Origin of the sequence: Leucobacter sp. Psy1, from assembly GCF_020096995.1 — a bacterium.
Taxonomy (GTDB): Bacteria; Actinomycetota; Actinomycetes; order Actinomycetales; family Microbacteriaceae; genus Leucobacter.
Genome location: NZ_CP083692.1, coordinates 228,119 through 284,725, shown reverse-complemented (window position 1 = coordinate 284,725; position 56,607 = coordinate 228,119). Strand labels below are relative to the sequence as shown.

General features: G+C 68.2%; 53 protein-coding genes (2 of these 53 only partly in view). 23 read left to right on the top strand and 30 right to left on the bottom strand.

Annotated features, from left to right (window positions below):
• Window positions 1–934, bottom strand: the 5' portion of a protein-coding gene (locus K8P10_RS01325) for a M20 family metallopeptidase (RefSeq protein ID WP_224780013.1). 329 nt of this gene lie to the left of the window's left edge; the window shows 934 of its 1,263 coding nt (coding positions 1–934); the start codon lies at window positions 932–934; the stop codon falls past the left edge of the window.
• A 186-nt stretch (window positions 935–1,120) separates the two neighbouring features.
• Here K8P10_RS01325 and K8P10_RS01320 point away from each other — a divergent pair, with 186 nt between their 5' ends.
• Both K8P10_RS01320 and K8P10_RS01315 read left to right on the top strand, forming a co-directional pair.
• Window positions 1,121–2,134, top strand: coding sequence for an Lrp/AsnC family transcriptional regulator (locus tag K8P10_RS01320; protein ID WP_224780012.1), 1,014 nt, complete (start codon window positions 1,121–1,123; stop codon window positions 2,132–2,134).
• Window positions 2,135–2,283: 149 nt separating this feature from the next.
• Window positions 2,284–3,759: an LAETG motif-containing sortase-dependent surface protein gene (locus tag K8P10_RS01315; protein ID WP_224780011.1), complete on the top strand. Its 1,476-nt coding sequence runs from the start codon at window positions 2,284–2,286 to the stop codon at window positions 3,757–3,759.
• A gap of 129 nt (window positions 3,760–3,888) precedes the next feature.
• On the opposite strand, the gene K8P10_RS01310 is transcribed toward K8P10_RS01315, so the two are convergent.
• The gene (locus K8P10_RS01310) at window positions 3,889–5,283 is read right to left on the bottom strand and encodes an aspartate aminotransferase family protein (RefSeq protein WP_224780010.1); all 1,395 of its coding nucleotides are present in this window, start codon (window positions 5,281–5,283) and stop codon (window positions 3,889–3,891) included.
• Between the two features lie 18 nt (window positions 5,284–5,301).
• Window positions 5,302–6,786: a CoA-acylating methylmalonate-semialdehyde dehydrogenase gene (locus K8P10_RS01305; protein WP_224780009.1), complete on the bottom strand. Its 1,485-nt coding sequence runs from the start codon at window positions 6,784–6,786 to the stop codon at window positions 5,302–5,304.
• 125 nt (window positions 6,787–6,911) lie between these two features.
• Between K8P10_RS01305 and K8P10_RS01300 the strand changes: the two genes are divergently transcribed.
• From K8P10_RS01300 to K8P10_RS01290, 3 genes are all read left to right on the top strand, one after another.
• Window positions 6,912–8,633: a PucR family transcriptional regulator gene (locus K8P10_RS01300; RefSeq protein ID WP_224780008.1), complete on the top strand. Its 1,722-nt coding sequence runs from the start codon at window positions 6,912–6,914 to the stop codon at window positions 8,631–8,633.
• Between the two features lie 290 nt (window positions 8,634–8,923).
• Complete coding sequence (locus K8P10_RS01295; RefSeq protein WP_224780007.1) at window positions 8,924–9,382, top strand: hypothetical protein; 459 nt, start codon at window positions 8,924–8,926, stop codon at window positions 9,380–9,382.
• Window positions 9,375–9,809 (top strand): hypothetical protein, encoded by a 435-nt coding sequence (locus tag K8P10_RS01290; RefSeq protein ID WP_224780006.1) that lies wholly within the window; start codon window positions 9,375–9,377, stop codon window positions 9,807–9,809. Before K8P10_RS01295 ends, K8P10_RS01290 begins: the two co-directional genes overlap by 8 nt.
• A gap of 39 nt (window positions 9,810–9,848) precedes the next feature.
• On the opposite strand, the gene K8P10_RS01285 is transcribed toward K8P10_RS01290, so the two are convergent.
• The 6 genes from K8P10_RS01285 to K8P10_RS01260 form a co-directional block, all read right to left on the bottom strand.
• Window positions 9,849–11,399 carry an amidase gene (locus K8P10_RS01285; RefSeq protein WP_224780005.1) on the bottom strand — a complete coding sequence of 517 codons (1,551 nt, stop codon included), beginning with the start codon at window positions 11,397–11,399 and terminating at the stop codon, window positions 9,849–9,851.
• Window positions 11,396–12,682, bottom strand: coding sequence for a M20 family metallo-hydrolase (locus K8P10_RS01280; protein ID WP_224780004.1), 1,287 nt, complete (start codon window positions 12,680–12,682; stop codon window positions 11,396–11,398). The genes K8P10_RS01285 and K8P10_RS01280 overlap by 4 nt, the downstream gene beginning before the upstream one ends.
• A gap of 47 nt (window positions 12,683–12,729) precedes the next feature.
• Window positions 12,730–14,163 (bottom strand): MFS transporter, encoded by a 1,434-nt coding sequence (locus K8P10_RS01275; RefSeq protein WP_224780003.1) that lies wholly within the window; start codon window positions 14,161–14,163, stop codon window positions 12,730–12,732.
• Between the two features lie 219 nt (window positions 14,164–14,382).
• Window positions 14,383–15,330, bottom strand: coding sequence for a LysR family transcriptional regulator (locus tag K8P10_RS01270; protein ID WP_224780002.1), 948 nt, complete (start codon window positions 15,328–15,330; stop codon window positions 14,383–14,385).
• A gap of 4 nt (window positions 15,331–15,334) precedes the next feature.
• Window positions 15,335–16,006 carry a nucleoside triphosphate pyrophosphatase gene (locus K8P10_RS01265; protein ID WP_224780001.1) on the bottom strand — a complete coding sequence of 224 codons (672 nt, stop codon included), beginning with the start codon at window positions 16,004–16,006 and terminating at the stop codon, window positions 15,335–15,337.
• 50 nt (window positions 16,007–16,056) lie between these two features.
• Window positions 16,057–16,674 (bottom strand): hypothetical protein, encoded by a 618-nt coding sequence (locus K8P10_RS01260; RefSeq protein WP_224780000.1) that lies wholly within the window; start codon window positions 16,672–16,674, stop codon window positions 16,057–16,059.
• Window positions 16,675–16,728: 54 nt separating this feature from the next.
• Here K8P10_RS01260 and K8P10_RS01255 point away from each other — a divergent pair, with 54 nt between their 5' ends.
• On the top strand, window positions 16,729–18,087 hold the full coding sequence (locus K8P10_RS01255; protein ID WP_370631925.1) for a class I SAM-dependent RNA methyltransferase: 1,359 nt from the start codon (window positions 16,729–16,731) through the stop codon (window positions 18,085–18,087).
• Window positions 18,088–18,102: 15 nt separating this feature from the next.
• Here K8P10_RS01255 and K8P10_RS01250 read toward each other — a convergent pair whose 3' ends face one another.
• The 3 genes from K8P10_RS01250 to K8P10_RS01240 form a co-directional block, all read right to left on the bottom strand.
• Window positions 18,103–18,414: an META domain-containing protein gene (locus tag K8P10_RS01250; protein WP_224779998.1), complete on the bottom strand. Its 312-nt coding sequence runs from the start codon at window positions 18,412–18,414 to the stop codon at window positions 18,103–18,105.
• A 288-nt stretch (window positions 18,415–18,702) separates the two neighbouring features.
• Window positions 18,703–21,102 carry a M12 family metallo-peptidase gene (locus tag K8P10_RS01245; RefSeq protein ID WP_224779997.1) on the bottom strand — a complete coding sequence of 800 codons (2,400 nt, stop codon included), beginning with the start codon at window positions 21,100–21,102 and terminating at the stop codon, window positions 18,703–18,705.
• A 301-nt stretch (window positions 21,103–21,403) separates the two neighbouring features.
• On the bottom strand, window positions 21,404–21,865 hold the full coding sequence (locus tag K8P10_RS01240) for a hypothetical protein (protein WP_224779996.1): 462 nt from the start codon (window positions 21,863–21,865) through the stop codon (window positions 21,404–21,406).
• A 178-nt stretch (window positions 21,866–22,043) separates the two neighbouring features.
• Here K8P10_RS01240 and K8P10_RS01235 point away from each other — a divergent pair, with 178 nt between their 5' ends.
• A complete protein-coding gene (locus K8P10_RS01235) occupies window positions 22,044–22,760 on the top strand; it encodes a YceI family protein (RefSeq protein ID WP_224779995.1) in 717 nt (238 codons plus the stop codon).
• An 11-nt stretch (window positions 22,761–22,771) separates the two neighbouring features.
• Here K8P10_RS01235 and K8P10_RS01230 read toward each other — a convergent pair whose 3' ends face one another.
• Together K8P10_RS01230 and K8P10_RS01225 are read right to left on the bottom strand one after the other, a co-directional pair.
• Entirely contained in the window at window positions 22,772–23,428 is a 657-nt protein-coding gene (locus K8P10_RS01230; protein WP_224779994.1) for an ankyrin repeat domain-containing protein, read from the bottom strand.
• Between the two features lie 116 nt (window positions 23,429–23,544).
• Complete coding sequence (locus K8P10_RS01225; protein WP_224779993.1) at window positions 23,545–24,117, bottom strand: heme-binding protein; 573 nt, start codon at window positions 24,115–24,117, stop codon at window positions 23,545–23,547.
• Between the two features lie 150 nt (window positions 24,118–24,267).
• On the opposite strand from K8P10_RS01225, the gene K8P10_RS01220 reads away from it, so the two are divergent.
• Window positions 24,268–25,446 carry a sensor histidine kinase gene (locus K8P10_RS01220; RefSeq protein ID WP_224779992.1) on the top strand — a complete coding sequence of 393 codons (1,179 nt, stop codon included), beginning with the start codon at window positions 24,268–24,270 and terminating at the stop codon, window positions 25,444–25,446.
• On the top strand, window positions 25,443–26,069 hold the full coding sequence (locus tag K8P10_RS01215; RefSeq protein ID WP_224779991.1) for a response regulator transcription factor: 627 nt from the start codon (window positions 25,443–25,445) through the stop codon (window positions 26,067–26,069). Before K8P10_RS01220 ends, K8P10_RS01215 begins: the two co-directional genes overlap by 4 nt.
• 9 nt (window positions 26,070–26,078) lie before the next feature.
• Here K8P10_RS01215 and K8P10_RS01210 read toward each other — a convergent pair whose 3' ends face one another.
• Window positions 26,079–27,011 carry an ankyrin repeat domain-containing protein gene (locus K8P10_RS01210; protein WP_224779990.1) on the bottom strand — a complete coding sequence of 311 codons (933 nt, stop codon included), beginning with the start codon at window positions 27,009–27,011 and terminating at the stop codon, window positions 26,079–26,081.
• Between the two features lie 79 nt (window positions 27,012–27,090).
• Window positions 27,091–28,569, bottom strand: a complete 1,479-nt coding sequence (locus tag K8P10_RS01205) for an amino acid permease (protein ID WP_224779989.1) — start codon at window positions 28,567–28,569, stop codon at window positions 27,091–27,093.
• 334 nt (window positions 28,570–28,903) lie between these two features.
• On the opposite strand from K8P10_RS01205, the gene erm reads away from it, so the two are divergent.
• Both erm and K8P10_RS01195 read left to right on the top strand, forming a co-directional pair.
• Window positions 28,904–29,695, top strand: coding sequence for a 23S ribosomal RNA methyltransferase Erm (gene erm / locus K8P10_RS01200; RefSeq protein ID WP_224779988.1), 792 nt, complete (start codon window positions 28,904–28,906; stop codon window positions 29,693–29,695).
• Window positions 29,692–30,348 carry a class I SAM-dependent methyltransferase gene (locus K8P10_RS01195; protein ID WP_224779987.1) on the top strand — a complete coding sequence of 219 codons (657 nt, stop codon included), beginning with the start codon at window positions 29,692–29,694 and terminating at the stop codon, window positions 30,346–30,348. Before erm ends, K8P10_RS01195 begins: the two co-directional genes overlap by 4 nt.
• Here the strand turns inward: K8P10_RS01195 and K8P10_RS01190 are convergent.
• The 3 genes from K8P10_RS01190 to K8P10_RS01180 all read right to left on the bottom strand — a co-directional run bounded on the left by K8P10_RS01190 (window position 30,316) and on the right by K8P10_RS01180 (window position 32,896).
• Window positions 30,316–30,969, bottom strand: a complete 654-nt coding sequence (locus K8P10_RS01190; protein WP_224779986.1) for a hypothetical protein — start codon at window positions 30,967–30,969, stop codon at window positions 30,316–30,318. The two genes, K8P10_RS01195 and K8P10_RS01190, sit on opposite strands and share 33 nt — an antisense overlap.
• Window positions 30,970–31,094: 125 nt before the next feature.
• On the bottom strand, window positions 31,095–31,700 hold the full coding sequence (locus tag K8P10_RS01185) for a DNA-binding response regulator (RefSeq protein WP_224779985.1): 606 nt from the start codon (window positions 31,698–31,700) through the stop codon (window positions 31,095–31,097).
• A complete protein-coding gene (locus K8P10_RS01180) occupies window positions 31,697–32,896 on the bottom strand; it encodes a sensor histidine kinase (protein WP_224779984.1) in 1,200 nt (399 codons plus the stop codon). The genes K8P10_RS01185 and K8P10_RS01180 overlap by 4 nt, the downstream gene beginning before the upstream one ends.
• A gap of 196 nt (window positions 32,897–33,092) precedes the next feature.
• Here K8P10_RS01180 and K8P10_RS01175 point away from each other — a divergent pair, with 196 nt between their 5' ends.
• From K8P10_RS01175 to K8P10_RS01130, 10 genes are all read left to right on the top strand, one after another.
• A complete protein-coding gene (locus K8P10_RS01175) occupies window positions 33,093–33,608 on the top strand; it encodes a hypothetical protein (protein WP_224779983.1) in 516 nt (171 codons plus the stop codon).
• Between the two features lie 32 nt (window positions 33,609–33,640).
• On the top strand, window positions 33,641–34,111 hold the full coding sequence (locus tag K8P10_RS01170) for a tRNA (cytidine(34)-2'-O)-methyltransferase (RefSeq protein ID WP_224779982.1): 471 nt from the start codon (window positions 33,641–33,643) through the stop codon (window positions 34,109–34,111).
• Window positions 34,112–34,224: 113 nt separating this feature from the next.
• A complete protein-coding gene (locus K8P10_RS01165) occupies window positions 34,225–35,184 on the top strand; it encodes an ATP-binding cassette domain-containing protein (RefSeq protein ID WP_224779981.1) in 960 nt (319 codons plus the stop codon).
• Window positions 35,181–36,002 (top strand): ABC transporter permease subunit, encoded by an 822-nt coding sequence (locus K8P10_RS01160; RefSeq protein WP_224779980.1) that lies wholly within the window; start codon window positions 35,181–35,183, stop codon window positions 36,000–36,002. Before K8P10_RS01165 ends, K8P10_RS01160 begins: the two co-directional genes overlap by 4 nt.
• A gap of 243 nt (window positions 36,003–36,245) precedes the next feature.
• Entirely contained in the window at window positions 36,246–37,673 is a 1,428-nt protein-coding gene (locus K8P10_RS01155) for an FAD-binding oxidoreductase (RefSeq protein WP_224779979.1), read from the top strand.
• Between the two features lie 67 nt (window positions 37,674–37,740).
• Window positions 37,741–39,387, top strand: a complete 1,647-nt coding sequence (locus K8P10_RS01150; RefSeq protein WP_224779978.1) for an ABC transporter substrate-binding protein — start codon at window positions 37,741–37,743, stop codon at window positions 39,385–39,387.
• Between the two features lie 27 nt (window positions 39,388–39,414).
• The gene (locus K8P10_RS01145; protein ID WP_224779977.1) at window positions 39,415–40,455 is read left to right on the top strand and encodes an ABC transporter permease; all 1,041 of its coding nucleotides are present in this window, start codon (window positions 39,415–39,417) and stop codon (window positions 40,453–40,455) included.
• Window positions 40,452–41,306: an ABC transporter permease gene (locus K8P10_RS01140; protein ID WP_224779976.1), complete on the top strand. Its 855-nt coding sequence runs from the start codon at window positions 40,452–40,454 to the stop codon at window positions 41,304–41,306. Before K8P10_RS01145 ends, K8P10_RS01140 begins: the two co-directional genes overlap by 4 nt.
• A gap of 15 nt (window positions 41,307–41,321) precedes the next feature.
• A complete protein-coding gene (locus tag K8P10_RS01135; protein ID WP_224779975.1) occupies window positions 41,322–43,019 on the top strand; it encodes an ABC transporter ATP-binding protein in 1,698 nt (565 codons plus the stop codon).
• Between the two features lie 53 nt (window positions 43,020–43,072).
• Window positions 43,073–44,323, top strand: coding sequence for a PLP-dependent aminotransferase family protein (locus K8P10_RS01130; protein WP_224779974.1), 1,251 nt, complete (start codon window positions 43,073–43,075; stop codon window positions 44,321–44,323).
• A 30-nt stretch (window positions 44,324–44,353) separates the two neighbouring features.
• On the opposite strand, the gene K8P10_RS01125 is transcribed toward K8P10_RS01130, so the two are convergent.
• The 7 genes from K8P10_RS01125 to K8P10_RS01095 are packed head-to-tail and all read right to left on the bottom strand — an operon-like array spanning window position 44,354 to window position 52,349.
• On the bottom strand, window positions 44,354–45,367 hold the full coding sequence (locus K8P10_RS01125) for a sugar phosphate isomerase/epimerase (protein WP_224779973.1): 1,014 nt from the start codon (window positions 45,365–45,367) through the stop codon (window positions 44,354–44,356).
• The gene (locus K8P10_RS01120) at window positions 45,364–46,260 is read right to left on the bottom strand and encodes a sugar phosphate isomerase/epimerase (protein WP_224779972.1); all 897 of its coding nucleotides are present in this window, start codon (window positions 46,258–46,260) and stop codon (window positions 45,364–45,366) included. Before K8P10_RS01120 ends, K8P10_RS01125 begins: the two co-directional genes overlap by 4 nt.
• Before the next feature lie 28 nt (window positions 46,261–46,288).
• A complete protein-coding gene (locus K8P10_RS01115; protein ID WP_224779971.1) occupies window positions 46,289–47,488 on the bottom strand; it encodes a substrate-binding domain-containing protein in 1,200 nt (399 codons plus the stop codon).
• A gap of 19 nt (window positions 47,489–47,507) precedes the next feature.
• Window positions 47,508–48,620, bottom strand: a complete 1,113-nt coding sequence (locus K8P10_RS01110; protein ID WP_224779970.1) for an ABC transporter permease — start codon at window positions 48,618–48,620, stop codon at window positions 47,508–47,510.
• Entirely contained in the window at window positions 48,617–49,684 is a 1,068-nt protein-coding gene (locus K8P10_RS01105) for an ABC transporter permease (protein WP_224779969.1), read from the bottom strand. Before K8P10_RS01105 ends, K8P10_RS01110 begins: the two co-directional genes overlap by 4 nt.
• The gene (locus K8P10_RS01100) at window positions 49,681–51,216 is read right to left on the bottom strand and encodes a sugar ABC transporter ATP-binding protein (protein WP_224779968.1); all 1,536 of its coding nucleotides are present in this window, start codon (window positions 51,214–51,216) and stop codon (window positions 49,681–49,683) included. Before K8P10_RS01100 ends, K8P10_RS01105 begins: the two co-directional genes overlap by 4 nt.
• The gene (locus K8P10_RS01095; RefSeq protein WP_224779967.1) at window positions 51,213–52,349 is read right to left on the bottom strand and encodes a Gfo/Idh/MocA family protein; all 1,137 of its coding nucleotides are present in this window, start codon (window positions 52,347–52,349) and stop codon (window positions 51,213–51,215) included. The genes K8P10_RS01100 and K8P10_RS01095 overlap by 4 nt, the downstream gene beginning before the upstream one ends.
• A 97-nt stretch (window positions 52,350–52,446) precedes the next feature.
• Here K8P10_RS01095 and K8P10_RS01090 point away from each other — a divergent pair, with 97 nt between their 5' ends.
• Both K8P10_RS01090 and K8P10_RS01085 read left to right on the top strand, forming a co-directional pair.
• Window positions 52,447–53,652, top strand: a complete 1,206-nt coding sequence (locus K8P10_RS01090; RefSeq protein ID WP_224779966.1) for an ROK family transcriptional regulator — start codon at window positions 52,447–52,449, stop codon at window positions 53,650–53,652.
• 86 nt (window positions 53,653–53,738) lie between these two features.
• Window positions 53,739–54,290, top strand: a complete 552-nt coding sequence (locus tag K8P10_RS01085; RefSeq protein WP_224779965.1) for a TetR/AcrR family transcriptional regulator — start codon at window positions 53,739–53,741, stop codon at window positions 54,288–54,290.
• Between the two features lie 11 nt (window positions 54,291–54,301).
• On the opposite strand, the gene K8P10_RS01080 is transcribed toward K8P10_RS01085, so the two are convergent.
• From K8P10_RS01080 to K8P10_RS01065, 4 genes are all read right to left on the bottom strand, one after another.
• Entirely contained in the window at window positions 54,302–54,676 is a 375-nt protein-coding gene (locus K8P10_RS01080; RefSeq protein ID WP_224779964.1) for a hypothetical protein, read from the bottom strand.
• Window positions 54,676–55,770, bottom strand: a complete 1,095-nt coding sequence (locus tag K8P10_RS01075) for a serine hydrolase (protein WP_224779963.1) — start codon at window positions 55,768–55,770, stop codon at window positions 54,676–54,678. The genes K8P10_RS01080 and K8P10_RS01075 overlap by 1 nt, the downstream gene beginning before the upstream one ends.
• Window positions 55,767–56,300, bottom strand: coding sequence for a helix-turn-helix domain-containing protein (locus K8P10_RS01070; protein ID WP_224779962.1), 534 nt, complete (start codon window positions 56,298–56,300; stop codon window positions 55,767–55,769). The genes K8P10_RS01075 and K8P10_RS01070 overlap by 4 nt, the downstream gene beginning before the upstream one ends.
• A gap of 160 nt (window positions 56,301–56,460) precedes the next feature.
• Window positions 56,461–56,607: the end of a TrmH family RNA methyltransferase gene (locus K8P10_RS01065; RefSeq protein ID WP_224779961.1), read on the bottom strand. Its footprint extends 489 nt past the window's final position; only the last 147 of its 636 coding nucleotides appear in the window; the start codon falls outside the window, past its right edge; it ends in the stop codon at window positions 56,461–56,463.

Sequence of the window (56,607 nt, the reverse complement as noted above, 5' to 3'; positions counted from 1 at the left end):
CCGCCAAGCGCTCATCCGGCGCCAGCGGCGCGTAGGGGTACTCCGTCGGAGCCCAGTCCCACGCGCATCCGGTCGCGATCGCCGCGCCCTCGAAGCACTTGAGCACGTGCTGCTTCATCTCGCGCCAGATGTCGAGGTCGTAGGCTCGCAGCTCCATCTGTACGACGGTGCGGTCGGGAATGATGTTGGTCGCCTGGCCGCCCTCCGAGATGAACGCGTTGAGGTTCGTCTCCTTCGGAAGCTGCTGACGAAGCATCGCGATCGCATTGAGGCTCAGGATCGCCGCGTTGCCCGCGTTGATGCCCTGCTCGGGGGCACCGGCCGCGTGTGCGGTCTTCCCCGTGAAGACGACCTCGAAGCGCTCGACGGCGGTCGAGCGCATGGCGGCGGCACGATGGTTGTCACCGGTCATCCCCGGCGTCTCGGACATGCCGTGCACCATGAGAGAGATGTCGACGTCCTCCCAGGCGCCGGCCTCGAGCATGGCGCACTTGCCGCCTCCGTGTTCTTCGGCCGGGGTGCCGAGCAGCTTCACCCGCAGGCCGAGGTCATCCGCGACGGCGGCGAGCGCCAGCGCGGCCCCGACGCCCGAAGCCGCGATCACGTTGTGTCCGCAGGCGTGCCCGATGCCTGGCAGCGCGTCGTACTCGGCGCACACGGCGACCGTGAAGTCACCACTGCCGTAGACGGCTTCGAAGGCGGTGTCGAGACCGTAGGCCGCGGTCGTGACATCGAAGCCGGCGTCGCGCATCGTTTCGGCGATCAACGCGGCAGCGTCGTGCTCCTCCCACGAAAGCTCGGGGTGCTCGTGGATGCGGCGGCTGAGGTCGAGCAGCTGCGCGCGGCGCTCCTCGACATCTGCGTACGCCCGGTTCTTGATGCCGGTGGCGGGGGTGACGCCTGAGGCTGCGGTGTCGGTGACGGTGTCATTCATGCGCGGTTCGTGTTCCTTCACGTCGTCGTGTGCGGCGCCGAGTCGGCTCGATCGATGTACCGAACTCAGAGCGGAGGCCTCCTTGATTCTGCGCGATCTCGGTGCGGCCACGTGAGTTCCGAATAAAAACTGCGGAATAATCGTCTCTATGACGAATATCTGCGCAGATTGCGGCCGGAGGCGCGATTGAGTGCGCCGGCGCTCGATCACACCGACCTTCGGCTGCTCCACGCCCTCCAGGTCGAACCCCGCGCGTCATGGAATCAGCTCGCACCGGTCGTCGGGGTCGGCGCGGGGACACTGGCACGGCGCTGGGAGCGCATCAGCGCAGAGGGACTGGCGTGGGTGACCGGTGTCGATACCCGCGGCCAGCTCACCCTCCTCGAGATCGATTGCGAGCTTGCGCACAGCGAGGCCGTGGCGGAGCAGCTCACGCGCGACCCCCGTGTCAAGGTGCTCGACTTCGGCTCGGGCGCTCGCACGCTCCTCGCACTGATCGTGTTCGAGGATCTGGCCGCCTCATCGCAGTTCCTGACCTACGACCTCGGCGCCCTCGCCGGAGTACGCACGGTGCGCAGCCACCTCGTGAGTGAAACTCTCGTCGACGGCGGCGACTGGCGCTTGCGGGCCCTGAAACCCGAGGAGATCGAGCGGGTCCCCGCTCCCCCTCCGCCCCGTTCGCGCGCTGCGACGCGGGTGCCAGCAGACGTGGATGCGGCCCTCATGCGCGAGCTCTGGGCCGACGGACGCGCCCCGATCTCGGACATGGCCGAGCGCACGGGAATCTCGGCGCAGCGTCTCGCCGACGGCATCGCCACGCTCCGCCAATCGGGAGCGCTCGCCTTCCGCACCGATATCGCCCGTGAAGCCTCCGACTGGCCGGTGTACACCTGGTACTTCATCGAGGCCTCAGGTCGGGCGCTCGTCGCAGCGCAGCGGAGCATCTCCTCGGTGCCGGAGGTGCGGCTCGCCGTCACCTCGGCCAGTCGCTACAACTTGATTCTCGCCGTCTGGCTCAGGCAGATCTCCGATGTGAGCCGGTTCGAGATCGCCCTCCAGAAAGCCCTCGCCGACGCCCACATCGGGGACCGATCGGTCGTGCTGCGCACCGTGAAGCACATGAACCAGCGCATCGGACCGCGCACTCGCGCGGTGGGACAGGTGCACACCCCCGAGGGGCAGCTCATACTGGCGGAATGAACGTTGCCGGTGGGACTCCAACGTTTCGGCGTGTCGACAACGGATGTGTTGTTTCTCCGGAGTTCCTGTGAGTATGCTCCACAGACAGAGGACGCTTCGTCGTAAGGCGGCGCCGAATCGGGACACTGGCACCACTTTCGAGGAGCACCATGCAGCAACGACGCCCCTTCGCTCTCGGCGCGGCCCTCGCCATCGCCCTCGCGAGCCTCGGTGTGGCCATGCCGGCGCACGCACTGGAAACCACCGACGCACCTCCGGCGAGCGTGGAGACCACACCCACCACTGACCCGAGCGCCCTCGCGCCGGACGACGAGCTGACGGACGTCACGCCGCCGGACCGGGAAGGCACCAACGACGCTCCAACGACCGAGGCTCCCTCCCCCGAGGAGGCACTCGAGCGGGAGGGCGCGGAGGCTCCCGTCGACGAGACCGACGCGGACGCGGCGCCGGATGCGCCGTCTCCCGAGGAGCCGCCCGCGACACCGGTCGCGCCGATCCAGATCACGTCGATCCCCGATGACGAGTTCTTCGAGAGCGAGGACGCCCCCACAGCGGTCTCCGGTACCGGAGAGCCGGGTGCCGAATTCGTCACCGAGATCGAGTGGGTCGACGAGGAAGTCACCGAAACCGTCGACGACCAGGTTGCCGACGACGGGACGTGGAGCGTCGACTTCGACGAGTCCGGAGATCCGCTGCCCGCGGGAATGTACGTCGTCAGCGTCTCGCAGACCGTGGGCGAGGAGACCAGCGGGGACATGGTCATCTTCGTCGTCTTCGACTCGGCGAGTGGCGAGGACGCGCCGACGCTCTCCGGGATCTCCGAGGCGGGACTCTACACGGGGCCGTTGCAGTCGCTCGCCGGCACCGGCATCCCGGGCGCCGAGCTGTCGGTCTTCATCGTCCATGGTGTCCACGGGTCAGAAGAACCCGGCGCTTCGAACGAGCTGCTGACGACCGTCGGGGCCGACGGCAACTGGGCGATCTCCCTCGACGCGCCCGTCACCCGGGGCTGGGCGTCGATGACCTTGTTCCAGGAGGAAGCGGAAGGCGAGCGTGCGGGATACCTCACGACATACGCATTCTTCTTCGACCCGATCACGTTCACCTCGGTCGCTGACGGGCAGCGCTTCGCCGCTGACGACGCACCCTCACGGGTCACCGGCACCCTCGACGCCGCGTTCGTGGCGGACGACGTGCCTGCCCTCGACTTCGCGGTCACCCTCGCGGGTGAGCGCACCGCGCGAGCGCTGCCCTCCGACGACATCGACGTGTCGCTCGCCGGCGACGGCACCTGGAGCGCCGACTTCGGCGACACCCTCCCTGCAGGGGAGTTCACGCTCACGGCGTCCCTGTCGTTCCCCGACCCGGAGCTGCAGGACCGCAACTTCCTGAGTCCCGCTTCAACGGGGTTCGGAGTGGACGCGGCCTCCGGAACTGTCGCCGTGGCGGACTCCCAGCAGCAGGCGCCATCGCAGGCGCAGACGCTCGCGGAGACCGGATCCGACTCCCTGGTGCCGTGGATCCTCGGCGCCGTCGTCCTCGTGCTCATCGGCGTCGGGGCGCTGCTGCTCTCGCGCCGGAAGCGTCCGAACGACCCGGATGACCCGGGCGAGCCCTCCCCCTGAGCGATTCGGTGCACACTTTCGCACGGTATCGCGCGGGTATTCCGTGCAAAAGTCTGCACCGAATCGCTAAAACCGATGAGAGGCCCCGCACGCTGCGCACGTGCGGGGCCTCTCGCCGGTGATCAACCGCTACGCGCGGCTCGTGGAGTACTCGTCCGCGACATCGAGGGCCGCATCGATGATGTCGAGCCCGGCGATGAGGTCGGCTTCCGAGATCACGAGCGGCGGTGCGATCTGCAGTCGGTTACCGGCGGCGAACGGCCAGAGCCCCGCAGCCTTGCAGGCGTTCACCACTGCGGTGAAGGGCGCGGCCGCCTCACCCGACGCGTTGAACGGGATAAGGGGTTCGCGCGTCTCGCGGTCCTTCACGAGGTCGAGCGCCCAGAACAGCCCACGCCCTCGGTACTCCCCGATCGACGGGTGCTTCGCCGCCATCTCCGCGAGACGCGGTTCGATGACGCGTGACCCGAGATCGCGAACGCGCTCCAGGATGCCCTCGCGCTCGAAGATGTCGAACGTCGCGACGCCCGTGGCGCACGCCAGCGGGTGCCCCGAGTAGGTGAGACCGCCAGGGAATGGGCGCTGCTCGAACGTCCGGTGGATGTCCTCGGAGATCACGACGCCGCCGATCGGCACGTAGCCCGAGTTCACGCCCTTCGCGAAGGTCACGAGGTCGGGGCGCACGTCGAACGCCTGGTAAGCGAACCACTCGCCGATGCGGCCGAATCCGACCATGACCTCGTCGCAGATGAGCAGGATCCCGTGACGGTCGCAGATTTCGCGAACGCCGGGCAGATACCCGGGCGGCGGCACGAGCACACCGTTGGTGCCGGTGACGGTCTCGAGCACGATCGCCGCGATCGTCTCGGGCCCCTCGAACTGGATCGTCCGCTCGAGGTGCTCGAGTGCCCGCTCAGCTTCCTGCTCCGGCGAATCGGCGTGGAACGCCGACCGGTACGCGTAGGGGCCCTCGAAATGGACCACGTTCGCGTCGATGACGCCGTTCGCCCAGCGGCGGGGCTCACCGGTCATCGTGATCGCCGTGGCGGTGGAGCCGTGGTACGAGCGGTAGCGGGCCATGACCTTCTGCCGGCCGGTGTGCTGACGCGCCATGCGCACGGCGTACTCGTTGGCGTCGGCTCCACCGTTCGTGAAGAACACCGAGCGCGCGCCCTCGAAGGAGTGCTCGACGATGCGCTTCGCGAGCTCGCCGCGCACATCGTTCGCCACGGCGGGCTGAATGGTCGCCAGGCGAGCGGCCTGATCCTGGATCGCCTGGACCAGACCGGGGTGCTGGTGACCGAGGTTCAGGTTGACGAGCTGCGAGGAGAAGTCGAGGTACTCGTTCCCCTCGTAATCCCAGAACCGCACACCCTCACCCTTGGCGACCGGCAGCGGGTTGATGGCTCCCTGCGATGACCAGGAGTGGAAGACGTACTGGCGATCGTTCTGACGGACGGCCTGCTCGGCCTCGGCGTCGCCGAAGCTGCGCTCGGTCCCGGTGAGATCGGTGTAGTCGGACATGTCGATGCCTCCCGTGCTCTAGTGGTTGCTGGGGAATCCGAGGTCGACCTGTGACGACTCGGGATCGGGCCAGCGCGTCGTGACGACCTTCGAGCGGGTGTAGAAGTGCACCGACTCGGGGCCGTAGATGTGGGTGTCGCCGAACAGCGAGTCCTTCCAGCCGCCGAAGGAGAAGGAGCCGACCGGGACGGGGATCGGCACGTTGATCCCGACCATTCCTGCCTCGACCTCGAACTCGAACTGCCGCGCGGCACCGCCGTCGCGGGTGAAGATCGCCGTGCCGTTGCCGAACTGGTGATCGTTGATGAGCTGGACGCCCTCTTCGTACGTGTCCACGCGGACGACGGCGAGCACCGGCCCGAAGATCTCGTCGCGGTAGACCTTGCTGTCCGTCTGGACGTTGTCGATGAGGGAGACCCCGATGAAGAAGCCGTTCCCGTCGAACTGCTGTTCACGGCCGTCCACGACGACCGTGGCGCCCTCGTCAGCGGCACCGGCGACGTACGAGGCGACGCGCTCGCGGGCCTCCGCCGTGATGAGCGGACCCATCTCGGATGCCGGGTCGGTGCCGTCGCCGATGGTGAGGTTCTTGATGCGATCCTGGATGGCGGGGATCAGGCGGTCGGCGGAGTCGCCGACCGCGACGACGACCGAAACGGCCATGCAGCGCTCGCCAGCTGAGCCGTACGCGGCGGAGACCGCGGCGTCCGCCGTCATGTCGATGTCGGCATCGGGCAGCACCAGCATGTGGTTCTTCGCTCCGCCGAGGGCCTGCACGCGCTTGCCGTTCGCCGAGGCACGCTGGTAGATCGAGCGCGCGATCGGCGTCGAGCCGACGAAGGACACGGCCTTCACGTCAGGGCTGTCGAGGAGGGTGTCGACCGCGACCTTGTCGCCCTGGACGACGTTGAGCACGCCGTCGGGCAGTCCGGCCTCGCGGAAGAGGTCGGCGATGAAGAGCGCTGCGGAGGGGTCGCGCTCGCTCGGCTTCAGCACGACGGTGTTGCCGCAGGCGATCGCGCTCGCGATCATCCAGAGCGGCACCATGACCGGGAAGTTGAAGGGCGTGATCGCGGCGACGACTCCGACGGGCTGCTTCACCGAGTGCACGTCGACGCCGGTTGAGACCTGCTCGTCGCGCTCGCCCTTCAGCAGGTGGAGGAGGCCAGACGCGAACTCGACGTTCTCGAGTCCGCGGGCGATCTCGCCCGCCGCATCCGAGAGCACCTTGCCGTGCTCGCTCGTCACGATCGCGGCGAGCTCGGGCGTGCGCTGCTTCAGCAGCTGGCGCAGGTTGAAGAACACGTCGGCGCGCTTCGTCAGGCTCGTCTTGCGCCACATCGGGAGCGCGTCCTTCGCCGCGGCGATCGCCCGCTCGACGGTTTCAGCCGAGGCCACCGCGACCTCGTGCTGCTCGGCACCAGTGGCGGGGTTGAAGACGGGCTGCGTGCGCGCGGCGTCCTCGACGCGCTCGCCGGCGATGAAGTGCGGGATCAATGCCATGAACCTGGTTCCTCTCGATCAGACTGTCCGGCGCACTGGAGCGCCGCCCCTTCAGTCTCACGGAGAGCATCGTCGAGGAACACCGGCAAACCATGGGATTTTGGGGCATCTCTCGTACACTCTGTATGAACACCGTTCACGACGTCTTCGGAGGCCTCATGTCAGCGCCCAGCACTGCGACGCTCTCGGTGAGCGAGATCCTCGAGCTTCCCGAGGTGCGCGCGGGGGATCCGACTGTGGTCGCCGGCGAGGGTGGTCTCGGACGAAGCGTCCGGTGGGCCCACGTGGTGGCGGGCTCCGATGCGGCAGCCCTCATCGATGGGGGCGAGCTCATCCTGACCACGGGAACCGGCTGGCCGCACGGCGACGACGAACTGCGACCGGTCATCGACGATCTCCTGCGAACCGCTCCCGCCGCCGTCGTCCTGGAGCTCGGCAGCACGTTCGCGGCGGCCCCGGCCCCCCTGATCGCGGGCTGCGACGCGTACGGCATCCCGCTCATCGCGCTGCGCCGCGTCACCCGGTTCGTGCAGATCACGCAGCGCGTGCACCAGCTCATTCTCGCCTCCCAGACCGAAGCCCTGCAGGCGCGCGCCGAAGTGCACGCGATGCTCACCGAGCTGGGACTCAACCGGAGCCCGGTGGACTACGTCGTCGAGCGCCTCTCGACGACGATCGGCGCCCCCGTCGTACTCGAGGACGCCGCGCACCACGTCGTCACCTGGGCGGCCGGAGGCGGATCCGATCGCGAAACGGGTGCGCCCGAAACCGTGCTCGCCGCCTGGGCGGAGCACCCGGGGCGCGACTTCGCACTCCCGCCGCACTGGGATCGGGTGCCCGTAGAGGCCCGCGGGGAGCGCTGGGGGCGCCTCACGGCGCTCCCAGGGCCGCCCCACCCGGCGGGCCGCAGCACGGTGCTGGAACTCGGAGCCTTCGCCCTCGCACTGGCGCGGCTCTCGGATGCGGACGGCGATGTGTGGATGCGCCTCAGCGCGCAGCAGCTCTTCGACACCGTGCTCAGCGGCCGATACCGCAGAGAATCGGATCTGGCGATGCAACTGGCGGCAGCGGGGCTGCCGGTGGAGGGACGGGAACTGATCGGAGCGACGCTCACCGGATCGGGCACGTTCGGCGCCCACTCGTCGCTCGAGCGCGCGCACCTCGAGACGGCGCTCAGGCGAGCAGTGGCTCCGGGGGGACGTGTGCTCGTGGGCGCCGACCGGGAGCGGGTCTCCTCGCGCGACGGGACGCGGCTCCTCGCGCTCATATCTTTCCCCGCGCCGAGTGCCCAGCCGCGCTCGCTCGAGAGCGGTGTGCCCGCGTTCACTCGCCGGCTCTCCAGGGAACTCGATGGCGTGCTCCCCGCGACGACACCCGCAGGCTGGGAGGCACGGCTGAGTCTCGGCGTGCCGGCGCGCGGCACTCGGGCGCTCATCACCTCGCTCGAACGGGTGCGCGCGGCAGGCGCCGTCTCGAGCGGGGAACGCGTGGGGCGCGTGCTCGTGCAGCAGGCGGAGCGGCAGCCCCTCGCCTACCTCGTCCGGGGGCTCGCCGCGAAGCCCGAGGTGCAGGAGTTCGTGGATGACGCCCTGGGACCCGTGATCGCTCACGATCGCACCTCGGGCGTCGGGCACAGCGGAGATCTCATGCGGGTTCTCGCCGCGTATCTGGCCCACCCGACGAACCGCTCGCTCGCCGCCCAGCAGGCCCGGCTCTCACGGTCCGTGTTCTACCAGCGCCTCGACCTCATCGAGGAACTGCTCGGCGTGGACCTCGCGGATGGGGCGACGATCGCGACATTGACGGTGGCGCAGCTCGCGCTCGGGGATGCCACCGAGACGGGGTGATGCCACCAAAGTCGCAGGCGCCGACGAGGGCGAAAAATTCATACCTTGTCGAATCCTTATTTTCATGATTCTCTCAACATGCGCGCTATTCCCATTCCGCTCCCTCGAGAATCGGCAGCATCCCTCATGTTCCATCCCTTCGAAACTCCCGACTCAGCTTGACGGCGGCAGCGGTCAGCATGCTCCTCAGCGTCACACTCGGAACCCCGGCATCCGCGGCATCACCCACTGCCACAGAATTGCCTCACGCCGTATCTACGGTCACTGTCACCGATGAAAGCACCGGAACCGTGATTTTCCAGAAGAGCACAACGATTGAGCTCGATCCCGAAGAGAACGCGGTGACCGCCGCGGTCGAAATCCCGTCAGCTCCATTACTTTCATCATTCGCTTCAGTCTCGGGCTCTCAGAACCCCGGGTCCCTGGGCTCCACCCTCACCATTCACTACTCGGCAAAGAAAGATCAGATTCGCACTGAGCGCGTGACGGGAAGCTGGTCGCCGGGCCGCGGCATTATCCTCAAAAACAGGTCCGTGCAGGCTTATAGCGGAGGGCAGTACACGAAGACTATGAAGAAGTCACCGCGGAGCAATTCGTATGACTACTCCACAGGCTGGGGCTGGGGGATCAAACCTCCTTCAAGCCCTTACCTCTCCCCTCGGGCCCTCGCCCAAACTCAGTACAAGCTGAGCGGCACGGGAGGAGCCTGGCTCACGCTCTCTCACTGGGTGGATCTGCAGAATGTCTGAAGCGCACCAGGGCCGTAGCGCATCCATTCAGCAGGTCTCCACTCGGGCATTCTGGTGGACTGTCACGAGCGTGACTTTTGCCGCCGTCGCCGCTCCGCTGCTGCTCGCCGCAACACAGATCGGGATCGATCCTCGATTCGGTCACTACCTCCCGTGGGCGGCACTCCAGGCATTGATATGCCTCCTCGCGACCATCTGCTTCGGACTTCCGATCCAAGCGATCTGGAATGGAGCACTCTCCCGACCTCAGGCCCTCATCGTCTTCGGCATTGGGCTGATCGCGTGGGCGGTGACTGCAACCCTCGCCTGGGACATCGTCATCGTGCACCTGGTCGCACACCTAGCGATTCCCGCCGTTCTTCTGGGGTGCGCGAGCCTCGCGCTCGCGCCACTGAACAGGCGCTCTGCTCGCGACATCGGAGAGTAACTCTGAGGCCGGACTCGTCGGGGGACCGGCGTTCCTTCCTTAACCCATAGGCGCCAAACGCTCCCACGGTTGCAGCGCCTCCACCGCGGCGCCCACGCGGAACACCGACGCCTCGGCGTACGGGTGCCCGACGATCTGCATGCCGACCGGCAGCCCATTCCCCGCGACACCGGCGGGCACCGACAGCACGGGGCATCGGTTCGACACGTTGAAGGGGACCGTCATGTGCCCCTCCCAGTAGTGGTCGAGGTGCACGGTCGATCCATCGGCACCCGGGAGGTCCAGACCGTCGAGGTACGCACCGTCGGCGCGGAGACCGTCGACGGCGTTGACCGGTGCGACGAGCGCGTCGAAGCCTCGCATCGCCTCGGCGAGATCGGCTTGCAGTGCGGCCTCTCCGGCGAGGGTCTCGACCAGGGGCATGCGCTCCGCTGCCGCTGCCGCGTCGGCGATGAACCGCCGCGTGTACGCTGCGAGGTCGGTCATGCCCGCGGTGAGCTGTGCCATCGCTGGGCCGAGGATGTACCCGAAGTGTCCCATGGTCACGTCGCGGATGCGGGCGCTCGTCCACGGCAGCACCACCTCCTCGACGGTAGCTCCCGCGGCTGCGAGACGTGCGGCGGTCTCGCGCACGGCGTGCTCGACGTCGGGGTGAACGGGGTAGTCCCCGAGTCTGACGGCCAGCGCGATCCGCTTGCCTGCGAGCCAGCCGATCGGATCGGCATAGTCCAACGGAATCGTCTCAGCCCCGGGCACCGTGCCGTGATCGACCGGGTGCTGTCCCGAGAGCACGCGCGTCAGCAGCGCCGTGTCGGCCACGCTTCGCGCCATCGGACCGTCACCGCGGTACCAGTCGGCGGCGAGGGGCGGGAGCCCGGGGATTCGGCCGTACGGCGCCTTGTAGCCGACGACACCGCAGAACGCGGCGGGGATGCGGGTGGATCCGGCGATGTCGGATGCAGTTGCGAGCGGCGCGTATCCTGCGGCGAGCGCCGCCCCGGCTCCTCCCGACGAGCCGCCGGGTGACAGTTCGGGGTTCCAGGGGTTCCTGGTCACGCCCCACAGGCCGGAGTGCGTGACGGTGGCGCAGCTGAACTCGGGTGAGGTGGTGCGGGCGTGGACGATTCCGCCGGCGGCTCGAATCCGTTCGATGACGGGGTGGTCGGAGACGGCTCGCTCGGTGCGGAGCGCGGTGAGCCCCTGACTGAGCGGCTCGCCCGCGATGCCGTGCTTCTCCTTCGTCGCGACGGGGATGCCGAGCAGGGCGGTCGCCCCGTGCCCGATGGGCTCCTCGAGGTCACCGGCGAGATACCGCTGCTCGGCGCGTCTGGCGTCGTCGCGGGCGCTGTCGAGGATCTGCACGATCGCGTTGATGTCCGTCTCGCTCGGCGCGACCGCGGAGGCGGCATCCCCGCCGGTGTTCCGGCCGCCGTCGAGCTCGTCGATGCGGGTGAGCGTGGCGTCGAGCAGTTCGACGGGTGAGAGATCCCCCGCCCGGAACAGGGTGAGAGCCTCCATGGCACCGAGTGCCGGCAGTGCCGTCGGTGCCGCGCGGGTGTCGAGGGGTGCGGGCACGACTGCCCCGCTCATCGGGCGTCCTCCGGGGCCGTACCTGGGTAGGCGACCCCGTCGAGTGCTCCGGCCACGAGTTCGGCGAGCACCCCGGTGAGCATGGAGACGCCGCGCACCATGTCGTCGTCGGTGGTGAACTCCCGCTCGCAGTGCGAGACGCCGTCGACCGACGGCACGAACATCATGACGGACGGGGTGATGGTGTTCATCGCCACTGAGTCGTGCCCGGCCATGGTCTGCATGCGCCGGATACTGAGACCGAGGTCGCCCGCGACTCGCTCCTGCAGCGCGATGCCCTCCTGCGGGAAGTACCGGTTCGGCCGAATGTCGAAGTCGTTCGCGGCGATGTCGAGCCGCTCCTCCTCCGCGACGCGAGCGATGCGGGCCATGAGCCGGTCGCGCGCCTCCCGCACGATCGCTGGATCGTTCGCGCGGAGGTCGGCGACGAGATGCACTCGACTGTTGACGACGATCGGCGAGTTCGGTTCGACCGTCATCTGCCCGACCGACGAGACGAGGGTTCCCGGAGGGAACTCGGTGCAGATGTCGCGCACGAGGAGGGTGACTCGGGATGCGCCGACGAGCGCGTCCCGTCGATCCTCCATCGCCGTCGCTCCGGTGTGCGACTGCTCCCCCAGTACTTCGATGTCGAGCTTCTGCGTGTACCAGCTGGAATCGACGGCTCCGATCTCGATGCCCTCGCGCTCGAGGATGCGTCCCTGCTCGATGTGGATCTCAGCGTATGCGGCGAGTTCGCGCGGGCCGGCGGCATCGCCGAGGTAGCCGATCGCTGTCAGCGCGTCGCGGACGCTGGTACCGGCGAGGTCGCGGACGGCCAGGATCTCCTCGCGATCCATGAGTCCCGCGTGCACCGAGCTGCCCATGATCGACGGGGCGAAACGGCTGCCCTCCTCGTTGAACCAGTCCACGACGACGAGGTTGTTGCGAGCGGTCAGCTCGCCCGCGCGCACCCGTCGTTCGACCTCGGCGGCGGCGTGCAACGAGGCGAGGACGCCGTAGGCGCCGTCGAATCGTCCGGCGCGCGGCTGCGAGTCGAGGTGCGAGCCCGTGAGCACGGCTGGCGCGTCGGGCACGAGCTCCACGGTGGCGAAGACGTTGCCGATGCCGTCGATGTCGACCCTCCACCCGCGTTCGCGGGCGAAGGCGACGAACCAGTCGCGGGTCTGGCGATCCTCATCGGTCGCCGCCTGTCGTTCGACGCCCTGGTGCTCGGTGGCCCCGATGCGCGCGACCTCGTGGAAGTCGGCGAGGAAGCGGTGGGTGAGGTCGGTTTGAGTCATGTCTGAGGTCTTTCTCTGCGAGTCGAGTGAGGTCGGGGTCGGCCGGTTCACGCCTGGCGTCCGCGCGTCTCCGGCACCTTCGTGATCACCATGGCGAGGAGCGTCATGACAGCGATGGCGATGACGTAGAAGGCCGGCGAGAAGGGGACGTCAGTGGCGTTGACGAGCGCTGTGCCGACGAATGGAGCGGTGCCGCCGAGCACGGCGTAACCGAGGTTGTAGCTGAACGCTGCCGAGGTGAACCGGCTCTTCGTGTCGAAAACCTCGATGAAGAATGTGTAGCAGCCGCCGCCGTAGATGCAGATGGCGATGACGAAGATCATCTGGCCGAGCAGGGCGAGGCCGACGCTGCCGCTCGTCACGAGCCAGAACGCGGGGAGGGCGAGCACGGCGATCGCGAGGGCTCCACCGATCATCATCGGGCGTCGGCCGACCCGGTCGCCGATCATGCCGGTGAGCGGCAGGAGGAGCGTGTACGCGAGCATCGCCGCGCCGTTCAGCAGGAGCGACTGGTCCCGGCTCAGGCCCCCGGTCGTGGAGACGTAGGAGACGAAGTAACCCGAGAGGAAGTAGAAGCCCATCGCCGTGAGGCCCATGACGAAGACGACCTGGATCATCTGCAGCCAGTTCTCGCGGAAGGCGTCGCGAACGGGCGTGTGCTTCTCGATGACCTCGGCCTCGATCTTCTCCTCCTGCTCCTCCATCATCTCTCGGAAGGCGGGCGACTCCTCGGTCTTCGCGCGGATCCACAGCCCGACGAGGGCGAGCGGCAACGCGATGAGGAAGGGGATCCTCCAACCCCACGACATGAACGACTCATCGGACATCGACGTCGAGAGCACCAGGATGAAGAACGCCGCCACGACCGACGGCAGCGCCGTCGCGGCGAGCGTGATGTTGATGAAGAGACCGCGGCGGTGCACCGGGGCGTGCTCGAAGACGAAAGACGGGGCTCCCGCGGATTCGCCGCCCGCGGAGAACCCCTGGAGGAGGCGCATGAGGACGAGCAGGATCGGTGCCAGCGGGCCGATCACCTCGTACGACGGGAGCAGTCCGATCGCAGTAGTCGCGACGCCGATGGTCAGCAGCGTGATGACGAGTACCGCGCGCCTGCCGATGCGGTCGCCGAGCGCACCGAAGAAGAGTCCGCCGAGCGGCCGGATCAGGAAGGCCACGCCGAAGGTCGCGAACAGCGCCAGAAGGCCGGCGAGCTGGTTGTCGGAGGGGAAGAACAGGGTCGACAGCACCACGGCCGAGAGTCCGTAGAGCGCGAAGTCGTAGAACTCGATGAACTGCCCGACGCTGCCACCGGCGAGGACCCGCTTCTGCATCGAGGTGATGCCCGATCTGCCACTCGGCGCGGGTCGGCCGCCTGGTTCGGTGGCACCGGGAGCCGCGCTCCCGGGGGCGGCGGTCCGGGCACCGGCGGGGAGGGTCGAGGTTCGGGCGATGGGAGGTGGTGAAGCTTCGTTGCTGTCCATGGGCACCAGCGTGGGCGCCACGCATAGTCTCTGTCAATGGATACGCCCACGGCGCAGGCAGCGTGCGCTACCGAAGTGCGGAATCCGTAGCGTGTCCGTCTACTCGATTTTCCGTTTCACCCCTGTTACGGGGCGGTAAACCGCCGCGTGATCTCAACGGAGATTGCAGCGCGCCGCGAAATGGAGCGGTTTTCAACCGCCATTATTCATAAATCTAAGTTATGCAGTCGGCTCAGCATTATGCGAGAACGACTGCTCCGTCGGCACCCCGTACAAGCGACGACATACGTCGGCGAACGCCTCGACTCTCGGCGATCCCTCATCTGTGCGCCGCACCAGACTGACCGAGAGACCGGCAAGATCGTCGGCGAGCTCGACGACGACGGTGCGCGCCCCGCTGTACGTGCGCGGGTGCGCGATCCGCTGATTCAACACCGAGACGCCGAACCCCTGTCCGACGAGCCCGCGAACCGTCTCGTAGCCGTGCACGCGAAAACGCACCTCGGGCTCGACGCCTACCGAACGGAAGAGATTGAGATAGTAGGTCGCCGTGTGCGGCAGATCGAGCAGGATCAGCGGATCGCGCGCCAGGCGCTGCAGCGGGACCGGCTCGGGCGACCCCGCAAGCGGATGCTGCGGAGGCACGATCGCGTGCGGGAAGATCGTTTCGAGCACCTCGCTCCGATACGCCTCGAACGGCGCCATCGAATACGCCAGGGCCACATCGATCTCGCGGTCGTCGAGCAGGCGGACGAGCTCGTCGTGATCGGCCTCGACGAGTTCGAGTACGAGTTCGGGGTGCCGCCGCGCGACCGCCTGGACGAGCGTCGGAGCGCGGAACGGCGCCATCGGCAAGTACATTCCGATCCGCAGGGTTCCCGATAACGTGCCTTCCAGCCCGCCGGCACGCTCGGACAGGCTCTCAGCCTGCGTCAGCAGGGATACCGCATCGAGGTAGATCTCGCGACCGGATTCCGTGAGCCGAATCCCGACGCTGGGCACCCGCTCGAAGAGAGTGACGCCGAGCTCGCGTTCGAGTTGTGTGATCGCCGTCGACAGTGCCGGCTGCGAGATGTGCAGCTTGCGCGCGGCGATCGTCATGCTCCCGGCCCGCGCCGCCTCGGCGAAGTAGCGGAGCTGCACCAGCGTGAAGTTCGCCGCGAACATCTGACTAACCTTCGGCGGTCGTCCAGAGGGCCGGATAGTCGTATCCGAGATCGCGAACCAGGTTGCGGAGTGCGGGCAGCGAGAGCCCGATCACGCAGCTCGGAGCCCCCTCGATCTGCTCGATGAATGCACCGGCGAGCCCGTCGATCGCAAAGCCCCCCGCGAGTTCGAGCGGTTCGCCTGTCGCGACGTAGGCTGCGAGCTCGGCATCGGTGACATCCTCCGCCAGGGTGACGGTCGCCGTGTCGACGGCGCCGAGCCCCCGCGTCTCCGCCCCAGCCTGACCTGCGACATCGGTGCAGTCGATGAGCCAGTGCCCGGAGTGCAGCACGCCGGTCCGACCGCGGTGCTGCTTCGAGCGGTCGAGCGCGACCCCGGGCAGATGCGGCTTTCCGAGGATCTCCCCGTCGAGCAGGAAGGCGGAGTCACCGCCGAGCACGAGACCACCCCCGGCAGCGCGGATCTCGTCCCCGTAGCGCCGCACCACGTCCTCTGCTTTCAGCCTGCCCAGGTACTCGACGAGCTCCGGCGCCGTCAGGCGGCGATCCTCAGCCGCTTCGCGCGCCGCGACCTCGGCCTCTTCATCGACCTCCGGCGAGAAGCAGAGCGGCTCGATGCCCGCGGCGCGGAGCACCGAGAGCCGTGCGGGCGAGGTGGAGGCGAGGATCAGGCGCATATCTCAGAGCCTACAAGGATCGCTCGATGGCCCACCGGCTCTCGCTCGCGTCAGCCGACGAGCTCGGGACGGGTCTCGGTGAGCGTTGCGACGAGATCGCGACCGAGGGCTTCGCCGTTCGAAGCGACCCACACGCTTCCGAAGAATCCCTGCCAGATCTGAGGCTCGACACCCTGCTCGATGTTCTCGGCCGGCCACCCGAACGAGAGGTCGTCTGCTTCGGCTGCGACGTAGTCGGAGTCCTCGAGGGCTCTCACCAACGTGTCCCGTTGGTCGTCGTCGAGCACCGCGACCAGGGCGCCGGCCCCGTTCTGCGGCGTCGTCCAGTCGCACGCGCGACGTGTCTCTGTGGCGGTGAACGTCGTCAGCGCTGCGGGGCCGAGCTCATCCATCCACCGGATGGGCTCTGCGCTGTCCTCGCTCACCTCTGACTGACCTCCGAGGAACTCCTCGCTCATGAATGCGGACTCCCGAAAGTCCTCGCAGGTCGGCAGCGAGACCTCGGGGTCAGCCGTCGGCTCGGTCGTCGGCTCGGGTGTCGGCGTCTCGACTGTCGGCGTCGGCGTGGTTGGCTCAGACGTCTCCGACGGTTCCGGTGCGCAGGCCACGAGCGTCAGCGTGAGTGCGCACGCCGCCCCCGCCCAGAGGTGCCCGGCCCGGAAGTGCATAGCGGCAGGCTATCAGCGCCGCGCGCGCATATACCCACGGCCGGCCGTGGGAGAATGGATCTCATGTCTGCCGATTCCGCCCCCGCCGCTGCCGCTCTCGCCGTCGGAGACGAGGTCGAGCTCGACATCACGAACATCGCGCACGGCGGCGTCTGCGTCGCCCGCTACGAGGGTCGCGTCGTCTTCGTCGCCGACACGATTCCCGGGGAGCGCGTGCGCGCACGGATCATCGAGGCGAAGAAGAAGTCGTTCGCCCGGGCGGTGACGATCGAGGTGCTCACTGCGTCACCCGACCGCCGTGACCACGTGTGGCCGGCTGCAGCGCTCGATCGCGCTCCCGAGGATCGCGCGGGTGGCGCCGAATTCGGGCACATCGCGCTCGAGCGGCAGCGCCTGCTCAAGGCGCACGTGCTCGCGGACGCCATGCAGCGGTTCGGCGGCATCGAACTCGCGGCGGAACCCGAGGAGGGTGAAGGTGAGGACGCCGCGCTCGAGGACGCGCTGGCCGACCTGGTGGAAGCGGCGCCCGGTGACGAGGAGGCGAACGGCCTCGGGTACCGCACGCGCGTGCGCTTGCACGTCGACGGCGAGACTGGCCTGGTCGGCCCGTACGCCGCGCGCAGCCGCCGCGTGATCGCCGTGGACTCGTTGCCCCTCGCGACCGACATCGTGAACGAGATCGCTCCGCTGCAGGACGCGCTGCCGGACGCCGCGAACGTGGACGTCGTCGCCCCCTCAGCCGATGACCCGCGCACCCTGGTCACGCTGCAGGGCGAGAAGAAGCGCGTGGGCGCGCAGGATCGCGTCCAGGAGCTCGTCGAGGATCGCGGGTTCGTCGTCCGGGCAGGCGGGTTCTGGCAGGTCCACCGCGAAGCCCCCGCCATCCTGTTCAATGCCGTACGCGATGCGGTGCTCGACCTGATCGAGGCCGACCGCTTCGATCCTTCCGCCACGAACCTCGACCTGTACGGCGGCGTGGGCCTACTCGCGGCCGCCATGGCCGAAGCCGCCGGGCCCGCCCTCCGCGTCACCACCGTCGAGTCCGACGAGCACGCCACCGATGACGCGTCGGAGAACCTTTCGGAGCTCGTTGGAGCACTCTCCGTCACGGCCCGAGTCGATCGGCACCTCGCCGATCTCCTCGCGTCACCTGAGACGGTGCGGACCCGGGTACGACGGGCAACGGTCGTGCTGGATCCGCCGCGCTCGGGAGCCGGCGGCGACGTCATCCGTCAGCTCACGGAACTCGCTCCGGCGAACATCGTCTATGTCGCGTGCGATCCGGTCGCGCTCGCCCGCGACACCGGCACACTGCGGTCCTCCGGCTACGAGCTGACCGCGCTACGGGCGTTCGACATCTTCCCTCATACGCACCACTTCGAGACCATCGCGGTCTTCGAGCGCGAGGACTAAGCGCCCTCGACTGCGCTACTCGGCAGACTCACCGCTGCGCTGCAGCTGCCCGATCTCGTCACCGTTCTCGTTCATCACCTGCATGGTGTCGCCGTCGACGGTGACCGTCTTCACTCCGCGCAGCCAGTCGTCGATGTCGGCGCAGGCCTTCAAAGTGGACGCGCCGAGCTGCACACGAACTGCACCCTGATCGGCGAAGTACTCGCCCCCGATACCATTGCATCCGTCACTTCCGGAGAAGGTGCCGTCTTCGCCGAACTCCAGGTGGGGCTCTCCCGGCTCATCGCTCGACCAGAGTCCGAGAACATTCGATTCGATGGGTTCCATCGGCGCTTCCGTTACTTCGACTTGGGGTGCTTCCTGAGCGCCGTCTGAGGCGCATGAAGTGAGCGCTCCCAGCAGAAGCGCTCCGACGAGTGCGCCCCGGAGCTTCGAGCGTGCGCCCCGAGACAGCGAGTATGCAGTCATGAGCCGAGAGTAGAGGGTGTGGATGGGTATGCGCTCAGCGCCACCTGCGTATCGAGTGTTCTCGCGAGCCTGGTCCTTCGGATACGCGTAAAGGGCGGCGGATTCCCTGAGGAACCCGCCGCCCTTTACCGTGCTACAAGAGCGAGATTAGATCTCGTCCCCTGCCGTCTTGCGACGAGCGAGGAAGATCGCTGCGCCGCCGACCGCGATCATCCCGAGCGCGCCCAGGACGTAAGGCAGCATGGACTGCGCCTCAAAACCGGTGTTCGCCAGGTCGCCGTCGTCGGTGCCAGCCTCGCTGTCACCCGCGCCGGAGTCGCTGCCACCGTCAGTTCCGTCGCTGCCGCCGTTGCCGCCGTCAGCGTTGCCGTTGGAGTCATCGCCACCACCGGTGCCCGCATCGCTGTCCGCGACGACCGAGAAGTTGACGGTAGCCGGCTCGGAGGTCAGTCCGTCGACGGTCTGAGTCGCGGTGAGCTGGTACTCACCGGGAGCGAGCTGCGCACCGAAGTCAGCGGTCCACTCGGGGGTCGCCTCGGAGGTGTACTCCTCGCCGCCCACGTTCACGGTGACCGAAGCACCGTTCTCGCCGGTGCCGGAGACGCTGCTGGGAGCGCTGGCCTCGGTGAACTCCTCGTCGGGATCGATCGAGGTGATCTCCGGTGCGGCCGGAGCCTCAGGCTCGTCCTCGATGTTCACCGTGAAGGTGGTGGAGGCCGCCTCAGAGGTTTCCTCGTCGACCGTCTGCGTCGCAGTTACGGTGTACTCGCCGTTCTCAGTGATGTCCGCGGGAACCGTCCAGGAACCGTCGTCACCGACCGTTGCCTCACCGGTAACATCGCCCGCGACCTCGACCGCTGCACCGGCGACGCCGGTACCCGCGATCTCGGTCACTGCTGCGGTCTGCTCGGAGCCGTCCTCAGGCGCCGTGATGACCGGAGCCGGGGTGTCAGGCTGCTCGGCCGGCACTGCCTCACCCGTCAGGGTGTAGTTGCCGAGGCTGCCGTAGGCGGAGAAACCATTCGCGTTCTGCAGGGTAGCGGTCGACGGATCGCCGAAGCCGATGCCCTCGACGAGCAGCGTGTACGTGCCTGCGTCGACATTGTCTGCCGACACGGTCGCGCCCAGACCCGTTGCGACGGTCTCGGACTCGCGCTGCGGGTTGCCCTCGTCCTCAGCAACGACGGTGCCGTCGCTGTCGACGAGCGTGAGCTTCGCGTTGAGGTTCGCAGCCTGGTCGGCGACGTTGACCGTCGCGCTGACTGCGCCGCCCTCGGTGGTGACATTGAAGGCGTCGACGTCGCCCGTGGTCTCGATCACGCCGGCCTCTTCGAAGGAGCCCGATGCGTTGTCGAGGGTCGTCGCGCTGGCAGCGTCATCTCCGTGATCGTCCGCGCGGAACTCTGCGCGGTCGGTGAAGGTCAGCTGCACATCGAGGATCTCGCCGGTACCGTCGCACTGGTTGGCGTCGTTCGGAACCTGGAACTGATCGCCGGGCTGGGGATCACTGGGATCCGAACCCTCGTAACCGCAGACCGAGCCGTCTTCGTAGACCTCTCCGGTGTCCGCGTAGGTCAGGGCGACGACGAACTTCTCGGCGGATGCGCGATCGGTGATGACGCTCAGGTCATCCTCGTCTTCGGTGGCACCGTTGTAATCGCCGTTGGACCACTGCGTCACGGGAACACCGTAACCCGCACCCATGATCGGTCCCCAGAGGCCCTCAGTCGGGTAGTAGTACTCTTCGCTCGAGTGGCCATCGTGCGAGAGGCCGAAGTTGTGGCCCGCCTCGTGCGATGCCGCCTCGGCGACGGCCTTCGAGCTTCCGGTGCCCGGCGTGAACACGAATGCACCGCTCAGGAAGTCGGATCCGGCTCCACCGAGCCAAGCGACGCCGCCGGCGCCCTCGGCACCGGGAACACTGCTGGAGGGCGAGTCGGTGATGATGACGTGCGAACCGTACTGGTTGTCGTCGTCCGACGACTTCACGAGTGCGTCCTCGCCGGGATCAGTCGTCGTCACGTTGATGTTGAACGGGGCGTAGTCTTCGGCGACCGATGCCCAGACCTGCGCGGGATCGATGCCCGTGCCCGGCTCGTAGGTGAGCGTGTCTTGGCCCGCCTGCACGTTCCAGTTGGTGCCCTCGAGAGTTGCACCATCGAAGTCGAGGAAGATCGTCACGGGGGCGCCTGGGAGCGAGCCACCGACGGGATCGCCGGGTGCCTGCGCAGCCTTGAAGTCAGCACCGCTGACCGCGTGAGCCGGATCCACGTGCGCGACGAAGCCCTCGTCGGAGACGAGCAGCGAGCCCGTCGCCTCCTGCTGCTTGACATCGGCAGCGGACGTGTTCGTCTGTGCGGCAGCGAATTCGTACTTGTCGCTGTCATCGAGCGATGCGACCGCACCCTGAACTGCCTGCGACTCGGTAGTTGCCGGAGCCTCTCCCTCTTCAGCGAACGCGGCGTTCGCGAAGAAGAGGCTGCCGAAGCCGATCGTGGCCGCCGCGCCGAGCGCGAGCGGACGACGCATCGTCACTCTTTCCCCCATGTGTGCTGTTTCCTCAATGTGTAGGCATTCGTACGTCAGTACGCGAGAGACACGAGCCGGTCGGTCCGTAGTTCGTCGCGCGTGCCCGAAGGGGCCTCCGGGCGACACCCAATGCAAGCACCAGGCACCGCAAGCCAAAGTAACCTGAACGAACGCTGATCGCAAGAAAGTTATTACTTTCAAGTAACTTTCAAGCGTTGCGTATTGCACCTAAAGATCAGTTCATGCGTGATTTCGCGCTCGCTCACGCCTGCGAAAGTAGGCATATAAAGTCGTCACCTCTCCGAGCGACTCCCTCGAGTCACGGGAGCGAGACGAACCCGTTCGGTGAGACCTGAGCACTCGGATTCTTGAGAAGGAACTCTTTCATCTCTTCCACCGTCTTGCCGTTGCGACTCGCCACGAGGTCGATGTCATCGCCGAGCGAGTCAATCGCCTCCTGACCACTCATGGGGCGGTCGAGCACCTGCTTCGTCAGAGGAGTCGTTCCCTGCGCCTCAGCGCTTCCCGAATCGCTCTCGCCTGAACTCTGCACGTCTTCCTCCATCTCGCCGGCGCCCCCGCTCGCATCGTCGGTCTGCGTCGGCGACGGTTCCTCAGTGGCGCTCCCGCCCGACCCGGGCGAAGCATCATTACCGTTTCCCGTCATCTGAGTGACGCCGAACACGATCGCCCCACCGATCACGAGAATGGCGACGGCCGCGATGGCAATGGTGACCGCACCTTTCGGGCGCCGGCGCTCCATCGTGTGATTCTCGACCATGGGCGCACCTCGCATCTCTCCCCTTGGTGCCAAAGTATAGGTGCATGGTTGACACGATTCGAGTGCCGTCGGGAGCAGTGGATAGGACTCACAGAGGTTACCTGCCACTTTCGGAGGTTGACCCGACAACCTATAAAGGCCCCCTCAGTCCGCGCCCAACTCACCCGAGGAGCCCGTCATGAAGAAGTCGCACAAGATCTGGATCAGCGTGGGCGCCGCCGTGCTCGTGCTCGGCATTGCGGCGGCAATCGCCGGGCCTATCATTTACCGCGACCTCGTGGCAGCGCCGGCCGCTGACACGCCGACGGTCACCGCCCCGGAACCGTCGACGACCGACGGCGGAGAGAGCGGCGCACTCGACCCCGCCGCTCTCGTCGGCGACTGGACCGTGACCGAAGGATCAGAGGCCGGGTATCGCGTCGACGAAGTCCTGAACGGGACGGACGTCACCGTCACCGGGCGCACCGACCAGGTCGACGGGACCCTCACGATCGGTGGGGACGGCCTCACGCTCGACGCGGCGGAGATTACCGTCGATGTCGCGTCGATCGCGACCGACAGCGAGAACCGTGACGAGTACTTCCGGGGCCAGGCGCTCCGCACCGACGAGTTCCCCGAGGCGACGTTCGTACTGACCGAGCCCGTGACGCTCGATGCCGCTCCTGACTCCGGGCAGGTCGTTGAGACCGATGCCACCGGCGAGCTCACGATCGCCGGCGAAACGCAGACCGTGACCGCCGCCATCCAACTCACGAGCGACGGCGAGACCGCGCAGATCGCCGGATCGATCCCGATCACCTTCGCCGACTACGGCGTCGAAGCTCCGAACCTCGGATTCGTCTCAGTGGAACCGGATGGATTCGTCGAGTTCCAGCTGGCGGCCGCTCGCGACTGACGTTTCATCGCTCAGTTACGATCCGCCCGATCGAGCTCGGCGACGATATTCGCGTACCCGTGAGAGATGGCGAGGTCTCGGGGAGCTACACCGTTGCCATCAGGGAGCGTCGGATCGGCCCCGGCGTCGAGCAGCGCGCGCACGACCCGCACGTGATCCGCACTGCCCGTGCCGAGCACGATCGCCTCGTGCAGCGCCGTCCAGCCGAGGTTGTTGACGTGGTCGAGGGGCACTCCGGCGGCGATCAGTATCTCGACCGTGCTGACGTGGCCGTGCTCGGACGCCGGGATCAGGGCAGTACCGCCGAACCGGTTCGTCGAGGCCACATCGGCTCCGTGTTCCAGCGTCGCGGTGAGGATCTCGTCCAGGCCCTCGGCGCCCGCGTACAGGAACGCGGAGTCCTGCATGTTGTCCTGCGCATTCGGGTCGGCGCCGGCCTCCAGCAGCCGCACGGCGAGCGCCGTCTGTCGAGATTTCGTCGCGACGACGAGCGGGGTGCGCCCGCCGTCGCCCCGCACCTCGAGGTCTGCTCCGCCTGCGATGGCGGCGGACGCACCATCGAGGTCGCCCGCCTCCACAGCATCCTGCAGCGCCAGCGTGGCGGCAGCCCGGTCGACCTCGCTGCGCTCCGCGTTGTTCGGAGCGTCATTCGGTGCAGGGCTGCTCACGGATCTCTCCAGACTCGGGTCGGCGGCCGTGGAGGGGGTGCATCCGCTGAGGAGCGGAAGTGCCACGGCGAACACCACGAGCGTACTCCCGGCCGACGCAGATCCGCGAGACCTCATCAGCCCGCGACCTCATCCTGGATCGCCGCGAGACCGGCAGCAGCGCAGGTCTGATCGTCCATGCCGGACGGCGCCCCACCCACCCCGATACCGGCGATCGAGGCGTCCCCCAGTTTCACGGACACCCCGCCCGGCATGAACAGGGTCCCCGGAAGACGGTGAAGCTGGTTCTCGTCGGCGCGCTCTACGAGGTCGCTCGTGTCCGCCCCGAACGCGGCAGCCGTGTACGCCTTCTGCCGCGAGGCGTCCACCGTGTGCTGAGCCGCGTTGTCGCCCCGCACGAAGGCCTGGAGCTCGCCCTGCCGGTCGACGACCGCGACCGACACGAAGCCGAGGTCGTCTGCGGCGCACTGCGCCAAAGCGGCTTGTGCGGCCGTCGCAGCGGTCGCAGCGGTCAGTCGCTGACTGCTTACCGTGTTCGACTCCGCGACTTCGACGGCCGCGGCGGCGTCGCTCGCTGCGTCATCCGCCGTACTTTCGCCTCCGGCCGACGGTGCGCAGCCGGCGAGGGCCAGTGCACCTCCGAGTGCCAGGACGAGAACGGTGGGGGCGAGTGTGCGCGCGTGCTGCATGATGAACTCCTCACGAGTGATGGTGGTCTCGGTTTCGACCTGGAATCCAGCCTCGCGCCGCCGGGCTCCTCGCACATCAACGGTATGGATCCTCTGCTCTCAACCGATCGGTTGAGGCGTTCCAGACGTCGGTACCCGATACTGAAGGAGATGATCGATTCCCCGCACCGGCAGCGCACCGCTGAGTCCGCAAGCCCGGACCGCCCGCTCGCGGCGATGCACGTGTCGGTCGACATCGGTTTCGCCGTGCTGCTCGTGGTCTGCGCGGTCCGGTACTTCTCGTACCACCCGTTCGACACCGTCGGCGCAACGGTGCTCGCCCTCGGCATCGGCTCGGGTCTCGCCTACGCGCTCGGCGCGGTCGCCCGGCCGGGTCCGCGCCGCAGCCGCCTCGGCATCGTGTTTGCCGTCGCCTTGTGGCTGCCGCTCGCGGTGCTCGCACCTTCATTCGGCTGGTGCGCGTTCCCCCTCTTCTTCGCCCTCCACCGGGTCCTCGGGCGCCGGACCGCCATGATCGGCAGCGCCATGCTCGTGGTCGCGGTCAGCACCGGACTCTTCTTCATGTCGAACGGTGAGGATCTCGGTCTCGTACTCGGACCGTTCTTCGGAGGACTCATGCTGTCGCTCGCCGTCGACGCACTCGAGCGAGCGCTGGAGAATCGACGCCGACTGAATATCGATCTCCTCAGCACCCAGGAGCAGCTCGCCCGGTCCGAGCGAGAGGCCGGAGCACTCGCCGAGCGCCACCGAGTGGCGAGCGAACTGCACGACACGGTCGTCCAGCGCACGGCGAGCGCTCTGCTGCTGCTCGAGTCGAGCGACCCGAGCGACGGCAGCGGCGGTGAGACGACAGTGGGGGCCCGCGAGATCCTGCGCGAGGCACTCGTCGAGACCCGGCAGCTCATGCACGGCCTCGCGAGCCCGCAAGACCGCACGTCACTGACGACGGAGATCGGCGCCCTGGCAGCGGAGCAGGGTGCCGAGCTCGCCGTCGTCGGCACCGAAACTTCCCTCGACGCTGAGGTCGTCCACGCGCTGCTGCGCGTGGCGCAGGAGGCGCTGCTCAACGCGGGCAAGCACGCCTCGGCGTCCGCAACTCGGGTCACGCTCACCTACTTCGACCGAGCCGTCAGCATCGACATCGCCGACGACGGGGCGGGATTCGATCCGGAGCAGGTACGCGTCGACACCACCGGCTACGGATTGCGCGCGATGGCGTGGCGCGTCGAAAGCCTCGGAGGCACGTTCACGGTCGAGTCAGCTCCCGGACGCGGTACCGTGATCGCCGGGGTCGTGCCCGTCGCCTCCCGTGACGGGGAGACAACGTGATCCGAATCCTGCTCCTCGACGACCATCCCGTCCTCAGGCACGGAACTCGCGCACTCCTCGAAACGCAGCCAGACTTCACCGTCGTCGCGGAGACCGGCGACCCCGCAGAAGCGGTCACCGCGGCAGCCCGGGAGCAGGCCGACGTCGCCCTGGTCGACCTCGACCTCGGGCCGGACAACGAGGACGGGCCCGCCACTACTCGACGCCTGCTCGCGGCCAGCCCCGAGACGCGCGTCGTCGCATTCACCGCGTTCGACTCGGACGCCGACATCGTCCGGATGGTCGAGGCAGGAGCCGTGGGGTACCTCGTCAAGGACAGCCGCCCATCGGCACTGTTCAGCGCGATCCGCTCAGCAGCGGCAGGATCTGCGGCGATCGCCGGACCGATCGCCGCGAGGCTGCTCGACCGCATGCAGCGACCAGACGACGCACTCACGAGCCGTGAACTCGAAGTGCTCGAACTCGCGGCGGCCGGGCTCTCGAACCGCGATCTCGCCCGGACACTTCTCGTGAGCGAGGCGACCGTGAAGACCCACCTGCACCACGCGTTCATCAAACTGCGCGCCGACAATCGACAGACCGCGATCGCGACGGCCGTCAAGCGCGGACTCATCCGGCTCTGACCCGCCGCCTCATGCTCCGAGCGCGCGCAGCACCGTCGCCGCGGCGAGGTTGCCCCCGTCCTCCGCGATGTCGAGCGCCGTGCGCCCCTCGGGGTCGCGCGTGTCGACCGCCGCCCCGGCTCGCAGTGCGAGCGTCAGGGCGTCCGCGTCACCCGATGCCGCGGACGCCAGCAGGGCGGCTTCTGGGTGCTCGGGCGCTTCGCGGTCCAGTGCCTCGAGAATCCGGATCTGCTCTGAAAACCCCCGGCTCTGCGCCATCTGCAACGGAGTCTGCCCCTCCGTGACCGATGGCGTGGTGAGGCTCGCTCCCCCTGCGACGAGCACGCGGACCGCGGCGTGATAGGTCGGATCGTCACGCCCGAAGATCACCGCCTCGTGGATCGCCTGATAGCCGACGCGGTTCACATGATGCATGTCGACTCCCGCTCGGATGAGGGTTCCCGCCACGTCCCAGTGCCCGCGTTCGGCAGCACGGATCAGGCCGGTGCCGTTCCAGCTGTCGAGATCGGCGACGTCAGCACCGTGCTCGAGGGTGAGGCGCAGCAGCTCGTCCCGCCCCTCGCTCGTAGCGATGAGAAAGGCGGACTGCTGCGTGCTGTCCTGCGCGTTCACGTCGGCACCCCACTCGATGAGCTGCGCGGCGGTATCGAGGTCGTTGCCCCACACGGCCCAGCGCAGACGCTCGTCGAGCTCGCTCTGGGAGAGCCCCGGGTTCTCGGGAGCGCCTTCCTCCGAACCGCTGGCCCCCGCATCTGTCGACAGTGCAGTATCGGCCGCAGCCCCAGGGTCCTGGCCCAACTGCTCGTTCTCGTCGATCGGAGCCGACGCAGCCGCGCCGGCTGCGGGGGCAGGATCGCCATACTCAGGGGCGCACCCCACAAGTCCGACGCCCAGGATCACGAGGCTCCAGCTCACGCCTCTCACGCGGCGGTGTGACGGCATGACAGCGCTCCTCCAGGTCTCGGCCGAACGCGGGTCGCTCGATCCTTCGCCAGACTAGGGCCGCCGCCAAGGGGCTGCCTCAACCGTTCGATTGAACCTGCGCGTCCGGTCGGAGGGCTGAGCGCTTCGCCAGATTTCGTCGCACAAAAGGCCAGCAGACGATGAGCACTCCCGTCGCGATGAGGCTCGTCCAGACCTGCGTGCGACCATCCTCGCTGGAGAGCATGACGACGAGCACTCCGGCAATCGCCACGATCAGCAGAATGTTCAGCCACGGGTGGAGCCACATCTTCAGCTGCAGCCCGGAGACCTCCTCCGGAGACATCTTCTGGCGGAGGCGCATCTGCGTCAGTGCGATGAAGACGTAGACGAACAGCGCTACCAGTCCTGCCGAGTTCATGATGAAGTCGAAGACACCCGAGTCCGGAGCGGCGAAATTCACGATCGTGGCGACGATCGCGCCGCTGGTCGAAGCGACGAGCGCCCAGAGCGGCACGCCGTTCTTCGATCGTTGGGCGATGAACTTCGGGGCGAATCCCTGATCCGCGAGCGCGGCGAACATTCGCGACGCCGAGTACAGGCCCGAGTTCAGGACCGAGATGACGGCGGTGAAGATGATGAGCTGCATGACCACCGCGGCGCCTGGCAGTCCGAGCAGCGAGAACACGTACGTGAACGGTGCCGCAGCCACGTTCACCGGCTCGGGCAGCTCATCCCACGGCACGGCCATGACGATGATGAGGACCGCTCCGACGAAGAAGAGCAGAATTCGCCAGATCACGGTGCTCGTGGCCTGGCGGATCCCCTTCGCGGGGTCCTCCGATTCTGCGGCGGCCATCACCGCGATCTCGGTGCCGAAGTACGAGAAGATCACGAGAGCCACACCGGTGAAGGCGATACCGTATCCGTTCGGCGCGAACCCACCGTGTTCCCAGAGGTTCGGCACGGAGAACGTCGCGTTCGGCCAGAGTCCGAGAACGAACAGCAGCCCGGCGCCCAGGAAGACGACGATCGCGAGCACCTTGATGCTCGCGAGCCAGAACTCGACCTCACCGAACGTGCGCACCGAAATCGCGTTGGTGATGATGAAGACGAGGATCAGGATGAGTGACCAGGTCCACGACGGGAGAAATGCGAACCACTCGTGGAGCGTCTCGCCGCCGAGCACCGCCTCGTAGGCGAGTACGCCCACCCAGAAGTACCAGTACAGCCAGCCGACGAGATACGCAGCCCAGTTGCCGAGGCCGACCCTGGCGTACTCCATGAACGACCCGATGGTGGGTCGCGCGGCCGCCATCTCGCCGAGCATGCGCATCGCGAGGAAGACGAGGAGTCCGCCGATGAGGTAGGAGAGGATCGCGGCTGGGCCGACCGAGCGAATGACGTTGCCCGAGCCGACGAAGAGACTCGCGCCGATGATCCCGCCGAGGGTGATCATCATGACGTGCCGCGATCTCAGCTTCGATGGCACTGCCGCCGTGTGTCCCGCGGAGGTCTGAGGCGAGACGGGGTGGTCGTAGGCGGCACTCGGCTCGCGCTTGGGGGACGGTTCGGTCACCAAGGTCTTCTCTCTCTTGAACGGCCGCACGGGCCCCACGCGTCTCACCGCGCGCACCTGTTCAGCGCGCGCGGCATCGGACCACTATAGACCTGAGATCACCGCTTCCGATAAACTCCCACGCATGGGAACTCTGTGCGGCGCGCTCACGATGGTGCGCTCCTTCACGTATCGCGACCGCCGCGCCTGACGGCGCGTCGAGTTCGCACACTGCTGCGCGCCGTCTCTCCGAGACCTTCGCACCTCGGACGGGCGCACATTCTTCTCACGGATCCGCGATGATCCGCACGCCCTCACCTCGAGGTGCTCCCACCGCACTCAGTGGAGCACAGCTTTGCCTCGTTCAACATTCGGCGGCCGACACGAACTCGGCCAGAACTTTCTCACCCATCTCCCCACGCTCACGCGCATCGTCGACCTCACGGCGGCGACTCACGGCCCGATCCTCGAGATCGGCTGCGGTGACGGCGCGCTCACCCGTCCCCTCGCTGCGCTCGGACGCCCGCTCCGGGCCATCGATATCGACGAGCATCGCGTCACGGCGGTGCGCAGGACCCTCCCCGACGTCGACGTGCATCAGGCCGACGCACTGACCTACCCGCTCGATCGCCCCGTGATCGTCGGCAATGTACCGTTCCACCTCACCACGCCGATCCTTCGGCGGCTGCTGGCGTCGCGCTCGTGGCAGGAGGCGATACTCCTGACACAGTGGGAGGTCGCGCGAAAACGCGCAGGCGTCGGCGGAGGCACCCTGATGACGGCGCAGAGCGCGCCCTGGTTCAGTTTCGAACTGCACGGTCGCGTTCCCGCGCACGGGTTCCGGCCGCGACCCGGCGTGGATGGCGGCCTGCTCCGCATCGTCCGCCGCGACGCACCGCTGGTGCCGCTGACGGATCGCCGGAGGTACGAGCGATTCGTCAGCGCCGCCTTCATCGGACGCGGCGGGCGGCTCGCCCGCATCCTCGAGAGAGCCGCGCCCGCGACCCGGGCCGAGGTGGCTGGCGCCGTACGGATCGCGGGCGTCTCAGCGCACGCGCTGCCACGAGATCTCTCCCCTGAACAGTGGGCGAGACTCTGGGGCGCCCTCAGACCCGCACCGGGAAGCGGTGGCAGAATGCAGAGGTGACCTGCGAAACGGTGAGCGATGCCTACGCGTCTCGTGCCGAGGAGTACACGCGATTCCTCGGCACGATGGACGCGACCTCGCCCGTCGACCGCTCGACGATCCGCGACTGGGCCAGTCACCAGCAGGGGATCCTGCTCGATGTCGGTTGCGGTCCCGGGCACTGGACCGACTGGCTGGCGTCGCTCCATGATGCCGGTGAGCTGCCAGGAGTCACCGCCGTTGCCGGCGTCGAGCCGACTGCGCCGTTCGTCGCAGCCGCGCGGCGCCGCTTCCCTCGCCTCGTATTTCACGAGGCTTCCGCCGAGGCGCTCCCCTGCAATGACGGGCGCGTCGGCGGGATCCTCTCCTGGTACTCGCTGATCCACACCCACCCCGACTCCATCGGCGACGCCCTCGATGAGTTCGCGCGGGTGCTCCGGCCCGGAGGCGGGCTCTGTCTCGGCTTCTTCACCGGTCCGGAAGCTGTGCGCTTCGACCACGCGATCACGCCGGCGTACTTCTGGCCCGTCGAGGAACTGGCCGCCCGAGTCGAGCGTGCCGGGTTCGCGGTGCTCAGCAGTCGCACCCGGCACGACCCGGACGCCCGACCCCACGCGGACCTGGTGGCCAGACGCAGACCGTCAGTTGCCGCACATCGGGCGGAGCTCGACTGAGCCGATGCCGCCGGAAGTCGGGATCCGCACCCGCGCATCGCAGTCGGTACCGAAAGGCGCCACTAGCACGTGATCGCCTCGCGCCTGCATTCCTCCGTAGCTCTCGGCAGTCAGCGTTGCGTTGGCGGGGAGCACGATAATCTCCCCGAGCGAGGTGATCGCCAGCCCGGTTCCGGAGGCGTTGAAGCGCTCAGGAGTGGTTGCCGAACTGCCAGTGACCGGCTTCTCGGGGTCGAGCACGTCCACCATCATGCACGCCAGCACCTGGTCCGGCTCGGAGTCACCGAATCCGCCCTGCTGCGTACCCGCCCAGACGACGATCTCCTCATCACCGTAGATGGGACGCACGTCTTCCGAGCACTCCATCGACTCGACGTAGTCGGGGTGGCTGAAGTCGCTCGCGTTCTCCACCGCGGGCGGCAGTTGCGCCGGAAGCCCCCGCGTCAGCGGAGATCCGGGGCCGGTGAGCACGATGGCTCCGATGGCGAAGGCGACCGCGACGACGATCGCGAGCCACATGACGACCGCCGGAGCGATCGACCGTTGCACCCGCCTCGTCTCGGGAGCCACCTCGGACGGCACCGCCGCGTCGGGAGATCCGTAGGCCTGGTGCTCGGTCATCGTGCCTCCTTGAAACAATCAGGTGTTACCGAACAGCCCATCAGTTCGGCTGGTGTCGTTGCAAGCATCGATTCGGTCTCGGGAGTGACGCACAAGAGACACACGCGCCGCAGGCGACCGGCGGCCTACAGCCAGTCGCGCTCGCGCGCCGTGCGGGCGGCCTCGTGACGAGTCCGGCTTCCCGTCTTCTGGATCGCGTTCGAGAGATAGTTCCGCACGGTGCCCTCGGCGAGATGCAGCGTCGCGGCGATCTCGCTCACCGAATACCCGTCCACCGCCACTCGCAGCACGTCGAGCTCGCGTTCGGTCAGCGGACAGTCGTCGATGAGCGCCTGAGCGGAGACGTTCGGATCGATGTAGCGACCACCCTCCGCCACATCGATGACGGCCGACGCGATGAGCTTCGGGTCGGCGTCCTTGCCGACGAACCCGCGGACCCCCACGCGGAGTGCGCTGCGCAGGGTCCCGGGCCGGGCATGACGGGTGAGAATCACGACCGCCCGCTCCTGATCCTCGCCGAGGAGCTTCGTGGCGACATCGACGCCGGAGAGTCCCGGCATCTCGAGGTCGAGAACGGCGACGTCCGGGCGGAACTCTTCGTAGCGCGCGAGCGCGTCCACGCCGTTGTCCGCCTCGGCCACGACATCGATGTCCGCTTCGAGCGGCAGCAGCGTGGCGAGGGCGGAGCGGATGAGTCCTTCGTCGTCAGCGAGGAGCACGGAGACGGTCACGTCGCTTCCTTTCCGGTGAGTGTCGCGGGGGTCGGGTCGTCGGCGAACGGGTTCGGGGCCTCTGGCCGCGGTGTGCCCGCCGCGCGAACGGTGAACCATCCGTCCTCCGCGCCGGCGTCGAGCCTGCCGCCGCGTTCGGCGATCCGCTCAGCCAGTCTCGCGAGCCCGCGCCGCGGGCGCAGGGTCTCGGGAACGCCGTCATTGCGGATCTCGATGGACTGCGGTCCCACGCGTACCTCGACACGTGCCGCACGCGCGTGGCGGAGAATGTTCGTCGTGGCCTCGCGGAGCACGAGCGCCGCATCGGCCTCCCAGTCGGGGTGCGCCGCGTCCGCACCGGTCACGCTGACCGTCACGCCCGAGGCCTCGAAGAGTCCGACCGCACTGCCGATCTCGTTCTCGAGGGAGAGCCGCTGCGTGGCATTGACGAGCTGCCGCCCCTGATCAATGCTCTCGGCGATCAGGGACTGGATCGCCTCGAGCTCCTCCGCAGCGCGAGCGGGATCCGACTCGCGCACCCGCGCGGCCACAGCGGCCTTGAGCTTGATGACGTGGAGCGTGTGGCCCTGGATGTCGTGCAGGTCGGCGGCGATCCGGTTCCGCTGGCGCAGCAGCGATGCCTCCTGCTCCGCGTCCTTGGCGCGGGTGAGGGCACGAATGAGCCTCGTCTGCTCGCCCACATCGCCGATCGACCAGATCCAGACCGCCGCGAGCACGATCGAGGTGAGGATCATCTGCACCGCGTACGGGCGATCCGAGAGGAGAGCGACGCACGCCATCCCTCCGATAACCCCGGTTGCGAAAATCATCAGGCGCTTGCGAAACTGCGGCTGCCTGGCGACCCAGATACCGACGACGGTGCCGAGCGCCATCGAGCCGAACGGGTTGTTCTGGAGGTACGAGGTCACGAGCAGGGTGGCCAGACCGACGAGCGCGGTCGCCACGAACAGGGCGCGCGCCGCCCGGCCGCGGATCCACTCGTCGAAGAGGAGCGCGCTGAGCGCGATCGACGGGAGCGCGATGAACATGCCGGGGAGCGACCGGCCCGCGAAGACGCTCGTGACTCCCATCATGATGAAGAGGACGATGAACGAAACGCGGTGCCGGTGGATGAAGCTCTGCTCAGGGTCATCGACCTCCAGGTCGTGCGGGGTGGCGTCCGGGATCCGCGGGCCGATCTGCCCCTCATCATCCATGTCGCCCTCCCCGCGTTTCTCCCCTGCACTGCCGCCGGCGCACCCGCGCGGGACTCACCACCAGTGTGGCCGAACTGAGGGAGCCCGTGCCAGTGACACCGTGTCATACGCACCGGTGACAGGCGGCACTGGGGGCGGCGGATCCGGGCGGGCAGTGTTGAGGGTGGACGGACAACGACTCAGAAAGGCCCGGATCATGATCTTCGACTTCCTCGGTGATTTCCTCACGAACCTCGCGCAGTTCACCCAGGGGCTCGACGCGTGGCTCCAGGGCTTCTTCGTCGTCCTGCTCGGCGCGATCCCCTTCGTCGAGTCGTACGGCGGCACATTCGTCGGCATCGTCGCGGGGGTGTCTCCGATCCTCGCCGTCGTCGCGGCGATCATCGGCAACGTGATCTGCACCTTCGCCCTGATGCTCGCCGCATTGAAGACCCGGACTGCCGTGCTCAGCCGTCGCGGCGGAGGCGCGAACACGGAGCCCGAGATGTCGAAGCGCCGCGCCAAGGTCGCGAAGGCTCTGGATCAGTACGGTGTACCGGGCGTCTGCTTCCTCGGTCCCCTGCTTGTCGCGAGCCAGATCACGGCTCCCACCCTGATCGCGGTCGGTGCGCGCCCGGGCAAGGTGTTCCTGTTCCAGGGACTCGCGATCGTCGCGTGGGGCGTCCTCTTCGCTCTGCTCGGGAACCTGCTGCTCACCAACGTGGCGGGCTGAGGGAGCCGACCCGAGTCGGGTAGGCTGCCATCGTGACCCGGATCCTGTTCTTCGAACCCCGCATCGCGGGCAATACCGGCAACACCATCCGGCTCGCCGCCGGCACGGGAGCGGAGCTCCACATCGTGAACCCCCTCTTCGACTTCGAGGATGCGAAGCTGCGCCGAGCAGGACTCGACTACCACGATCTCGCGGTCGTGCACCTGCACGACTCATTCGAAGCGGCACTCGATGCCCTGCTCCCCGCCCGCATCTTCGCCTACACGGCGCACACCGAGCGCTTCTACACCGACGTCGCCTACCGCGACGACGACGTGCTCATGTTCGGGCCAGAGCCCACCGGACTCCCGGACGAGGTGCTCTTCCACGAGGCGGTGACCGACCGCCTGCGGATCCCGATGCTCGACGGCCGCCGCTCGATGAATCTCGCGAACTGCGCCGCCATCGCAACGTACGAGGCCTGGCGGCAGCAGGGCTTCCCCGGCGACGCCACACTCGCCTGACGCGACCTGACACTGCCTCGTATCGACACCCCGCCGTCACGGAAGGGTGCGCTGATCCTCCGTACCTGACAGGATGGTGTGAACATGAATCAAGCCATATTCGGGAGGTCACTGTGACGACACCGACGACAGCACCGCGCGTCGAGGTCTCCGGTCTCACGAAGCGCTTCGGGCGGGTCCAGGCCGTCAACGGCCTGAGCTTCACCGCCGAACCCGGCCGCGTGACGGGTTTCCTCGGGCCCAACGGCTCGGGGAAGACGACCACACTCTCCATGCTTCTCGGCCTCGTCCGCCCCGATTCGGGCACCGCGACCGTCGGCGGGCAGCCCTACGCCGCCCTCGAGCGACCGGCCACCGTGGTCGGTTCGCTGCTCTCTGCCGATTTCCACCCGGCGCACACCGCGACAGCGCACCTGGACATCGCCCGCCGTGCGATCGGCGTGCCGCAGCACCGCGTTGCGGAGACCCTCGAGATGGTCGGTCTGCGCGACGCCGCGCACCGCAAGACGGGCGGTTTCTCGCTGGGCATGCGCCAGCGCCTCGCACTCGCGGCGGCGCTTCTACCCGACCCGCAGGTGATCGTGCTCGATGAGCCCATCAACGGGCTCGACCCCGAAGGGATCCGCTGGATCCGCCAGCTGCTCCGGCATCTCGCGAGCGAGGGGCGCACGGTCTTGCTCTCCTCCCATCTACTCAGCGAGGTCCAGCAGACGGTCGACGACGTCGTCATCATCCGCCGGGGCGAAGCCGCCTACACCGGTCCGCTGGAAGGCCTCCAGCCGAGCGCCGACGATCGCGTGGTGCTCGTCTCCACACCCAATAACCATCGACTCGCCCAAGCGATGGAGCACGCAGGGCTCGAGGTGCACGGGTCGCGCGGCGATGTCATGCGCGTCTCGGGCGCCTCCCCGGAGACGGTCGGCAACCTCGCATTCGACGCCGGCCTCCCGCTCTCGCACCTGAGTACCGAGGAAGCCGGGCTCGAGGAGCGATTCCTGGCGCTCATCGGAGAGGGCGGCTCCTCGGCCGGTGCCGAGCCGACGTCGACGCACACCGAGGAGGGGTCCGCATGAGCCGGTACGGACGGAGCGTCTCCGCAGAAACTCGGAAGATCACGGCGACGAAGACCTGGTGGATCCTCGGCATCGCACTCGCCCTCTACGCCGCGATGATGACATCGACGTTCGCGTTCCTCTTCGGGTCCATGGCAGACCAGCTCGGAGAAGCCGCACCAGGGTTGGGCGTTCAGGAGACGGCGGACACCGTCTACTCGGCCATCGCGACCTACGGGTACGTGGTGCCGTTCCTCGTCGGCGCACTCTCGGCCACGGGGGAACTGCGCCACCGCACCCTCGCGCTCGCCTTCATCGCGGAGCCCTCACGGTGGATCGTGCTCCTCGGCAAGGCGACCACGCTCATCGGCGTCGGCGCCCTGCTCGGCATCATCGGCGTGATCGGCGGCGTCGGCGCCGGAGCCGGGACGCTCGCATTGACGGACGCGGACCCCGCGCTCGGCTCCTCTGACACATGGGCGCTGCTCGCACGCATCGTCGCGGCCATGGCGATCTGGGCCGTCATCGGTTTCGGAGTGGGCGTACTCGTGCGCAACCAGGCCATGGCGATCGTGCTCGCGCTCGTCTTCACCCAGTTCCTCGAACCGCTGCTCCGAGCCGCGGCGAGCTTCTGGGACTGGAGCGCCAATGTCGCGCGGTTCCTGCCGGGATCGGCGACCGACACACTCGTCGGCGCGAGCACCATGACGCTCACCACGGGCACCGAAGGTGCGGTGGAACCGCTCACGATGGGCGCCGGTGCCCTCGTCCTCGTCGCCTACGCGGTCGTCGCAGTGGTCGCCGGGTGGGCGCTGCGCTGGAACCGGGACCTGACGTAGCCCACGCCTGGCGACGTCGTCGAGGGAACGCAAATTGTTGCGAGAATGCCTCGCCGAGAACAAACTGCGTTCACTCGGCAGGGCAAGCGCCTGATCACACACACGCGCGCCCGAACACCCGCGGCGATGCTCTGTAACGGGGCGTCAAATACTTCAGCATCGGTGATGCAAGCTATTAAGTTTCCTTATAGCACGCACTTGGAGCACTCTCGTGAGGCTCTGCTTCGATCCTGAGGAGACGCCATGACCTCGCTCGACCTGGCCCCCGCGCCGGCGGCGGCACCCGCCGCCTCACCGGTGGTAGCCGCACTCCGCGCACAGGACCCCGCACTCGAAATCCTCGATTCCGGGACCGCGACAGCCGGGTACGGCCACGATCGCAGCCAGGCGTTCGCCGGCGCCGAAGGCGCCAGAGGCGCCGGACCGATCGTGGCGCTCCCGACGACGATCGAGCAGGTGCGTGCCGTGGTCCGTGCCGCCTCGGCGCACGGGGTGACCGTGGTGCCGCGAGGCGCTGGTACGGGTCTCTCGGGGGGAGCGAACGCCGAAGTCGGCCAACTCGTGCTCTCCACTGAGCGACTCGACCGCATTGTCGAGATCTCAGCCGGCGACGAAGTCGCGGTCGTCGAGCCCGGCGTCCTGAACGCCGACCTCAATCGGGCACTCGAACCGTTCGGGCTCTTCTACGCACCTGACCCGGCGAGTCACGACATCTCGACCATCGGCGGGAACATCGCGACGAATGCGGGCGGGCTGCACTGCGCGAAATACGGTGTCACCCGCGAATCCGTCCTGGCACTCGACATCGTCCTCGCCGACGGCAGCCTGGTGAGCGTCGGTCACCGCTCCATTAAGGGCGTCACCGGCCTCGACCTCGCGTCACTATTCGTCGGCTCGGAGGGCACACTCGGCATCGTGGTCGGAGCCACGCTGCGGCTGCACCCGATCCCCGTCGCACGACGTACCATCACCGCGTTCTTCGACGACACGACTGCCGGGGTGAATGGAATCGCCGCGATCAGGCGCACCCCGGTCCGCCCGGCAGCCGTCGAGTTCCTCGATGAGGGGACGCTCGACGCCATCGACCTCCACAGCGGTACGGATCTCCGATCCCGCGGAAGCGCGCTCGCACTCATCGAGCTCGACGGGTACGGCATTGAGGAGCAGACGACCGACCTCCGGAATGCGTTGGACTCCGCCGGGGGCCGAGTCACCATCGAAGCGGATGCGGACGCAGTCGCGCTCTGGGAACTGCGTCGGTCAGGCCGCGGCATCAATCCGGATACCTGGTTCGCCGGGGGTGACATGGCCGTGCCGGTCTCCCGCCTGGCGGAGGCGTACGCTGAGCTGCCGCGGATCGCCGAGCGGCACGGTGTCTCGATCGCGGCTGTCGCCCACGCGGGCGACGGGAACCTGCACCCCGTCGTCACGCTACCGATCCCGCCAGAAGCCGACCGCGGCGCACCCGCGCCGGCGGTCCACGCCGCGATGGCGGAGCTCGTGGACCTGGCCCTCGAACTCGGCGGTACCGTCACCGGCGAGCACGGCCTCGGCTCGATGAAACGAGAGTTCGCTGCGCTCGAGCTCTCGCCCCGCAGCCTCGAGGCCCACCACGCCGTCAAGGCGGCACTCGATCCGCTCGGCCTCCTCAATCCGCGCACCGGATTCTGATTCTTCCCCGTCACATCGCTGCACGTCTGAGCCGATCGCTCCGGCCCCACACACCCGAGGACCCCACATGACACACCCATTCAGCAGGACCCTGCGCCGCCGATTCATCGCTGTATCCGGCGGCACCGCCGCGATCGCGCTGCTCGCGGGCTGCGCCGGAGGCTCGAGCGGATCTGACGCCTCGGCCCCGCAAGAAGGCGGCGACCTCACCTTCCTCATCGACTCGCTCGGCGACACCTGGGTGCCGAACAACGGCTCGATCTCCAGCTTCCAGGGTCATATTTTCGATCACATCACCGACAAGCTGGTGTACGTCGACGAGAACGGCCAGGCCTCTCCCTGGATCGCCGAGTCGTGGGAGCAGAACGACGCGGCCACCGAGTTCACCCTCGATCTGCGGGATGATGCCACCTTCTCGGATGGCAGCCCGCTCGACGCAGAAGCCGTCGTCGCCAACCTCGACGCGTGGGCATTCGGAGACCCGGAGAACGGGATCAACCCGATCGGACTCTTCCCGAAGACCTACGAGCAGGCCGAAGCCGTTGACGAGCAGACCGTCCGCGTGGAGTTCTCGGCGCCGACGCTGGGCTTCATCCCGACGCTCGGCTACCACGGGTCGATCCTGGTCTCACCCGAGACCCTCGAACTGCCCGTCGAGGAGCAGGCCGACCTCGACAACATCGTCGGCAGCGGGCCCTTCGTGGTGGACTCGTGGAAGGAAGCGGACAACGTGGTGCTCACGAAGCGCGACGACTACGACTGGAACCCGGAAGCCTTCGACCGCGAAGGGCCGGCGAACCTCGATTCGCTGACGTACAAGCAGGTGGCCGAGTCCGCAACCCGCACGGGCGCCGTCCAGTCGGGTCAGGCGCACGTCGCCTACAACGTCACCCCGAAGGAACTTGCCGGACTCGAACAGCAGGGATTCACGATCGGGCTCCCCCAGTACCTCGGCTTCGTCGAGGGACTCCGGCTCAACGCGCGAATCGCACCGTTCGACGACGTCAAGGTGCGCCAGGCCTTCCAGCACGGCATCGATCGTGAGGATCTCCTCTCGACGGTGTACACCGACGGGTGGGCGGCTGCGGAGTCGTTCATCCAGTCCAACGTTCCCGAGGCAACCGATCACTCGGAGGCCTTCGCCTATGATCCGGAACGGGCTGAGCAACTGCTCGACGAGGCCGGATGGACTCCGGGGGCTGACGGCGTCCGGGAGAAGGACGGCAAGCGTCTCGAGGTCACGCTGTACTCGAATCCCTACATCGTCACCGGTGCCGCCGTTGATGAGCTCATCGCCCAGCAGCTCGGCCGCATCGGGTTCGACGTTTCCATCGAGAGCTACGACGTCGTGACCTACGGCGAGCGCGTCATCGCGAATGCGGACCTCTCGAACTATCCGGTCTCACGCAGCTTCGTCGACGCGGGAACCGTCGCGAGCATCCTCACCGACGAGAACAACGGTGAAGACTGGTTCGGCGTCGGGACCAGCGATGAGACGCTCACCCGCCTGCAAGACGAGATCGCGCAGGCGACCGATGCCGACACCCGTGCCGCGGCGCTCGACGAACTGCAGGCCTACGTGCTGGAACAGGCCTACTTCATCCCGCGCACGCAGATGGTGCAGCGCATCTACGCGCAGAGTCCCGACGTCGACGGCGTTACGTACAACGCGCTGGCGTACGCGAACTACACCGGCGCCTGGCTGAACGACTGACCGCACTACTCACCGACGGAGCATGAGATGACACGCAATCAAACGTACCTTTGGTACGGCGCACGGAGGCTCCTCCAAGCCGGAGTGGTCATCGTTCTGGCCTACGCATTGACCTTCGTGGTCATCAGCGTGCTCCCGGGCGACCCTGTCTCGAACACACTGCGGAACCCGCAGAACGGTTTCTCGGAGGAGGAGATCGACCGGATCGTCGCGTACTACGGTCTCGACCAGCCCGTGCTGGTGCAGCTCTGGGACGCCTTCGCACGGTTCGTGGTGGGCGACCTCGGGGTGTCGCTGCGCTCCAATCTGCCGGTCTCTCGCCTCATCGGCGAGGCACTCCCGTCGACCCTCGCACTCGCGGGCACGGCACTGGTCATCGCGGTGGTGCTCGCGTTCCTGGTCGCCTACGGAACACAGCGTCTGCCGCGACGTTGGGGGCAGGGCGCGTTGCGGGCGTTTCCGTCGCTCTTCCTGTCCGTGCCGAACTTCGTGATCGGCATGCTCCTCCTGCAGTACTTCGCATTCCAGCTCGGTGTCTTCAACGTCATCGACCCTGAAAGCGGGGCGGCGACGTTCTTCGCCGCCCTCGCCCTCGGAATCCCGGTCTCGGCTCAACTCGCCGAGGTGCTGATCGCGGGCTTCGACCACGAGTCGCGGCAGGAGTATGCGACGGTCGCACGTTCCCGAGGGCTGACCGAGACCGGACTGCTCACCCGTCACTTGCTCAGGCCGGCTTCGCTCCCCGTCGTGACCGTGCTCGCGATCACGATCGGTGAGCTCCTGGGCGGGGCCGTGATCACGGAGGCCGTGTTCGGGCGAGCGGGCATCGGCAGCCTGGTGCAGCGGTCGGTCGCAACGCAGGACCTGCCGGTGCTGCAGGCAGTCGTCGCTCTCGCCGCCGTCGTCTTCGTCGTGGTGAACCTCGTCGCAGACCTGAGCTACCCGCTGCTGGACCCACGGGTGAAACGAACCGCACGTTGGAGTCGGGCACCGAGGTCAGCAGAACGAGCCGGGCCGGCATCGCCAGCAGACGCGTCAACCGTCCAGCGGAAGGAGAGTATCGCATGACCGCCGTCACGATCTCGCAGGCATCCTCGACGACGGGTACCGCAGGTTCCGTGGCGCGACTCCGAGAGGTGCCGCCGTCGGTGCTCCTCTCGTTCGCCATCCTCGCGCTCGTGCTCCTCTGGTCGCTGTTCCCCGGATGGTTCACCACGCAGAATCCTCATGAGGGGGTGACGAGCGAGGCGCTGATCGGCCCCTCGGCCGCGCATTGGTTCGGCACCGACCACCTGGGCCGCGACCTGTTCGCGCGCGTCGTCCACGGCACCGCTACCTCGGTCTCGAGCGCACTGATCGCGGTCGCGATCGGACTCGTCGTGGGCGGGGTGATCGGGCTGCTCTCGGGATTCCTCGGACGCTGGGTCGACGTCACTCTCAGCCGGTTCATCGATGTGCTGCTCGCCATTCCGAGCTTCCTGCTCGCGGTCGTGATCGTGAGCTCACTCGGGTTCCAGACGGTCAACGCCGCGATCGCGACCGGCGTCTCTGCCGTGGCGGTCTTCGCGCGAGTGATGCGATCGGAGGTGCTGAAGACGCGCAGCGCAGTCTACGTCGAGGCCTCCGAACTGCTCGGCGGCAACCGCTGGCACGTGCTCATCAGGCACGTGCTGCCCAATGCCTGGCGGCCGGTGCTCACGCTCGCGGTCCTGCAGTTCGGCCTCTCGATCCTCATCATCGCCGGCCTCGCGTTCCTCGGCTACGGCGACCCGCCGCCCGCTTCAGACTGGGGACTGCTCGTCTCCTCGGGGAAGGACTACCCCACGGCGACGTGGCTCGTCGCCGCGCCCGCTGCAGTGACCGTCGCGACGGTCCTGTCCATCAACCGCGTCAGCCGCTGGCTGCGCAACACCAACTAGGTCGAGGAGCATCACATGAACGTGACCGCATCCATCCCTCCGCAGCGATCCGACCGACCGCTGCTCCGCGTCGACGGGCTGAACGTCTCATACGGTCAGCACGAGGTGGTCTCCGATGTCAGCTTCGCGCTCGGGCGAGGCGAGAGCCTCGCGCTGATCGGCGAATCGGGGTCGGGGAAGTCGACGATCGCCCGCTCGGTGCTGCGGCTTCTCCCGCGTGAGGCCGGTCGCGCCGGCAGCGGTGCCCGAGCAACGGGCCGGATCGAGTTCGACGGCACCGACATCCTCCCCCTATCGGAGCGGGAGTTCCGGCCACTGCGCGGACGAGCGCTCGGCTTCGTGCCGCAGGACCCGGCGCACGCGCTGAACGCGGTGCGCACCATCGGGTCGCAGGCTGTGGAGGCCGCAGTGCTCGGCGGCGGGAACGACCCGGAGGCTCGGCGTGCCGAGATCGTCGCGACCTTCGAGCGGGTCGGGCTCGACGACCCCGAACGGGTTCTCCGCTCCTACCCCCATCAGCTTTCCGGGGGCATGCTGCAGCGCGTACTGATCGGTCTCGCGGTGCTGCCCCGGCCCCAGCTCCTCGTCGCCGATGAGCCCACGAGCGCGCTCGACGTCACGATCCAGAAGCGCATTCTCGATCTGCTGAGCGAGTTGCAGGCGTCCCTCGACATCGGCCTCCTCCTCATCACCCACGATCTCGCCGTCGCCGCGGAGCGCGCCGACGGACTCGTCGTGCTCAAGGAGGGGCGGGTTCAAGAGGCGGGGCGTGCCGCCGAGATCTTCCTGACCCCGCGATCGGCGTACGCCCGTCGTCTGCAGGCCGATGTGCCGGCGCTGAATCCGGATCGGTACGCGCCGGCTCGGCGCCAGCGCTCGTCCCAACCCACCGGTGTACCGCGCATCGAGGTCGATCGCCTCACTCGAACTTTCGGATCGGGATCCGATGCCGTGACGGCGGTCGACGAGGTCTCGTTCAGCGTCCCTGCAGGCACCACTCACGCCCTCGTCGGAGAGTCAGGATCGGGGAAGACCACGACCGTCAGGGCGTTGCTCGGGCTTGAACGGCCCGATAGCGGCACGATCGCGATCGCCGGGGAACCGATCCAGGACCTCGGTCGACGCCCTCTCAGGTCGGTGAGGCGACACCTGCAGCTGGTGTACCAGAACCCGTTCACCTCGCTCGACCCTGCCTGGCGCGTGGAACGCCTCATCCGTGAACCGCTCGACCGCTACCGCATCGGGAGCCGGGGAGAGCGAGCTTCCGCCGTCGCCGATGCCCTCTCCGCAGTCGGACTCGGCGAGCACCTGCGTCGACGCTTGCCCGGAGAGCTCTCCGGCGGCCAACGGCAGCGCGTCGCCATCGCTCGTGCGCTGGTGCTGCGCCCCGACGTCCTCGTGCTCGACGAACCGACGAGCGCACTCGACGTGAGCGTGCAGGCCGAGATCTTCGAGGTACTGACCCGGCTGCAGGCCGAACTCGGACTCACCTATCTCTTCGTCTCCCACGACCTCGCGCTCGTGCGGCAGATCGCCGACACCGTTACGGTACTCCGACGCGGCCGCGTCGTGGAGTCCGGACCCGTCGAACGCGTGCTCACTCGCCCCGAAGCCGATTACACCCGGGCACTGGTCGCAGCGATCCCCCGCCCGGGCGCCGCGCTCGACGCCGCGCCGCCCGTGGCCTCGCTCACCCCAGCCGCCGTCGGGTGAGCGGACTCTGTCCGACCGCCCCCGACCGCTCCACTCGCCGCGAAGGAACTCACGTGAACCAGACGCTCACCGACATCGACGCCGACCTCGACGCCGACCCCACCTCCGAGGTCGCCCCGCACCCTCGCACTCGACCGGCGCTCGTCGCCGCCCTGAGTGCTCCGCAGGGCTTCGGCGATCAGACCCTGCGCTCCCCCCGACCGGACGCCATCGAGCTGCTCGGCGGCATTCCCGACCCGTCGGTGCTTCCCGCTTCCGAACTCGCCGAGGCGACAACCCGTGTGCTCTCCCGGCCAGGTTCGCCCGCGCTGCAGTACTCCCGCGCCGAAGGCCTGCCGCAGCTGCGGGAGTGGATCGCCGCTCGAGAGGGCGTCGCGCCGGAGCGCATCCTCATCACGAACGGCGGCTTCCACGGGCTCTCCCTCGCGGTCCAGGCCGTCGTCGAGCGAGGCGATCTCGTGGCCGTCGACAACCCGGTATTCCCGCTGTTCCTGCGCGGCCTCCAGCTGTCCGCGGCGCGCACACTGCCGATCCCGGTCGGCCCGCAGGGGCTCGACGTCGCCCGTCTGGCCGAGGAGCTGCGGGGCGGCGCACGCCCGTCCGCGCTGTACACGGTGCCCGACTTCCACAATCCCGCACAGAGCGTGCTGCCCGAGGCGGAGCGCAGGGAACTCGTCCGGCTCGCCGAACGCTACGGTTTCGTCGTGATCGCCGACAACCCCTACCGGGAGCTGCGGTTCAGCGGCGAGCAGGTCACGACCGCTCCGTTCTACGAGTCCGATCACGTCATCGAGGTGGGCACGTTCACAAAGACGCTCGGGCCGGGTCTCCGGCTCGGCTGGGTCGTGCTGCCCGAGCGGTTCCGAGACGACGTGATCGCGCTCCGCAGCCGAGCGGACGGCCACAGCTCCACCCTGGTCCAGGCGATCGTGGCGGAGCTCGTCACGGGCGACCCCGGACTCTTCGACCGTGTGCTCAACCGGGCACGGGCCCTGTATCGGGATCGCGCGACCGTTCTCGCGAACGCCCTCGAGAGCGCGGCGCCCGGGGCGTTCGATATCGAAGACCCGGAGGGGGGTCTGTTCCTGTGGCCGCGTCTGCGCGATGAGCGGATCGACCCCGAGCGTCTCGCGGAAGACGCCAGCGCCACCGGCGTCGAGTACCAGCGCGGCTCGTTCTTCCCCTCAGGGCCAGGCACCGATGCCGATCGGCACCTCAGGCTGTCGTACGGAGACAACGACGCTGACAGGTTGCGCGAAGCCGCCGCCCGCCTCGGCCGCGCGATCGCTGCGCAGCCGCGCTGACGCCGGCCGAAGCTCACCGTCGCCGCGGCCCTACTGGTTCGAGAACACCGAGTCGAACGCCGCGTCAGGGCGCTTCCAGAGGAGCGAGCGGATCACGCCCACCGCCTCGGCGGCGCCGTGCAGGCGGTCCATCCCTGCGTCCTCCCACTCGATGGATATCGGCCCGGTGTAGCCGATCGCCCCGAGCGCGCGGAAGGCATCCTCCCAGTGGGTGTCCCCGTGTCCGGTGGAGACGAAGTCCCACCCCCGGCGCGGATCGCCCCAGGGCAGGTGCGAGCCGAGGATCCCCGAGCGACCGGTGGCGGGCCTGAGCCGCGTGTCCTTGCAGTCGACGTGGTAAATCCGGTCGGCGAAGTCGCTGATGAAGCCGATCGGGTCGACGCCCTGCCAGACGAGGTGGCTGGGGTCCCAATTGAGCCCGAACGCCGAGCGACGGTCGACGGCGTCGAGGGCACGCACCGTGGTCCAGTAGTCGTAGGCGATCTCGGAGGGGTGCACCTCGTGCGCGAATCGCACTCCCTCAGAGTCGAACACGTCGAGGATCGGGTTCCACCGCTTCGCGAAGTCGGCGTAGCCGTCGTCGATGACCTCCTGGGAGACGGGCGGGAACATCGCCACGTAGGGCCAGATCTTCGATCCGGTGAAGCCGACGACGGTGTCGACGCCGAGCTTGCGGGCGACGCGCGCGGCGCGCTGCATGTCCTCCGCCGCGCGCTGCCGCACACCCTCGGCTTCGCCGTCGCCCCACACGTACGGGCGCACGATGGCCTGATGCCGGAAGTCGATCGGATCGTCACACACCGCCTGCCCCGCCAGGTGGTTGGAGATCGCCCACACGCCGAGACCGTGACGGTCGAGAACCTCGAGTCGGGACCGCAGATACGCGTCGTCCTCGTCGGCTCGCTTGAGGTCGAGGTGATCGCCGGAAGCGGCGATCTCGAGGCCGTCGTACCCCCACTCGGCGGCGAGTCTCGCGACCTCCTCGAACGGGAGGTCGGCCCACTGCCCGGTGAACAGGGTGACGGGGTGCGAGGCGGTGCTCATGGTGCAAGGCTCCTTTGCTGCTGCAGGTCGATGAGAAACTCGGCGCTCCGACGCGCGAGCTCGTCCTGACTCTCGGCGAGCGGCCGCCAGATGGAGGCGGCCGTCGCGATGGTGTCATTGTCGGCGGTGAAGCTCTCGAGCGTCAACGCGCCGCGGTAATCGATGTCGTCGAGCGCGTCGAACAGGGCGTGCCAGTCGGTGTGATCACCTCCCACTGGTCCGCGGTCGTTGCCGCAGACCTGCACGACGGCGCAGTGCTCCCCCGCAGTTCGCACCGCCGCGGCGGGATCCCGCTCCTCGATGTTGAGGTGGTAGGTGTCGAGCGCGAGGCCGACCCCTGCCCCCAGCAGCGGCGACAGCGCGTCGAGCGCCTGGTCGACGGTGTTGATGAGGCTCGTCTCATAGCGGTTGAGCGGCTCGATTGCGAGGGTGATCCCGCGATCGCCGGCATATGTGGCGACCGGAGTGAGGGCGAGACGCAGATCCCGAATCGCGACGGCGCGCTCCTCGGGCCCCATGCGCCAGACCCGGCCGGTGCGGGCGGTGAAGGGTCCGGCGACGGTCGGCGATCCGAGCGCCGCAGCGACGTCGACGCAGTGCCGCAGGTAGTCCTGGGTATCACTGCGGCAGCCTTCTTCGAGCAGATCGCGCCCCGCCCCCATGGCACCCACGATGCGGCCCTCCATGCCGTACTCGGCCAGCAGTTCGGCAGCGGCGCCGGGGGTCCAGTCCCCCGGTCGCTCGATCGGGAGTTCGAGCACCTCGTACCCGAACCCCCGTGCGAGCGGCGCGAGGGCGGAGAGCCGTGCATCGGTCACCGGTGATGCCCACACCCAGGTGTTCACTCCCAGCTTGCGTTGCACGTGCTTGCTCCCCGCCCTCGCTGCCGACATGTGGGATCCGCCCTCCGCGCCGACCCCGTTACGGGATCTGCCGATCCTGCCAGATCTGCGGGTAGCCCGGCAGATCCTCACCGCCGAACTTCGCGTAGTGACCGTCGGGCATGCCCTCGTTCCGGTCGAGGTAATCGGCGCGCTCGTCCTCGGTGATCGGAGACTGCGGCAGCACCCACTCCTCGGGCACCTCTTCGCCGGCGAAGATCTTCTCCGCGGCGAGCAGCGGTGTGCGCCACTGGAAGTTCGAGTAGACCGGCGCGAGCGCCGTCATCCCGGTGTCCTCCCACTTCCTGAGGAAGCTGAGTTCGTCCTCACCGGTCATAACCGGGTAGTCGGCGCCCGCCTCCTCGAAGGCTTCGACCGCGGCGACGGCACCGTCACCGGCGTCCATCCAGACGCCCTGCACATCACCCGTCGCGAGCTCGTCCGAGATCACCTTCTTGATCTCGGCCGGGTCGCCCTCGGTGAAGTAGTCGACCGCCTCGATGCCGGCCTCGTCGAACAGCTTCTCGGCGGCGGCCCAGCGCTGCTCGAGCACGTCAACGCCTGGCAGGATCCGGAGCGCGACGACCTTGTCACCCTCCTCCAGATTGTCGATGAGGAACTCCGCGGTGTCGATGCCCCACGCGAAGCCGCCGATCGGGTGGATGAACGTGACGGCGCAGTCCGTCTGCACGCCGCGGTCGAACACGATGACCGGCTTCCCGGTCTCGCAGGCCCGCTCGACCGCCGGCGTCATCGCAGCGGTGCTGTTCGGGGAGATGATGAACCCGTCGCAGTCGCCCTCGGCGATGAAGTAGTCGATGTCGGCGATCTGGGTGTCGTCGTTGTCCTGGGCGTCGCGAGTCTCCATCTCCGAGATCACCCCGGAGTCCTGCAGCTCCTTCAGTTGCTCGTTCATTGTGATCCACCCGGTCTGGCGCCACGGGTTCGAGATCGACGCGTTCGCGAAGCAGAGCTTCTGCGCACCATCGACCTGGTACTCCGAGGTGTCAGCCATCACGGGTTCGATGGCCTGGAGATACGGCTGATCCGCCGGACCCTCGGGTTCGATGCCGCGCTCCTGATCCTGCTTGTCGTAGAGGTCCTGATCGAACCATTCCGCGTCAGCGGTCTCACCGGTCTCCTCGGGGGCGTCCACCGACGGATCGGTGGTGCAGCCGGCCAAGAGGATCAGCGATGCCGCGCCGACGAGGCCGACGGTGGCCTTCAGCGATCGTTTCATGATCGGTTTCTCCTTCGTGTCATCCCCGCACGGCACCGCTGCCGGCATCGGGGTTCGGCGACGGGATCGCTCCCGCCGGGTCTGCGAGCGCCTCGTCGGGCGCGCTGGGCGTCGACTGCTCCGGAAGCGTCGGCCTGCGGCGCTTCGCCGCGAAGACGACGCCAGAGTAGGCGACGGCGATGATGATGATTGCACCCTGGATCGCGTCCCGCATCGTCGACGGGACGGACGTGAAGTTCAGGAGCATGAAGAGCGATTCGAGCGCGAACGCCCCGGCGAGCGCTCCGAGGACGGTGCCGCGACCGCCGCCGAGCACGACGCCGCCGAGCACGACCGCCGTGATCGCGATGAACTCGTACCCCTGCCCGACCGACGGGTGGACTCCGGCGTACCCGACGAGCAGGATCCCGGTTACGGTCGCCGACAGCGACGAGATCACGAACGCGAGGGTCTTGGTGCGCCAGACGGGGGCTCCGGCGTAGGCGGCGGCCGGGGCGTTGTCGCCGATCGCGATGAGCGTGCGCCCGAACGGACGGTACGAGATCCAGACGGCGAAGACGGTGACGGCGGCGAGGATCACCACGGCCCACGGCAGCGTGCCCACGATCGGCAGATCGGTGATGCCGCTGCGGCCGATCTGCCGCACCGACTCCGCTGGATTGCCCGTCGCGGCGCCACCAGTCCACCACAGGACACCGCCGTAGATCGCGAGCATGGTGCCCAGCGTGACGATGAACGAGGGGACCTTGAGCAGCGTGGTCACGAGCCCATTGACGAGGCCGACGACCACCCCGCCGACGATCATGATGATGAGCGTCGGGATCACCTTCGCGTCGTCCTGCCCGATGAGGGTGCCGGCCATCACGACCTGCGCCGTGACGAGCGACCCCATCGACAGATCGAACTCGCCGCTCACGATCACGAAGAACTGGCCGATCGCGACGATCGCGATCGGGGCGACGCGCTGGATGAAGCGGACGAACTGGCTCGGGTCGGCGAAGCTCGGGTTGAGCGCCGTGATGGCGATGAGCAGGGCGACGAGCAGCAGAACGACCGCCCACCTCGGGCTGATCGCGGCGCGCGCGAAGTCGGCGAGACGGTGCTCGCCCGCGGGTGCGGCGGTGCGGGTCATCGGGATCCCCCCTCGCTCGTGATCGACACGGTCTGCGGTCCGCTCGGAGCCGCCCCGGTTCCGGCAGGCGAACCCCGTCCGCCCGGGAAGCGGATGTGCTTCGTGATGATGCGACGCCGCGCGTACACCGCGACGGCGACGATGATGACGAGGCCGCGAACGACGTCCTTCAGGAAGGGGTTCACCTGGAGCACGCTCATGACGTTGTCGAGGACCGCGAAGATGGCGACGCCGCCGATGGTGCCCCAGATCGACCCGCGGCCGCCCATGAGCAGGGTGCCGCCGAGCACGACCGCGGCGATCGAGAGGAGGTCGTACCCGCCCTGGGGCCCGACCGTCGGGCTGCCGACGCCGAGGCGGCTGGCGAGCAGGAGGCCGGCGATGCCGGCGAAGACGGAGCTGCCGATATGGGCGCCGATCAGGGGAAGGCGGGTGCGGACGCCGGAGAGCCGGGCGACCTCGCTGTTGCCTCCGACTGCGAACAGATGGTGTCCGAAGCGGGTGCGGCTGAGCAGCAGCGCCACGAACGCGGCAAGCACGAGCATCGTAATCGTCGACACCGGGACCGGGCCGATGCCCGTGGCCCCGAAGAGCTGGAACTCCCGCGGCACGGTACCCGCGGTACCCTGGTACGTGGTGTCGAGGTACCCCTTCAGGATCAGGCCGACGCCGAGCGTTGCCACGAACCCGTGCACCCGCAGTACTGTGACGATCAGGCCGTTCGCCAGGCCGATCAGAGCGCAGACGCCGAGCGTGAGGAGCACTGCGGGCACGATCATGGCGGGAGACCCGTTCATCGTCGTCGCCGCGATGAGACTCGAGAGGCTCACGACGTACGGCACCGACAGATCGAGCGACGCTCCGAGGATCACGAGCGTCTGCCCGATGGCCACGAGACCGAGCACGCTCATGCCGGTCAGGATGTCGCGAATACTGCCGGGGCTGAGCAGGTTGCGGCCGACCGTGGCGACGAGGAACGCACTGGCGATGAGCACCACCACGAGTGCGATGTAGACGATGGCGACCGTGTCGAGCCGTCGCGGGCGCGCAGTCCGAGCACTCATGCGGACACCTCCTCGGCTCCGGTGCCGAGGGCGACGACGTCGGCCTCGGAGGCGGTAGGCGGGAGTTCGCCGGCGATCCTGCCGTCGCGGAGCACGACCACGCGGTCAGCCATCCCCAGCACCTCGGGCAGTTCGCTCGAGACGAGGACGATCGCGACGCCGCTCAGCGCGAGCTGTCGCACGAGCTGGTAAACCGCGACCTTCGCGCCCACGTCGATGCCGCGCGTCGGCTCGTCGAGCAGCACGATGCGCGGCTCGGTCGCCAGCCACTTCGCCAGCACCACCTTCTGCTGGTTGCCGCCGGAGAGCGCGCGCACCTCCTGCCGGTTGCTGCGACTCACCACTTCGAGCGACGAGAGCACCCCGTCCATGCGGGCCTTCGCAGTGCGGGTGCGGCCGGGGAACGCGCTCCGGATCGCGAGGAGGGCATTGTCGAGAATCGATTGCCCGAGCGCGAGACCCGTTCCCTTGCGGTCCTCGGTGATGAGGGCGATCCCCTGCTTCACGGCCTGCCGGGGTCCGCGCACGACCAGGGCGCGGTCGTCGATCCGCATCTCGCCCCGGGTGAACGGCGCCGACCCGAACACGGCCTCGACGAGCTCCGTGCGCCCGGATCCTTGGAGACCGGCGATGCCCACGATCTCACCGGCGCCGACGATGAGGTCGATACCGTCGAGCTGCTCATTGCCGCCGCCGCGGATCTCGAGGCGGGGCGCCCCGATCTCCGTTCCGGGTGCGGCGTCTGGGAAGAAGGTGCTGATCGGCCGCCCCACCATCTCGCGCACGAGACCCAGGTGATCGAGGCGGGACGCCGGGCCGGTGGAAACGAGGTCGCCGTCCTTCATCACCGTGATGTCGTCGCAGAGGTCGAAGATCTCCTTGAGCCGATGCGAGACGTAGAGGATCGCGACGCCGCGGGCCTGCAGGCGCTCGATGACGCCGTACAGGATGCCGACCTCGTGCTCGGCGAGCGCTGCCGTCGGCTCGTCCATGGAGATGACCCGCGCGTCGACCGACAGGGCCTTCACGATCTCGACGAGTTGCTGCTCGGCGACCGTGAGTCCGCCGACCCGGCGATCGGGTGCGATGCCCGAGATGCCGAGTTCGGCGAAGAGATCCGCAGTGTCACGGCGCATGCGGGCGGCGTCGACGAGACCGCGCTTCCGCGGTTCGCGACCGAGGTAGACGTTCTGGGCGACCGTGCGGTCCGGGAGCAGGTTGAACTCTTGGAAGACGGTCGCGACGCCCGCCGCAGCGGCCTCGACCGGGTGTCCGAAGTCGACGAGGTTCCCGTCGAGCCTCAGCTCGCCCCCATCGCGGCGGTACTCGCCCGCGATGATCTTCATGAGCGTCGATTTGCCCGCCCCGTTCTCGCCCACGAGCCCGTGGACGCGACCGGGGTGCAGCTCGATGGAGAGTCCGTGGAGCACCTCGACGCCGTAGAACTGCTTGCGGATCCCGGTGGCGGTGAGGACGGGAGCTTCCGCGGTCGCGATGCCGGCGTCGGCGGAGGAGTGATCTGCGATGCTCATGACTGCGGCACCTCCACCCAGGTACCGCTCTCGGCTGCGGCGAGCACGGCCTCGGTCACCGCTGCCGCGCGCAGCCCGTCCACGAAGGTGGGGACGCCATCCGGGGCATCGCCCGGAGTGCCGCCAGGGGTGCCGCCCCGCGTCTGGTTCCCACGCATCAGCGCGTAGCTGTCGGCGACGAACGCGTTGAAGGCGTCCTGATAGCCCTGCGGATGGCCGGCGGGGACGCGGCAGAGGCGCGCCGCGTCCGGCGCGAGGGTGTCGGCATCTCGGTCGACGAGTGCGCTCCCCTGCCGCCGCCCCACCCAGAGCTGCTCCGGTCGCTCCTGCTCGAAGCGGAGACTCTCGCGGTCGCCCGCGATCTCGATGACGAGTGCGTTCTTCCGGCCAGGCGCCACCTGAGAGACGAGGAGCGTGCCGATCCCGCCGCCCGCGAATTCGACGGTGACGGCGACGGTGTCCTCCGTGCTCACTGCGGCACTCCCCCGCTGGGGGTGGACCGTGCGGGTCGTCGCGGCGAGCCGGGAGATGCGGTCTCCCGTGACGAACTCGATCAGGTCGACGAGGTGCGATCCGATGTCCGCGAACGCCCGCGACGGACCGCCCTCGCCCGCATCGACGCGCCAGTTCACATCTCCGGCGTCGAGCAGCCAGTCCTGGAGGTAGCTGCCGTCGACGGTGAGGATCGCGCCCGCCTCGCCCGCGCGGATCCGTTCCCGCGCCTCGCGCACCATCGGGTGATAGCGGTAGACGAAGGGCACCGTGCCCGTGAGGCCTGCCGCGTGCGCCACTTCGACGAGCTCGCGTGCCTCAGCGGTGCTCGTGGCCAGCGGCTTCTCGCAGATGACGTGGGAACCCGCCGCCAGCGCGGTTCTGGCGTACGCTGCATGGGTCTGATTCGGAGTGCAGACGTGCACGACGTCGAAGCCGGCTACGGCGAGGTCCGCCGCACGCAGGCCCCTGGCGAAGCCGAGCGCGGCTCGAGCGCGTTCGGTTGAAGACTCGGATGAGGCGGCGATGGCGCTGAGTTCGGCTCCCGCGAGTCTCGCGGCCTGGGAGTGCGTGCGGGCCATGAACCCGCCTCCCAGCATGCCGGCGCGAAGCGGCGACGACGTCGGTGTCGATGTGACCATGTGTTAATTATGACGACACATGAACGCCTTTTGTCAAGCATTCTTCATAAGTGTATCTTTTCGTTACCAAGTTCAGATGATGTGGTTTACTGAAGCGATGACGATGCAACCGAGCCAGGGACTGGGCGCGCCGCACGCCGGCGGTCTGTTCCAGTTACTGAGAGACGGCCAGCCGCGCACCCGCGCCGAACTCGTCACCATGACCGGGTTGTCGCGCCCGACCGTCGCGCAGCGCATCGACCAGCTCCTCGAACTCGGACTGATCGCGCCCGTCGGCGGCGCCGTGTCGACGGGGGGCCGCCCCTCCTCGCAGTTCGCCTTCAACCCCACCGCTCGCGTCGTCATCGCCGCCGACTTCGGAGCCTCCCACGCTCGCGCCGCCGTCACCGATCTCGGCGGCACTATGCTCGCCGCCCACTCCGAGCCCCGATCCATCGCCGACGGACCCGAGGCGGCCATGTCGTGGCTGACGGAGACCGCACTCCGCCTCCTCGAGGAGGCCGGCCACGCGCGAGACGACGTCGCCGGCATCGGCATCGGCGTCCCCGGCCCCGTCGAGTTCTCCACCGGTCGCCCCATCAATCCGCCGATCATGCCGGGGTGGGACCGCTTCGACGTTCCCACCGCGATCCGCTCGACATTCGATGCTCCCGTGCTCGTCGACAACGACGTCAACATCATGGCGCTCGGCGAGCGCACCGTCGCCTGGGCCGACGAGGACGACCTCATCTTCATCAAGGTCGCGACGGGCATCGGTGCCGGCGTCATCTCGGGAGGATCGCTGCGTCGCGGCGCGCAGGGAGCAGCGGGCGACATCGGCCACATCGCCCTCTCGCGCGCCGTCGACATTCCGTGCCCGTGCGGCAATCGCGGCTGCATCGAGGCCATCGCCTCGGGCAAGGCCGTGGCGAACGCCCTCACCCGTGACGGCATCCCAGCCGAGACGCCGAGCGACGTTATCGCCCTCGTGAAGAGCGGCAACGTGACGGCCGTGCAGGCGGTGCGGCAGGCCGGGCGTGATCTCGGCGAGATCCTCACGGCGTGCGTCAGTCTCATGAACCCGTCCGTGATCGTGGTCGGCGGCACCATGGCGCAGGCCGCCGAGCACCTCGTCGCCGGGGTGCGCGAAGTGGTCTACGCCAGGTCGATCCCGCTGTCGACCGAGCACCTCACCATTGCGCCGTCGCGCGCGGCGAGCGACGCGGCCATTCTTGGCGCGGCGCAGCTCGCGATCGACGCCGCCCTCTCCCCCGATCGCATCGCCGCGGCCCTCGGCCTCGGGATCGGCGCGCTCTCCGCATGAGCCGGCAACCCGTGCGCCAGCTCGCCGCCCACCCAGGAGATCTGCGACTTTCGTACTAGGCTCGGAGCGTTCGAACAAGGAGGATCATGCCGAAACAGGAGCGGGCGTTCGTCACTCGCGCTGCGATCATCGAGGCTGCAGCCACCACCTTCACGGAGATGAGCTACACCGACGCGAGACTCTCGCACGTGATCGATCGAACCGCCGTCGGCAAGGGAGCACTGTACTTCCACTTCCCGAGCAAGCACGAACTCGCTCGCGCCGTGCTCCTCGAAGGTCGCGATCAGCTGACCGAACTCGCCGAGCGCGTGCTTGACTCGGACGCGGAGCCCCGCGCGGTGATCGCCTCGCTCATGGACGAGACCGCCTCGCTCGTCGCCAGCGCCCGCGTGGTGAGCGCGTCGCTGAAGCTCTCGGTGCAATCACCCCTGGAGTTCCCCGATGATCGCATCGATCCGGGCGAGCCCTGGGGCCGCTCGATTCGCCTCGTCCTCGACCGGGCGAACGCGGGACACCTCGAGGCCATCCTCATCGCCACGCTGATCGGCGAGATCCAGATCTGCACCGCTCGCGGTGACGTCTCGGCGCTAACCGACCGGGTGACCGCGGCAACGCGCACGCTGCTCGCCGGCGACTGAGCCGAGCCGCTCTACGGGAGCGTGAGCACCCCGATCACGGCGCCCGCCGCCGCGACCGAGATCACGAATCCGGCGATCCGCGGCCCCCGACGCGCTCCTGGCCGGATCCAGGCCAGGCCCCGCGCGCGGAGCACCAAGCCGGCGATGGCCACCGCGCCGAGGAGCACGAGCGCGAACCAGACGGGGATCATCTGCGGCGACCACGTCCCGATCTGTCGCGCCACGACGAGGATCGTGATGATGGCGGCACCCGAGGTGAGCAGCCCGAGTCGGTCGGTACGCTGCCGCTCCCGCTCCGCTGCGCGGGCCTTCGGCCTCAGGGCGAAGAGGTACGGCGCGAGCAGGACCGCGGCGACGATCGGGATGATCCAGACGAACATTCCCATCACTCGCTCCCCTCCGTAGCCGCTGCCGTGGTCTCGCTGAGCAGCTCGAGCGCGATCGCGTCGACCGAAGCGGTGGTGTCCCCCACGAGGTAGACCGCGGTTCCTGCCTCGCGGTCGATCGCGAGCATCGAGCTGTAGCCGCCGGTACCGCCGTTGTGCCAGGTGACCTGGCGGCCGTCGAACTCCGACGTGAACCAGGCGAGTCCGATCGACTCCCCGTCGCCCGCATCGAACCTCGGGTCGAGCAGCGTCGCCGCCGGAACCCCGAGGGCCGGGTCGTCGGCCATGAGCGCCTCAGCGTACCTCGCCATGTCAGACGCCGTCGACCGCACGCCGCCGGCCGGCGCCTCGGCGTGCAGCGTCCACGGCTGCGCCGTCCGCCCGGACGCCGTGTGCCCCCGCGGAGCGTCATCGGCGAGGTTCTCCGGAGTCTCCGGCAGCGAGGTCTCACCCATCTCGAGCGCGTCAAAGACGTCGTGTTCCACCAGTTCCCGGTAAGTCTCCCCGCGGGCGGCGGCGACGGCCTGGCCCAGCGTACTCACTCCGAGGTTCGAGTAGGAGACGGTGCCGACGTCGCTGACCCCGGCCTCGCGGGCGGCCGTGACGAGCTGGTCGACATCGTTCGTGTACGGGTCACCCGCCCGCAGTTGCGCCCAGTACCCGGCGAGGAAGGAACGGAACCCCGGCTCCAGACGCGGAAGCCCTGAGCGGTGCGTCGCGAGATCCTCGAGCGTGAACGTCTGCGCCCCGAGGTCGAGGTACTCGCCCGCCGGATCGTCCACCCGCAGCACCTCATCCTCTGCCGCCTGGGCGAGCAGCAGCGAGGTCATGGTCTTCGTGATCGAGCCGATCTCCATCTCGGTGCGCTCGTCGGCACCGAGTCCCGCGAATCGCGTACCCTCTGGCGTGATGACGGCAGCCGAGAGTTCGTGGTGCCCCTGTCCACTGGCGAGGCCCGCGAGGCGATCGGCGATCGCGGGGTCGCCGGTGCGCGCATCGGAGAGGTGCAGCGCAGACGGCATCGCGATCCAGCCGGCGACGACGGTGGCGAGGCCCGCCGCAACGGCGGTCATGGTCAGCGATCTGAGTCTCATGCGATCCCCCCTGAAGCGAGCACGATGGTGAGCAGCGGCACGACGCGTTCCGGCGGCACTCCGTAATGACCCCGAGCAACCTGACGCACCCAACCGGCGGCGTGCAGCTGCTGCAGGTGGTGATAGACCTGGCCCACGGTCCCCACGCCGTCGAGCGCCGCGAGCGCGGCGGGTGTGTCCGTCCCGCGCAGGATCTCCTGCAGAAACCTGAGCCGGAGCGGACTGGCGAGTGCAGCCAGCGCGTCAGCGGTCGCGGTGTCCTCCCACGGCGCGCCGAGTATCGTCCGCGCGTCGAGCCCATATTGCCACTCGACGGGCCCCGGTACCCGCTCGTCGTCGGCGACGGTGTGCCCCGCGTAGGCGACGACCGAGTCGTCGGGGTACCGCGTCTTGATCCCCTCGAGTATCCAGAAGCGGTCGTCGATGGATCCGGATCGCGGGGCGGCGTCGGGTTCCGCCCCGAACACCGCGACTTCGAGTGCGGCGAGACGCGCCTCGATCTCTGCAGACACACCCTGTTCATTCGGCATGTTCGCAATTTATCAAGAATTACGGAATTTCTGCAACACAGGGTGAGCGGCGGCGCGAGCGCCTGCCGGAGCACCTGCTCAGTGCAGGGTTTCGCACGCTATCGGACAGGAATTCCATGCCAAACCCTGCACTGAGCGATCCGCCTGCCGCGCGGGCGCCCTAGCGGGGACGCATCCCCGAGTGCTGCATCACCCACGAGTACATGGAGACCGCGGCGGCGGCGGATGCATTGATCGATCGCGTCGAACCGTACTGGGTGATCTCCACCACCGCTTCGGCGGCGGCGAGCGCCTCGGCTGAGAGCCC

Excerpts from the sequence above, each read along its gene's own strand:
- K8P10_RS01315 (WP_224780011.1), top strand. The coding sequence starts at position 2,284 with ATGCAGCAACGACGCCCCTTCGCTCTCGGCGCGGCCCTCGCCATCGCC.
- K8P10_RS01310 (WP_224780010.1), bottom strand. The coding sequence starts at position 5,283 with ATGTCCGACTACACCGATCTCACCGGGACCGAGCGCAGCTTCGGCGAC.
- K8P10_RS01305 (WP_224780009.1), bottom strand. The coding sequence starts at position 6,786 with ATGGCATTGATCCCGCACTTCATCGCCGGCGAGCGCGTCGAGGACGCC.
- K8P10_RS01300 (WP_224780008.1), top strand. The coding sequence starts at position 6,912 with ATGAACACCGTTCACGACGTCTTCGGAGGCCTCATGTCAGCGCCCAGC.
- K8P10_RS01290 (WP_224780006.1), top strand. The coding sequence starts at position 9,375 with ATGTCTGAAGCGCACCAGGGCCGTAGCGCATCCATTCAGCAGGTCTCC.
- K8P10_RS01285 (WP_224780005.1), bottom strand. The coding sequence starts at position 11,399 with ATGAGCGGGGCAGTCGTGCCCGCACCCCTCGACACCCGCGCGGCACCG.
- K8P10_RS01280 (WP_224780004.1), bottom strand. The coding sequence starts at position 12,682 with ATGACTCAAACCGACCTCACCCACCGCTTCCTCGCCGACTTCCACGAG.
- K8P10_RS01275 (WP_224780003.1), bottom strand. The coding sequence starts at position 14,163 with ATGGACAGCAACGAAGCTTCACCACCTCCCATCGCCCGAACCTCGACC.
- K8P10_RS01270 (WP_224780002.1), bottom strand. The coding sequence starts at position 15,330 with ATGTTCGCGGCGAACTTCACGCTGGTGCAGCTCCGCTACTTCGCCGAG.
- K8P10_RS01265 (WP_224780001.1), bottom strand. The coding sequence starts at position 16,006 with ATGCGCCTGATCCTCGCCTCCACCTCGCCCGCACGGCTCTCGGTGCTC.
- K8P10_RS01260 (WP_224780000.1), bottom strand. The coding sequence starts at position 16,674 with ATGCACTTCCGGGCCGGGCACCTCTGGGCGGGGGCGGCGTGCGCACTC.
- K8P10_RS01255 (WP_370631925.1), top strand. The coding sequence starts at position 16,729 with ATGGATCTCATGTCTGCCGATTCCGCCCCCGCCGCTGCCGCTCTCGCC.
- K8P10_RS01250 (WP_224779998.1), bottom strand. The coding sequence starts at position 18,414 with ATGGAACCCATCGAATCGAATGTTCTCGGACTCTGGTCGAGCGATGAG.
- K8P10_RS01245 (WP_224779997.1), bottom strand. The coding sequence starts at position 21,102 with ATGGGGGAAAGAGTGACGATGCGTCGTCCGCTCGCGCTCGGCGCGGCG.
- K8P10_RS01240 (WP_224779996.1), bottom strand. The coding sequence starts at position 21,865 with ATGGTCGAGAATCACACGATGGAGCGCCGGCGCCCGAAAGGTGCGGTC.
- K8P10_RS01235 (WP_224779995.1), top strand. The coding sequence starts at position 22,044 with ATGAAGAAGTCGCACAAGATCTGGATCAGCGTGGGCGCCGCCGTGCTC.
- K8P10_RS01225 (WP_224779993.1), bottom strand. The coding sequence starts at position 24,117 with ATGCAGCACGCGCGCACACTCGCCCCCACCGTTCTCGTCCTGGCACTC.
- K8P10_RS01220 (WP_224779992.1), top strand. The coding sequence starts at position 24,268 with ATGATCGATTCCCCGCACCGGCAGCGCACCGCTGAGTCCGCAAGCCCG.
- K8P10_RS01210 (WP_224779990.1), bottom strand. The coding sequence starts at position 27,011 with ATGCCGTCACACCGCCGCGTGAGAGGCGTGAGCTGGAGCCTCGTGATC.
- K8P10_RS01190 (WP_224779986.1), bottom strand. The coding sequence starts at position 30,969 with ATGACCGAGCACCAGGCCTACGGATCTCCCGACGCGGCGGTGCCGTCC.
- K8P10_RS01180 (WP_224779984.1), bottom strand. The coding sequence starts at position 32,896 with ATGGATGATGAGGGGCAGATCGGCCCGCGGATCCCGGACGCCACCCCG.
- K8P10_RS01175 (WP_224779983.1), top strand. The coding sequence starts at position 33,093 with ATGATCTTCGACTTCCTCGGTGATTTCCTCACGAACCTCGCGCAGTTC.
- K8P10_RS01160 (WP_224779980.1), top strand. The coding sequence starts at position 35,181 with ATGAGCCGGTACGGACGGAGCGTCTCCGCAGAAACTCGGAAGATCACG.
- K8P10_RS01155 (WP_224779979.1), top strand. The coding sequence starts at position 36,246 with ATGACCTCGCTCGACCTGGCCCCCGCGCCGGCGGCGGCACCCGCCGCC.
- K8P10_RS01150 (WP_224779978.1), top strand. The coding sequence starts at position 37,741 with ATGACACACCCATTCAGCAGGACCCTGCGCCGCCGATTCATCGCTGTA.
- K8P10_RS01145 (WP_224779977.1), top strand. The coding sequence starts at position 39,415 with ATGACACGCAATCAAACGTACCTTTGGTACGGCGCACGGAGGCTCCTC.
- K8P10_RS01140 (WP_224779976.1), top strand. The coding sequence starts at position 40,452 with ATGACCGCCGTCACGATCTCGCAGGCATCCTCGACGACGGGTACCGCA.
- K8P10_RS01135 (WP_224779975.1), top strand. The coding sequence starts at position 41,322 with ATGAACGTGACCGCATCCATCCCTCCGCAGCGATCCGACCGACCGCTG.
- K8P10_RS01125 (WP_224779973.1), bottom strand. The coding sequence starts at position 45,367 with ATGAGCACCGCCTCGCACCCCGTCACCCTGTTCACCGGGCAGTGGGCC.
- K8P10_RS01120 (WP_224779972.1), bottom strand. The coding sequence starts at position 46,260 with ATGTCGGCAGCGAGGGCGGGGAGCAAGCACGTGCAACGCAAGCTGGGA.
- K8P10_RS01115 (WP_224779971.1), bottom strand. The coding sequence starts at position 47,488 with ATGAAACGATCGCTGAAGGCCACCGTCGGCCTCGTCGGCGCGGCATCG.
- K8P10_RS01110 (WP_224779970.1), bottom strand. The coding sequence starts at position 48,620 with ATGACCCGCACCGCCGCACCCGCGGGCGAGCACCGTCTCGCCGACTTC.
- K8P10_RS01105 (WP_224779969.1), bottom strand. The coding sequence starts at position 49,684 with ATGAGTGCTCGGACTGCGCGCCCGCGACGGCTCGACACGGTCGCCATC.
- K8P10_RS01100 (WP_224779968.1), bottom strand. The coding sequence starts at position 51,216 with ATGAGCATCGCAGATCACTCCTCCGCCGACGCCGGCATCGCGACCGCG.
- K8P10_RS01095 (WP_224779967.1), bottom strand. The coding sequence starts at position 52,349 with ATGGTCACATCGACACCGACGTCGTCGCCGCTTCGCGCCGGCATGCTG.
- K8P10_RS01090 (WP_224779966.1), top strand. The coding sequence starts at position 52,447 with ATGACGATGCAACCGAGCCAGGGACTGGGCGCGCCGCACGCCGGCGGT.
- K8P10_RS01085 (WP_224779965.1), top strand. The coding sequence starts at position 53,739 with ATGCCGAAACAGGAGCGGGCGTTCGTCACTCGCGCTGCGATCATCGAG.
- K8P10_RS01080 (WP_224779964.1), bottom strand. The coding sequence starts at position 54,676 with ATGGGAATGTTCGTCTGGATCATCCCGATCGTCGCCGCGGTCCTGCTC.
- K8P10_RS01075 (WP_224779963.1), bottom strand. The coding sequence starts at position 55,770 with ATGAGACTCAGATCGCTGACCATGACCGCCGTTGCGGCGGGCCTCGCC.
- K8P10_RS01070 (WP_224779962.1), bottom strand. The coding sequence starts at position 56,300 with ATGCCGAATGAACAGGGTGTGTCTGCAGAGATCGAGGCGCGTCTCGCC.